This window comes from Oscillospiraceae bacterium, assembly GCA_015068645.1.
Taxonomy (GTDB): Bacteria; Bacillota; Clostridia; order UMGS1840; family UMGS1840; genus SIG452.
In genome coordinates this window covers 1-57,671 of the sequence record SVKD01000004.1, presented here as the reverse complement: position 1 = coordinate 57,671, position 57,671 = coordinate 1, and the positions used below count along the sequence as shown (strand labels likewise).

Sequence of the window (57,671 nt, the reverse complement as noted above, 5' to 3'; positions counted from 1 at the left end):
ATTACTGTCCCACAAATCCTTCTGGGAAAGATTCAGTTTTTCTAAAAAGTCTGCCAAATGAACACCGCACAAAGATGCGTTATCCTCTAACGATAGTTTTGGATTATCAGACACACCATAGATACGTGCCACAAATTTCCCGTCACGCTGTTTTAAGCCGTGCAGCACAACATTAGAAGGAATATTTCCTTCTTTCACTTCAATGTGAGATAACAATACGTTATCCCCAACCGTTACACCGCTATGAATATGGCTCAGTTCAAAATAACAGTCTTTCCCCACGTTCGCTTGGTCGGAAACAATACTGGTGTATCCTGCTGCACTTAGGGGAATACTGCTGTTGACCTGACGGCTCCATCCCAGATTATCATATTTATCAATTTCAGAAGACATCAGACGAAGAATTTCAGAAGTAGTGCCAAAGTGAATAAATTTGGCAGGTGCAAATCGGAGCAGTTTCATTCGATACGGACGAAGCACGCTCCATACCTGCTCTCTTGCTGTTTTTAGTTCATCGCAGAACTCCCCTTCAGGTTTTTCTTTGTAAAATGCATCTAAAGTGGAAGTTTCTGCCAAAGGATATAAGAAATCGCCATATAAAGAAAGGCGAACTTTTTCATTGACAAACTGATTGAACTTATCAGTATCAAAAATGCCGTTGGTACAAATAAGGCTGTACAAAGAAGAAAGCATCTCTGCAGAAAACACCACAGCACCGGTATCAATATCTACACAACCTTTTTCATTGACTGCATTTTTTTTAGTAAGGTCTTCAACACTTTGTTTATGCAAAAAGGCAGAAACATTCCCATTTTCGCCTTGCACAAACACACCGTGGTTTTTTCCTGTTTCCACAGGTTCTTTAAAAGAAATCGCACAGGCACCAACACCTGAATAATCAATCTGCAAAGGATTGAATAATAGCAAAACATCACCGGAAGCCAAAAGCATTCCTTCACGAATTCTGCCGGGAACTGAAGACATCACCATCATAAATTCATCAAACAAGGTAGATGCCATCTGATTGGGAAGACAGTTAGGAACCGGTGAAAAAAGTTTGCCCAAAGCAGAATACTGCGGTACTCTCTTACTGTCTCCTCCGGAATGAATGACTAAGATACGAAGTCCCGAAAAATCAACATTCCCACTATGTTCTGCAATATAACGAATGACACTTAAGGTAGCACCACCGCTACCCACACGTTTTCCGTCAGGATCAGGAATCACTGCAAAATGGGTATGTTTTGGCAAAAATCCGCTATCTTCCCGGGCTTTTAACTGAGAACGGTAACCTTCCGCTTGAAGCTCATTGGATGCAGTTAAAATCACATAATCCCAATAAACAGCATTGGATGCTTTCAAGCTTCTTTTGTAAGTTTCCCAGGCGTCACTATAAGATTGTGCAAGAAAAAGAGAGGTTAAATGCTCCATCACTTGACTCCTTCGTTATTTTATGAAACAATTTCAAGAATTTCTTAAGTTTCTAATGGCACAATACCAATTTTTTTTGCAGGGTTTCCTGCCCAGATTTCCCCTTGGGGAACATCTTTCGTCACAACAGAACCTGCACCGATAATGCTGTATTTTCCAACGGTAACACCTTTTAGAATATAACTTCCTGCACCGATAAAAGCATAATCTTCTAGCATAACGGGTTTCGTAACCACATTAGCAATTTCAGGTTTTGCAGTTCTTTCAAAAGGATTCAGGGAATGAAAATCAGTATCATATATTTTCACTCCGGCGCCGATTCTTACATAATCACCAATGGTTACGCTATTCCCTGCCGTAATGGCACAGTTGGACATTCCCACATCATTGCCAATGGTAAGCTTAGCACCGGACAACACCTGAAAATAGGTTTTCTCTCCACCACCGATGGGGTTGGCGCTTCCTTTAGAATTGATACGGACACGATCACCAATGGTAATAGTTCCTTTATTTTTAATACATAAATTGCCTTTGGTTTCGTGTTTTTTTCCCACACGAACACCCTTCAGTTTGTATCGGATTCGGTTACTGAAGTTAGAAGGCAAATAATAAAAAAATCGAAGAATACCTTTTATCATATTTTTCATTTCAGATTCTCCATAAATTTATCCAGTTTTTTTGCCCATTTTTTATAATCAAATTTTTCGCAAACTGTATTTCTGGCATTTTGACACATATTTTTTCGTTCTTCCTTGCTCAAAGCAATCACCCGACGAATAGCATTGGCGCAATCTTCGGGAGTATTCTTATCAAATAAAACAGAATCCACACCATCCGTCAAATACCGATAATAGTCCCCTACCCGATTGCCGATAGGTGCCACAGCATAAGCCATTAGTTCCGGCAATTTGCTGGGAAAATTAGCACGGGTAACTAAATTATCCGGTCGGGACATATATAAAAAGTCTACTGACTGATAGAGTTCTATCAACTCGTCATATTCCATCCAACCGTGAAAACAAATGGTATCTCCCAAACGGTCAAATACAGATTGTCCATCCCCTAAAAAAGCACGAAGTTTTTCTTCTTTCACGCCGGTTAAATGCATGGTAATTTTTTTCTGTTCCTCATTGGATAATAACGAAAGACCTTCCAGCATCACACCGATATCATCCTTATGCATGGGATTGCCCGGATAAATCAGATGAATTTTTTCATCCTGAGATTTTTTTTGCAAATCATAGGAAATACTATCTGCATCAATGATCACAGGAAACACCTCGGTATAACATCCCTGCTTGAAATAATAATCACGGATACATTTGGAAATGGAAACAATTCCGCTGGTCTTAGGTGATAATTTGGTAAACGTTTTATTGGAAGATTTATAACGGACATCTTTTTCCCCTTTGGGATATTGGAAAGGCTGATGCCATTCCACCACGTCAATTACGGTTTTGATATTTTTCTTCTTACAAAAATTCAGCACAGGAGAAACAAACAAACTGTTGGAACCATAAATATAAACAATATCCTCTTTTTGAGCACCACATTTTTTTAAAAGCGATGCCATCATATAACCACTGAAAAGTTTTTCTTTTCTGGCATCAGTTAATTCCAAATTCCGATACCGAAATCCTAAATAAGATACATAATCATCTTTTAAGGTTGCACCATCCGGTGTTTTCCCACAAGATAGCACCACAACGTCATAAGAAGCTAAACTAAGTGCCTGAGCAATATATTCAATTCGATTGGCACCGGCATCCCCATGGGGAAAATGTGCACTGGCACAAATAAAAATCTTCTTTTTCATAAATGATAAACTCCTTACTGACGGATTAAAAACAACAAAAATTTCTCTTCCTATTATAACATCTAATGATACATTTGTCAACAATTAGAAATTGCCCTAAAGAAACAAAAAATGCTTACCGGACTCGATAAGCATTTTTCTGTTGTGATATGATTTATTTTGCTTTTTTCGCAGTTGCTTCTTTTAACATTGCCCATACGGGAGAAACAACAAAGAGAGATGAATATGCACCGCCGATAACACCAACCATTAAGGGGAAGGCAAATTCTCTGATAGAATCCACGCCCAACACATACAGCACTGCAACCATTACGAAGGTAGTGATGGTAGTGTTGATGGAACGTCCCAAAGTCTGTTTGATACTTTTATTGGTAGTATCTGCAAAAGTCTCGTTGCCTGCAGCTTTTCTGTTTTCACGGATTCTGTCAAACACAACGATGGTGTTGTTAATAGAGTAACCCAAAATAGTCAGAACTACAGCCACAAAAGAAGCATTTACCGGAACACGGAAAATTGCATATACCGAAATCATAATGAGTACATCATGAATTAAAGCAACAATTGCACTTAAACCGGATAAGAACTCAAAACGAATGGTAATATACACCAGCATTAATACCACTGCAATACCTACTGCAATTAAAGCTTCCTTTAATAATTTTTGACCATAGGACGGAGAAAAAGAATTTACAGAATAATCACTATAATCTTCTGCTAAACCGTATTTTGCAATCAATGCGGCAATAACCGCATCAGACTGGTCACTTGTTAAATCCTTTGCCTTAATGGTAAATTCATTGGGATTTTCGGTATTTACCTGCACAGCAGAAATGTTGAAACCAAGTGTATCGTTTGCAAGTGTTGCAACTTCTTCTTTATTGATAGCCTGTCCTGCATCAAAAGTAATGCTGGTACCGCCTGCAAAATCAATATCCAAATTGAAACCGTTTACGGCAGTAAACACAATACCAACCAGAATCAGCGCAACAGAAATCGCAATAAAAATCCATCTGTTTTTATAAATATTAAGCATTTTTGTTACCTCCTTTTCCGGGTGCTCCATAGAGGAACTTATTTTTAATCTTCATATCAACCATTGCTTTTAACAGGAATTTGGTAACAATAATGGCAGTAAACATAGATACTAATACGCCGATACCTAAAGTGGTTGCAAAGCCTTTGATCGGACCGGAACCGATGAAATACAATACCCCTGCAGCAATCAGAGTGGTAACGTTGGAGTCAATAATAGAAATCATTGCACGTTTGAAACCGGCATCCAAAGATGCTTTTAAGGTTTTGCCAAGTTTGAATTCTTCTTTCATACGTTCGAAGATAATGACATTGGCATCCACAGCCATACCGATGGACAGAATAACCCCTGCAATACCCGGTAATGACAGATTAATTCTCATAAAGGAATAAATGAGACAACATAATACTACATAGAACACCAATGCAATTGATGCTGCAAGACCGGGCAAACGATAGTATAAAATCATAAACACAAAAATGATGATTAAACCAATCATTGCCGCCTGTAAACTGGTATTTAATGCAGATTCACCCAAGGTAGGACCTGCAGTTCTCTGTTGAACAACGGAAAGCTGGAAAGGCAACTGACCGTCCTGAATCAAGGCTGCTAATTCGGCAGCAGAATCTTTGTCAAAGTTACCTTCAATGGTAAACTGGTTGCTGTTAATCGGTTGAGTAACCATGGGAGCAGAAATGATATTGTCATCTAACTTAATAGCAATGGCTTTTCCATCATATTCCATAGTTGCTTCGTAAAAACGCTGCGCTGCATCATTTGAAATTTCGATTGCAACAACGTGCTGAGCGGGAGCAGCTGTTACTCCGCTCTGCATATATATCCCATCTGCTTTTTTTACATCTTCTCCGGTAAAAATGTCATCGCCAAGAAATTCGCCGGTTGCGGGATCATATCCGCAGAAAGATAACTTTGCAGTCTGACCGATTTCGTTAATTGCAGCCGCTGTATCCTGTACAGACGGAAGTTCTACTTCCAGCATGTTTCCTTTTGCAGTAACACTACCTTCGGTAAAACCTTTTCTATCCAGACGAGCCTGGATAATCTTTCTTGCAACATCCATCTGAGATGCAGAGGGTTCAATTTCTGTGAAAGAACCGTCTTCCGCCTTTTGGGATGCCTGGTAAACTATAACCGAACCCCCGGCTAAGTCAAAACCTTTTCTGATACCGTGTTCTGCATCAAAAACAGGGTATGTCTTAAAAGAACCGATTGTCAAACCGGTAATCGCGCTGACACAAAGCACCGCAATTACGGCAATGGCAATCAGAATTTTACTGATACCTTTAAACATGTTTTCCTCCTATGTACCAATACAGGCACTTTTTAATATTTTTTCTGCTATCTTGAAAATACTGGAATCAACCTGCAGGCCAGGTTAATTCTCTGCCACCCAATAAATGGAAGTGAATATGAAATACCGTCTGCCCTGCTGCCTGATTACAGTTGGATACTACGCGGTATCCATCTTCCGCAATACCGTTTTCTTTGGCAATTTTCGGAATTGCTTCGTAGATTTTTGCAATCACATCTGCATTTTCGCCGTTTACATCATTCAAGGTGGCAATATGCTTTTTGGGAATCACCAGAATGTGTACGGGTGCAGTGGGAGCAATATCCCAGAATGCATACACATTTTCATCTTCGTAAGCTTTTTTAGAAGGGATTTCCCCTTTGATGATTTTACAGAATAAACAATCTTCCATGATTACAACTGTCCTTTCAGAACTTCTTCTGCCAACGCAATCGCATCCGCAATTTTAGAAGCATCTTTACCGCCACCCTGTGCCATATCAGGTTTACCGCCACCGGAACCGCCTGCCGCTTTGGTTACTTCACGGATGATGTTACCTGCGTGTGCACCTTTTGCAGTTGCCGCTTTGTTGGCACTTGCTAAGAAGGTGATTTTATCGTCTGCCAAGTTAGACAGAACAATCACAACGGGATTTTCTGCAAATTTATTCTTAATTTCGTCACACAGATTACGGAGCATATCCACGGTTGCCCCTTCTTTTTGTGCGGTGATTAAAGCAACGCCGGAAACATCCTTTGCAGAATTCAAGATTTCGTCTGCTTCCCCTTTGGAAAGTTTTGCACGAAGTTCATCCATCTGCTGTTTCTGTGCTTTCATTTCATCAACAAACTGATTTGCACGAACAGTTAAATCAGAAAGGTTATTTACTTTTAACACTTTCGCAGTTTCTTTTAACAGTTCTTCTCTTTTTGCCATATATTCCAGATAGTTGGTACCGGTTACGGCTTCAATTCTGCGAACGCCTGCCGCTACACCACTTTCGGAAACAATTTTAAACAGACCAGCCTGAGCAGTGTTGGTTAAGTGAGTACCGCCACAGAATTCCATAGAATAATCGCCCATGGTTACCACACGAACATTGTCGCCGTATTTTTCGCCGAAGAGTGCCATAGCACCCAGTTTTTTCGCTTCATCAATGGGCATTACTCTGCAATTGATTTCCATTGCAGATAAGATGGCATCGTTTACCAGAGCTTCTACTTTTTCAATTTCATCAGCGGTCATTGCTTCAAAATGAGCAAAGTCAAAACGTAAACGTTCGGGGGTTACATAAGAACCTGCCTGATGAACGTGGTCACCCAACACGGTCTGCAGAGCTTTCTGCAGTAAGTGAGTGGTGGAATGGTTTCTTGCAGTTGCAAGACGTTTTGCTTTATCCACTTCCATAGAAATGGTTGCGCCTTTTTCTAAAACGCCGGATTCCACGGTTACCATATGACCAAATTTACCGTCAGTATATTTAACAGTATCGGTAACAACTGCTTTCACGCCGTTTGCAGACAGAATACCGGTGTCCCCTGCCTGTCCGCCGCTTTCACCATAGAATACGGTGGTATTGGTCAGAACGGTGCCGGATTCTCCTGTACCTAAAGCGTCAACCAGTTCGCCGTCTTTTAAGATAGCGGTAACAGTTGCATCACAAGTTAAGTTATCATAGCCGATAAATTCGCAGAACGGCAGGTCTTTGATGAGTTTTGCAACTTCATTTTCCCAACCTAAAGTGGAGGTATCACCACGGGCGTTTCTCGCTTTTTCTCTCTGTTCATTCATACAAGCCTGATACTTGTCTTCATCTAAAGTAAAGCCGTTTTCTTCTACTACTTCCTTGGTTAAATCCAGGGGGAAGCCGTAGGTATCGTACAGTTTGAAAGCCACTTCACCATCAAACACGGTTTCGTTTTTCGCTTTCATATCAGTGATGAAATCGCTGAGCATTAAGAGGCCTGCATCAATGGTTTTATAGAATTTTTCTTCTTCTGTGGAGATAATTTTCTTGATGTAATCCTGTTTTTCCGCCAGTTCCGGATATGCATCTTTGGACTGGGAAATTACCACATCGGCAAGTTCAGTTAAGAACATTTTGTCGATTCCCAACAGTTTTCCGTGACGGGCTGCACGACGGAGTAATCTTCTTAACACATAGCCTCTGCCTTCGTTGGAAGGAATAACACCGTCAGATACCAAGAACACGGTGGAACGGATATGGTCAGTTACCACACGGATAGAAACGTCGGTTTCGTGAGCAGCACCATAGGTTTTGCCGGACATCTGACAAACGGTGTCCAACACCCTTTTTACGGTGTCAACTTCAAATAAGGAACCAACGCCCTGCATAATTGCAGCGATACGTTCCAGACCCATACCGGTGTCAATATTAGGATGAGCCAGACGGTTATAGTTGCCGTCTTTATCTTTATCAAACTGGGTAAATACCAGGTTCCAGAATTCTACGAAACGGTCACAGTCACAACCAACTGCACAGTCGGGGCTGCCGCATCCGTTTTCTTCACCACGGTCAAAGTAAATTTCAGAACAAGGACCGCAGGGACCGGTACCGATTTCCCAGAAGTTATCTTCTTTGCCTAAACGAACCATACGGTCGGGAGAAACACCAACTTTTTTGGTCCAGATATCATATGCTTCATCATCGTCCTGATACACGCTGACCCACAGTCTGTCCACGGGTAATTTCATACGTTCGGTAATAAATTCCCATGCCCAGCCGGTTACTTCGTTTTTAAAGTAATCACCAAAGGAGAAATTCCCCAGCATTTCAAAGAAAGTACCGTGACGTGCGGTTTTTCCAACACGTTCAATATCAGGAGTTCTGATACATTTCTGACAGGTGGTTACACGTTTGGAGGGAGGAGTTTCTTCTCCCGTAAAATATTTTTTTAAAGGTGCCATCCCTGCATTGATTAACAAGAGGGAGTTGTCGTTAATCGGCACCAAAGGAAAAGACTGCATTCTTAAATGCGCTTTTTCCTGGAAGAATGATAAAAATTCTTCTCGGATTTGGTTAAGACCCATTTTTTCCATAAGTTTTATGTATCCTTTCTTTTAAATACAAGTAAATTATTGCTCTACGCCATATTTTTTCTGAATAGTTTCACGACGTTTGCAAATCATAATAGTTCCGCCAACGATAACGTAGCAAAGAACGATATCAAAGAATAAATTATACAAAAACAGTTCAGCTCCCAAGGCAGCTTCTCCGCTGATGATAACAGGTGCCAAAAAAACGGCTAATGTTGTGGTGCAAATAAGAATCATTGTAAGATAATATGCTTTCTTCTTCTCATCATTCTGTTTTTTCATTTGTACAGCAGAAAAAGCAATAACAGCTCCCAAAAATACTAACACAAACCATAAATCCGGTTGCATCACACGACGTTTTAAGGCACTGTAACCGTCAAAACCGTGTTTGATTTTATGATATTCGGGATAGTTGGAATTGTACTGCTGACGAATTTCATAACCGTTATCAGCACTGCATTCTAATTTTTTCAGGAATGTTCCCGGGTGAGTCAAATAATAGGAAATCACCTTGGAATAACCAACATTCAACGAAGCGTTTTCCACCACAGATGAATCCACTTCATACACGCTTTTGCCTACATAGGCATCTGCTTCCCTGGGTAATCCCAGTTTTTCCAAAGCAGACGAATCTTCATTATCTTTTAACACTCCATAATACACAGAATGGAACTTATTCTGCTGCTCTTTTCCGTAATAAACACCGTCACTAAAGCAAGTCACGCAGCCAATCGAAACTGCCACCGTCAAAAAAACGGTCACAATACGGTACCACAACTCTTTTTTAATCATCAGCACAGGTAACTGGCAAACCACCAGCAGAATTCCAATCCAAAAATATCCGGTTTTCATTCCGGCAACCAAAAATGCCAGTACTGAGTATAACAAGGTGCGACAGATACCGGGTTTGGTAAAAAGCTGCGAAAACAGTAAACAAACCATCACCAAAATAAAGCAGTACAAAGCACCTTCCACATTGAGTGAATTTAAATGCAGAAGATAAGAAAAATCGCAGAAAATAAAGGTTGCTACACCTCCAACCAGAGCTTTATGCCACAGTTTTTCCGTCTGCATTTTCGCTAAGAAGAAGAAAAATGCAACTAACGCAGCCGCAAAGTACAGCGTGGAAAGAATTCTTACATCGAATCCGTGAAAAACAACAGATAACGGCCGCAAAATCACATTCATTGTGCCGGTATAACTATTTTCAGCAGGAATAGATGAAAACCAGGTCTGACAACCGGTACCGCTATTTAACCAAAAGCCGCCGGATGCAATCTGATAATAATCTGCTCCGCCCATTCCGGCAACAGGAACAAGCAAGTTACACCAGGCAAACAACACCAGCATAATTCCCAACAACAAGACTACGATTTTCCCGGATGTTAATTCTTTCTTCAAATCATTACACCTCCGGTATTATCAAATAAGTTAGCACTAAACAAAAAAATGGACGACAAAATACCCGTTAGGATATTTTGCCGAGCATTCTTTTTTTCTGTTATTTTAATTTTGCGCCGCAGGATAAGCAAAAATTAGCTCCATTCGGATTGGTTTTTTTACATTCCGGGCAAACTTCCACGTTTTTAATTTTATTGATTTCTGCTTTTAAGGCATCAATCTCTTCGTATTTTTTATCAATATCCTCTAACAATAACACAATATCTTCGGAAAACTCAGCACCGTTTTCGTGATCACGATAAGTAAGCATTCCGATGTTTCTGAAAATTTTGTCAATTTTATTTTCTTTTTCGTTAATTGCAAAAGACATCCGGGTAATATCATAAAGATCGGTGGACTTATCCTTTGCGTATTTTGCAGTTTTGGTTGCGGTACTTCTCACCTTGTCATACCATGCCATAATGTTTTACCTCCATAATATATATAATGTAATAGAATATGCTGATTCTTTCTTCAACGTTTATGATACGCTCAATTCTGCCGTCGTACCAACTCATACATACTAATCCCTGCAGCAACCGCCACATTTAAGGATTCAATCTCTTTTTCCATCGGAATCATGTAGAAAACATCGGCTAATTGCAATAGTTCTTCTGAAATTCCGTTGGCTTCAGAACCAAACATTAAAGCGGTTTTTCCAAAAAACTTTGTTTCATACAAGGAAACAGCTTCTTCGGTCAGGGCAGCCGCACATATCTGATATCCGTTTTGTTTTAATTTTACAATCACATCTTCCAAAGATTTACAGCGAACTAAATTTAATGAAAAGACTGCCGACATTGCAGATCGAATCACCTTAGGTGAATACACATCGGCACATTTTTCATCTAAAACGATATCGCCAAAACCTGCTGCTAAAGCAGTGCGAAGAATCGTTCCCATATTGCCGGGATCAGAAACGCCATTTAACAGAAGCATTTTAGAAGAACTGATTGCTTCTTCTTCGGGAATCCGAAATACAGCCGCAATCCCTTGTGGGGTGTCTGTATCACAAATTTCCTTCATCACCTCTTTGGTAACCAAATAGGTATTTTCGCATTGCGGTACTGCAAACTCAAAAGTTTCTTCTAAAAAAACCATTTCCGGAAGAGTTTTTTTCATGCTGTCACACACATTACGGTACCCTTCTGCCAAAAAGGTTCCTGTTTGGGTACGGTATTTCTTTTGTTTGAGTTTTTTAACCTCACATACCGTTTTGTTTTTCACACTGGTGATTTCTTTCATTTTAAAAAATCTCCATTTTAAATTCGTTTCGCAGAAATAACGCTCTTAACATTGTTTAAACGAACTAAAATCTTATTCAGCTGATCCTGACCGGTAACATCGATATTAATCTGAATTAAACCGGAACCGTCTTTCAACACTTTTGCGGTTAAGGCGTTGACAGGAACTTTCATATCGTTTAATGCCAACGTCAAATCAACCAGTAAGCCGGATCGGTCTGCAGAAGTAACCGCCAAATCTACGCTGTGAGTATGGCCGTCTTCCGCCTCCCAGGTGGCTTCCACCAAACGGTTTCTGTCACCATCGGAACGCTCTATATCACGAAGAGCCACACAGTCAGCACGGTGAATGGTAACACCTCTGCCTCGGGTAATATATCCCACAACCTTATCCCCGGGAACAGGAGAACAGCATTTTGCGGTACGAACAAGACAACCCTCCTGCCCTTTTACCACAATTCCCTGTTTTACATGTTTCCCCTGCTTATCCTTGGAAGTATTCTGAATTTCTGCCAACACAGATTCATCACTTTGAGGACGGGTTCGTTCCAGATAATCTTCAATTCGAAGACCGATTTTCTGAGCGGTGATACCGCCGTAACCAACAATGGCATAAAAGTCTTCCACTCTTGCCACGCTGTATTTTTTGGAAATGTAGCCAAAGAGTTCTTCGTTTTCTACTAAATCCTTTAAGGTCATATCGAATTTCTTGATTTCTTTTTCAAGCAATTCTTTTCCCTTTTGGATATTTTCTTCCCTTTTTTCTTTTTTGAACCACTGATTGATTTTGCTTCGCGCCTGACTGGTACGTGCAATTTTCAACCAATCGGAATGGGGGCCCTGAGAATTAGCGGAAGTAATAATCTCCACAATATCCCCATTTTGCAGATGCTGGTCAATGGGAACGATACGATTATTCACTTTAGCGCCAACCATTCTCCAACCTACCGCACTATGCACCATAAATGCAAAGTCGATGGGAGTGGAACCGCTGGGAAGACTATATACGTCTCCTTTCGGGGAGAACACAAATACCTCATCGGCAAACAAGTCAATTTTAATATGACTGATATATTCCGATGGGTTGGAAAAATCTTTTTCGGTTTCCAGAAGCTGACGAACCCATTGGAATTTATCTCCCGTGGAGTTCTTGTTCTGGGCACCTTCCTTGTACTTCCAGTGAGCAGCAATCCCATATTCAGCAGTTCTGTGCATATCCCAGGTACGAATCTGAATTTCAAAGGGAGTTCCTGCATGGCTCACCAAAGTGGTGTGCAAGGACTGATACATATTTTTTTTGGGCATACTGATATAATCTTTAAATCTGCCCGGAATCGGTTTATATAGTTCGTGAACACAACCTAACACGGTATAACAATCTGTGATGGTGCCCACAATGATACGAAGAGCGAACAAATCATAGATTTCGTCTAAGGTGATGTTCTTGGAATACATCTTTTTATAGATGCTGTAAAAATGTTTAGCTCTGCCCTCAATATGAGCCTGAACACCGATTTCAGAAAGCTTGTCGGTGAGTTGCTCTTTAATATCGTCAACAATCTGAAGACGCTGGGTTCTTTTCTTGGCAATCCCGGTGGAAATTTCTTTATAACCGATGGGATCCAAATACAATAAAGAAAGATCTTCCAATTCCCACTTCAGATTATAAATCCCCAAACGGTGCGCAATAGGAGCATAGATTTCCATAGTTTCCAGCGCTTTTTCACGGCGCTTATGCTCCGGCATACTCTTCATGGTTCGCATATTATGCAAACGGTCTGCAAGTTTGATTAAAATCACGCGGATATCCTTCGCCATTGCCATAAACATTTTGCGAAGATTCTCTACCTGTTCCTCTTCTTTGGTGGAAAATTCAATCCGACCTAATTTGGTCACACCGTCAACAATATTAGCAATATCTTCGCCAAATTCTTTCTTCACGTAATCGTAACCATATTCGGTATCCTCGATGGTATCATGAAGTAATGCAGCACAAATCGATTCGTCATCCAAATTCAACTCTGCGATAATTTCTGCAACAGCAAACGGATGATTATAATAAGGTTCACCACTACGACGAAACTGTCCTTCATGGGCATCCTTACAAAACCGATAAGTCTTCTCTAAAAGCTCCCGGTTACATTTGGGATTATATTTGGTAATCTTATCTAAAAGATGGGAAAACTGCTCCATAAGTTATCCAATCAAACCTTTCTGGCAATCAAACATTTATACCAATTTAATATCTTTCAGTTTCAGGGCGGGATACTTTTTGCCGCGATACTCGTTCGTGTAAGGAGAAACAATTGCGTTCACAATATCACCATCACGAAGCATACGGAAGCTTTCGTTAGTACCCAATCCAAAACCGATTACCATAATGGAAAAGCTTTTTTTGGAAAAACGCAAACGAATATGTTTTTCATCGCCAAAATAAGTAAGATTTTCAATTTTCACCTTTTCAATCAGGAACTGAGGCATGGGATTACCCATTCCGCACGGCTGAATGCTTTCCAACATATCGGTTAATTCCAAATTGATATCTTTGTCGGTAATCTTACCTTCATAAGCAATTTCTTCCACATACACTTTGGTGTTGAAATTTTCTTTGGCATATGCATTGATTTTTTCACGGAATGCATCAATATTATCTTTAGAAACAGTTAAACCTGCTGCCAATTCGTGTCCACCGAATTTTAAAAGCAAATCGTCGCAATAAGACAATGCTTCAAACATATTGAATCCCTGAACCCCACGGCAAGAACCTTTCGCTTCATTACCGTCTATTGCCATTAACACACAGGGTTTTCCGTAACGTTCGGTAATTCTGGAAGCTACGATTCCGATTACCCCATGATGCCACGCTTCAGATGCCAACACGATTACTCTGTCAGTAGTGTGAAGTTTTTCTTTATCAATAATCTGACAAGCTGTTAATAAAATCTCCTGCTCAATCGTCTGACGACGAACATTTTCATCGCACAACATTTTTGCTAAGGTTTCAGCTTCTTTGGCATTGGAAGTGGTAAACAGTTTTACTGCATCCACTGCATTGCCCAATCTGCCCACAGCATTAATTCTGGGAGCAATAATAAAGCCCACGTGAGAAGAGGTCAGAACCTTACCGGAAAGGCCTGCTTCCTGAATCAAAGCTTTCAAACCTAAGTTCTGAGGATCATCCAAAAGCTTTAAACCCAAAGATACAAAAACACGGTTTTCCTCGGTTAAGGTAACAATGTCTGCAATAGTACCAAGGCAAAGTAAATCCCCGTACTGTTCCAAAAGCTCTTTGGATTTTCCGCCGCCTTCCAGCGCTTCAATCAGCTTAAAGGCAACACCAACCCCGGAAAGCTCCTTAAAAGGATAGGGGCAATCGGGACGTTTGGGGTTCACAATAGCATAGGCAGGAGGCAGTTGCTCCTTACATTTATGATGGTCGGTAATTACCACAGAAATTCCCAAAGAAGTGGCATAGCTGATATCATCAAATGCGGTGATACCGCAATCAGCTGTGATAATCAAGCCTACTCCTTCATTTTTGAAGGATAGAACTGCTTCTTTATTTAAACCGTATCCTTCGTCAGAACGGGACGGAATATAGTAAGAAACGTTTGCTCCTTTGGATTTTAAATACAGATACATCATGGAAACAGCGGTGATTCCATCTACATCATAATCACCGTAAACCACAATTTTCTGATTATCTGCAATGATTTCCTGAATTTTATCTACTGCTTTTTTCATATCCCGAAGTAAAAACGGATCTAAAAGCGTATTCACATCAGGGTTTAAAAAACGAGTCGCCTGCTCGGTAGTTTCAATGCCGCGGTTGCAAAGAACATTTGCACAAAGGGGGTGCAATTTCAGCTCTTCTCCTATCTTTTTTGATAATTCGGGATTCGGCTGTTTCAACACCCATTTGCTTTTCTTCGTCATCATACAGGTCCTGCTTTCTTATATTTTTTTACATTATAACACTATTTTTAAAAAAATTCAAGATATATTTGAAAAAAAACTTTACAAATCAATAAAGATATGCTAGAATAGATAATGATATTTTGTATATACTGCAAAAAAAGCTGATGATTTCACATCTTTTTTTCTGCAGAACGTAGCAAAATACGGTAAAAACCTCACATCGGAGTTGAAATAATTTGAAGGTTACCAGCGGAATTCGAAAAGGAGCTATTTTAGAGGCTTCTCCGGACCTTTCCGTCCGCCCCACCACCGATAAAGTCAAGCAATCAATTTTCAATATGATTCAGTTTGAAGTGCCAAAAAGATGTGTGCTTGATTTATTTGCAGGAAGCGGCGCTATGGGAATCGAAGCCTTAAGCCGCGGTGCAACACGTTGTACTTTTGTGGATTTAAATCCCGAGTTTGTGAAGAAAAACATTGCAAAGCTTCGTTTTGAAGAAATGTCTGAAATCATTCGAAGCGATTATCTTGACTTTTTAGGAAAATGTAACCATCAATTTGATTTGGTATTTTTAGACCCTCCTTATGGAAAAAAAATGATTGATTCCGCACTCAAAAAGCTGGTGGAAAACAATCTTTTATCAACCAACGCTATTGTGGTGTGGGAATGTGATGAAAAAGAAGAGGTTGCAATTCCCGAATCCATAGAAATGATCAAAGAAAGAGTTTTCGGAAGAATACGAACAAGAATTGGAGTCAAAAAATGAAAACAGCGATTTACCCCGGTAGTTTTGACCCTTTAACCAATGGCCATCTGGATATTATCACCAGATCTTCAAAACTGTTTGACAAAGTGATTGTAACGGTACTTACCAACAGTGCAAAGAAACCTTTGTTCACTGTGGAAGAACGGCTGGAATTGATTCGCCGCACCACCCGCCACCTGCCCAATGTGGAAGTGGTTTGTTACGATGGTTTACTGGTGGATTTTGCCAAAAAAAACGACTGCAACGTGCTGATAAAAGGCTTGCGGGTTGTGTCAGATTTTGAATATGAATTTCAAATGGCTTTAGCCAACAAAAATCAAATGCCGGACTTGGAAACAATGTTCTTACCAACCGCGCAGGAATATATGTTCCTGTCCTCCAGCATTGTGAAAGAACTTGCTCGTTACAAAGGCGACCTTTCCGGGCTTGTTCCCAAAGAAATTGAACAGGATATTTTAAACAAATTTTAACATAAAAGGAGTAAGTGTTATGGATTTACAGGCGTTAATAGAAGAATTGGAAGAAATCGTGGAAAGCGCATCGAAAGTGCCTCTTTCTACCAAATGTATGATTGACAGAGAAGAAGTCTGGAACGTTGTGGAACAGATGAGACTTCACTACCCCGAAGAATTAAAACAGGCTCAGTGGGTAAAAAAAGAAAGAGACCGTATTATTAACGAAGCAAAACAGGAAGCTGCATCCATTATTGAAAGTGCAAATCAGCAGGTGGTTCAGATGGTTAACGAAACTGAAATCATCAAGATTGCAAAGTTAAAATCCGAAGAAATCGTAAAAGAAGCAGATATGGAAGCTGTAGAAATCAAACACAAAGCAGAAGCTGCAGCTACCGCACTTTATGATGAAACCAAAGAACGAGCAGACCAGTATAAACAGAGTGCACAAAATTATGCAGACAGCTTACTGCAGACTGCAGAAAAGACTGTGAATTCTGCAAGAGATACTCTGTACACCGCATATTCTCAGATCAGCTCTTCTTATCAGGAAACTGAAACCTTACTGGATAAAATTGCATCTTCCAGACAGGTTATTAACAGCGCAAAAGACTAATATTCGCATCGGCGAATGCCTCAAAAAAGGGTTCAAAAAATATAAATAACCAAAAACCCAAAAGGGCTGTTACATTGTTGTAATAGCCCTTTCTTGTAAATGAATAAGATTGGAGGGAAACAGCATGCCGATAAGCGGAAATCCAAAGTTGGCAGAGCATCGAGAAAAGCTGAAGCTGGTGCCAAAAAAACCAGGCGTATATCTGATGAAAAACAGAGATGACCGCGTGATATATGTAGGTAAGGCAAAGTCCCTGTGGAACCGATTATCTCAGTATTTCGGAGGTTCTCCCAAAGACTTAAAAACCATGCAGATGGTTCTGCATGTGGATCACTTTGATTATATCATCACAGACTCGGAAAAAGATGCATTCCTGCTGGAAAACAATCTGATCAAAAAATACAAGCCCAAATATAACATTCTTTTAAAAGATGACAAAACCTACCCCTTTATTAAAATAGAAAAGAAAACCGTTTACCCCTATCTTTCGCTGGTTCGTAAAACCGAACGGGACGCCAATAAATACTACGGTCCTTACCTGAATGCACAGGTGGTAAACGGTGCCATTGATTTGATTTCCAAAGAATATAAACTAAGAACCTGTCACGCAGACTTAACCAAAGAAAAAAAACGTCCCTGCTTAAATTATCATATGGGATACTGCTCTGCACCTTGCACAAGAATGGTGAGCTGCGAAGAATATGATCATCAGCTCAAAGAAGCTATTCATGCACTGGATTCCGGATTGAAAAGTTTAATTCCCGTTTTAGCAAAAAAAATGGAAGCCTGCGTAGAAAACCTGGATTTTGAAGGTGCGGCAAAATATCGGGACAATATTCGTTTAGCAGAAAAATTTGCTGAAAAGCATCAGGTTGTGACTGTAAAAAAAGTCAACCTGGATGTTTTATATTGCTACCGCGATGGTGAAATTTCCGCTATTTCGGTGTTGACCGTGAAAGACGGAATCATTCACGATAAAAAAAGCTATACCTTTCCGGATTCCCGAGATGTATCCGATGAGGATATGATTGCTTCCTTTTTAAAACAATTTTATCTGGCAAGAGATACCATCACAAAACGAATTGTGATATCCATTAATACAGATTACCAAATTCCCTATGAAGAACTTTCCAAACAAATGGAAGAGCTGTTTCAAGAAGGTATCACCGTATCCCGGGGCCGCGGAAAATTCACAAAAAATCTCATTGAAATGGCAAGAGTTAATGCCATTGAAGCCATCAAACTCCGTCTGAAAACCAAAATAGATGACCAGCTCTTTCTGCTAAAAGAATTTGTCGGTTTGGAACAAGCTCCTTTGCGAATTGAAAGTTACGACAATTCCAACACTGCAGGCTCCAATGCAGTTGGTGTTATGACGGTGTACGAAAATGGTGTTCTCTCTCAAAAAGAAAAGAGAACCTTTGGCATCAAAAACCATAACGGTTCTGACGATTATGCCGCTATGTACGAAGTGCTGGACCGCCGGATTTATCACCTTACCAATAGTGACAAAGGGTTTGAAGTTGCTCCTGATCTGATTTTGGTAGACGGTGGAAAAGGTCAGGTGAAATGTGCGAAAGAAGTTCTCTTAAAATACGGATTCTCAATACCGGTATTCGGAATGGTGAAGGATGACAAGCACCGTCTGAAGGATCTGACAGACGGTTATCGCTTGTTGGATTTAAAATCCAACAAAGCTTTGTTTGTGTTTCTTTCCAAAATCAATGAGCAAACACACAAAAACGCCATCTCCTACCACAAGAAAAAAAACACTTTGACAGCTACCCAATCAGAGCTTCTGACAATTCCCAAGGTTGGCATGGCTACCATAAAAAAACTGTACGGACACTTTAAAACTTTAAAACAAATAAAAGAAGCAACCCTTGAGGAATTGCAAAAAGCCCTTCCTTTCGGGGTTGCGTTAAATATTTATCAGTATTTTCACAACGAGGAAAACGAAAGTCATTAAGCGAAAATGCTGTCCTTCAAGGCTAATATCAAAAAACTAAAAAATCCACCAAAAAAGAACGCCCCATATCAAAACAGATCCCCCCAGACAAAGCAAAAGACCAATCCCCTTTGGATTCAGTCGTTTGCTTTGTTTTTTTATCTTTTTTAGTTTATGATAATCGTCTTTCTTTCCTTTCCGGTAAAATCGATGTGAAATTTCCTGTTGTTTCTGAATATAATTTTCAACAATCTCTTCCGCTTCCTCAAGCACGGTTTTTTTTCGTTCCATATAATCACTCCCTGATATTATTATCCGATGTCATTTGCAGGTTTATACACCGAAACAAGCAGTTCTCTTTTTCACAAGTTCCTCATACAATAAAATAAAGAGAGGTTTCCTATGAAAAAAACAATTTTTATCTCTATCAAAAATTTCATCAAAAAGATGATTCTGATCGCAATCATCACACTCCTGATGATCGGTTCGGTCTCCTTAAAAATTCCTCATCGGATTTGCCAATATATCGCCAAAGATATTCTTTTTGAAAAAAACAACAAATTGCAAAACCAACTTTCTGATAAATTCTCTTTAAAATCAGGCCCTACGGTATATGCGGCAATGCCCTTTGAGAAATCATCGATAGCTCCCAAAACTCCAGCCACGAAATCTCCTGCTGATGCTATCACGGAAACTCCCGTTCCCACAGAAACTCCGCAGCTCCGAGCAGATTTATCAAAAATAAGTGCTCAGAATGTTCAAATCAAAAATCATACCAACCAAAGTGTGGACGTTGCAAATTTATTGCAAAAGCCAATTTCCTTTCAAAAAAATTCCGAGGGCTATAAAGTTCTCTTGGTTCACACCCATACCACAGAGTCTTATTTCCCAAATGACCGTTCCCAAAACCCTCAGGAAAACATGATCAGTATCGGAGAAGAATTCCAGCAGGTACTGGAAGAAAACGGCATTAAAACGCTGCATATCACCACTGTTCACGATGTTCCCTACACTACATCCTATAAAAAGAGTCTGGAAAGTGTGACGAAAGCTCTCAAAGAAAACCCATCAATAGAAGTGGTGATTGATCTGCACCGCGATGCCATAATCGGAGCAAATCAAGAAAAAGTACGGCCACTCACTACTATTAACGGGGTTGAAACCGCACAGGTTATGCTGGTTTGCGGAACCGGCGAAGGCGGTCTCCCCCACCCTCACTGGAAAGAGAATCTTTCCTTTGCATTGAAAGTGCAAGGTATTATGCAAGCAAGCTACCCCAATTTTGCCCGTCCTCTTGATTTAAGAGTGGAACGGTTTAATACTCACACCACTAAAAATTCCGTTATTTTTGAAATCGGCTCACACGGAAACACCTTGGAAGAAGCTAAACAAGGAGCAAAACTGGCGGCACAAGCAGTTGCCGATGTATTAAACAGCACCCCTTAAGACACGAAATGTTCAGAAAATGCCAAATCGATATTTTTATGCAATGCCAAGTTGATGCCCCCTGATAAGGTTCTGGCACTGTGTGTAATCAGATTATCAATATCTTTCGGGCTGACAAATAATCCCGATTTCGCAAATTTCATCATATCAGAAATCATATGTTCCGCTTCCGCTAAACTATCGTTTTTTTCAAAAAAGCCGGTAAGTGCAGAGTAGACAATAGAATGAGAATCCACAACGGTGGGAATCCCAATTGCAATCACAGGAACCCCCAGCGTTTCCTGATTCAGTCCATCCCTTCGATTTCCAACCCCGGAACCGGGATGAATTCCCGTATTGGTAAGCTGCACGGTAGAAAACATCCGCTCCGGACTTCCTGCGCACAATGCATCCACTGCAATCACAAGAGACGGCTGATATTTTTCCACCACACCTTGCACAATATCTACCGTTTCAATTCCTGTAATTCCCAACACCCCGGGACAGATTCCGCAAACTGCACGAAAATCGTTTTCTCCCTCGGTATTGATGTATTCCAGCACATGGTTGGTAATCATTACACCATCCAGCGTAGAAGGCCCTAATGCATCGGGAGTGATGTTGCGGTTTCCAAGTCCTACTACCAAAATACGTTCCGACTTTTGTGGCAATAGTTTGCCCAACTCTTTCGCAATGACTTTGGCATTTTTCTCTAACACAACGGGATCACGGTCGGGAAAAGTCTGAAATTCCAATGTCACAAAATTCCCCATTGGTTTCCCTACCAATTGAGCTGCCTCCTGAGTGGTGATGGAAATTTCGGTAACCACACAATTATCTTCTTGTCTCTCTTGTTTGATAATGCCTTTATTATCGTGCGTGTATATACTCTCCAATGCCAGATCAGTCCGCAATGTTAACATATCGAATCCCCCTTAAAACCAAATTTCCATAATAACAGTATGCTCAAATTTTATATGATTTACACAAAAGAAAAACGCAAGGAAAATCCCTTGCGTTTTTCTTATTATGGATTTGAAACGTCTGCAACAAAGTTGTAGACGATTGACGCTACGATGATCCCATTATTTGGTGGATGCCATCTTTTCGCAAATATTTTCGATACCCTGTGCTACATGTTCTGCAATCTTATTGATGCGAGCTTCGTCTGTTAATTTTTGTAAGTCACTCTGATTCGACATAAACAGGCATTCCAGCAGAATAGCAGGCATCTTGGTCTTACGAATTACAACAATCTGAGAATTCTTCATAAGACCGCGGTTCTGACCTTCCGTACCCTTAATCAATTCATTCTGCATAATCTGAGCAATGGTTTTTCCTGAGATACTCTGACCCGACTTGGGACTGTCGTATGCATACATTGTCAACGTACCTTTTGCAGAAGAATCACTGAATGAATTATTATGGATGGATACAAACACATCTGCATTTGCAGAGTTTGCAATTTCTGCACGGGTGGTAAGACCCACATAAGTATCGGTAGTTCTGGTGGGAATAATGTTGTAGCCTTTGTCTCTTAAGATTTTCAATACCTTATTGGCAATCTTTAAGTTTACATCTTTTTCTTTTACTGCACTACCGTTTAAGTATCCCACACTACCGGGTTCGGTTCCGCCGTGACCGGGATCCAATACAATTTTAATATCGTATTTACCGCCGGTATTACCGGGTTTCGGTGTTGCAACAGGTTCTGTGGGTTCCGTCACCGTAATGCGGAAGTTTTTACCGTCTGCTTCAAATTCGTATTCTGCATTTTCTTCCGCGGTAATAGTCACTCTTGTTTTTTCAGGATGTTCATAGAACTTAATTTTTTCTATGTATTTTCCTTCAAATTCAAATGTTTCTGCGCTACATTCGGTATTATAGAAATCAAATACAATTCGATACGGATTGTAAAGAACAAAATATTCCGGTGCCAAAACGGTATTGGAAGTAATGTTAATCTCATCCGAATCTTTATTTTCTTTCGCAGAAATATTTTTGATTTCAGACGGTGAATCCTTCATCGACAAGGTGAAGAAACCATCCTCATATCCATAGGTTACATCGTTTTCCATATTTAAGTCAATAACAATTCGAACACTATTGGGTTCCTTGGTAAACTGTGAAAAACGAACTTTGGAAATATATTCGGATCCAACATTGATTTCTCTGGTTCCCGTGTCTAATTTCGCATCGGGAATATCTATCACAAAGCGCAAGGGATCCTCCAGTTCCATCGTGCGCGGATCTTCAATTCGTCCACCGGTTGCCTGAACCTTTAAGTATAATTTATTGGTGGTACGCTCCGTGAAAATTTTGGTGATGGAAAGGTCATCCGATTCATCCACTGTACCATAGAACGGTCCATCGTTCTCTGTTCCGGGCGATGTAGATGGTTTCGGTGTAGTTCCCGGTTTTACTGTGGGTTTGGGTGTTGCTGTCGGTTTTGGTGTTGCAGTGGGTTTTGGTGTTGCAGTGGGTTTTGGTGTGGGAGTGGGAGTCGGTTCCGGCTCTGTAATAAATACACTCCTGGTATCGTTGTCCCAATCCACCTGATAGCCAAAGTTTTCGGAAATAAAGCGGATTGGCACATAAGTTCTGTCATAACGGATAATGGCAGGTGTGTCCATGGTCACTCGCCTGCTGCCTACCTGAGCGGTATTCTGGTCAATAGTCAGCACCATTCTGTGATCCACAGATAAGATGGTAACCATTCGATTGGACGGATTCCAAAGCACATCATACCCCATATTCTCCGCAACCATACGAACAGGAACCATCGTACGTCCGTTTTCAATAAAAGGTGCAGCATCGGATGTGAGTTGCTTGTTTCGAAAATAAATTTTAATGTCGTCTGATTCCTGTGCCATAGCCGGCATAGAAGCTCCCAGCACAAGAAGCAACAAACTGATGAAAATACAACGAAAGAAATTTCGCATAATTCCTCCTTTCCTATATCCAAGGGAGTGTTTTCTCCCATAACCTATGCAATTATCCCAAAGAGATTTGTTCAAATGGATTTTCCGTGGGCTCATCATAGGGAATACCGAAATGAGCATACCCCAAACGTGTAACCATTCTTCCGCGAGGGGTTCTTTGTATAAATCCCAGCTGCATTAAGTATGGTTCATACACGTCTTCAATGGTATTAGAATCTTCTCCTGTGGTTGCAGCCAATGTTTCCAGTCCCACAGGACCGCCGCCAAAGGCTTCAATCATCGTCATAATCATATGTTTATCGGTTCTGTCCAACCCAATCTGGTCAATTTCCAACATAGACAGTGCCATATCAGCAGTTGTTTCATCAATATTTCCGTTTGCTTTAATTTCCGCATAATCACGGACACGGCGTAAAAGACGGTTGGCAATACGGGGAGTTCCGCGAGATCGGCTTGCAATTTCTCTGGCTCCCGATTCTTCAATGGAAACTCCCATGATCTGCGCAGAACGAAGTACAATTTCAGCCAATTCATCAGGAGTATACAATTCCAACCGCTGAAGCACTCCAAAACGGTCACGAAGAGGTGATGTAAGGCTTCCTGCCTTGGTGGTGGCGCCAATCAAGGTAAACTTAGGCAAGTCCAGACGGATACTTCTTGCCGCAGGTCCCTTTCCGATGATAATATCTAAAGCAAAGTCTTCCATAGCGGGATAAAGCACTTCTTCCACACTTTTGGATAGACGGTGAATTTCATCAATGAATAACACATCATGTTCCGCTAAGTTAGTTAAAATTGCCGCTAAATCGCCGGGCTTTTCAATAGCAGGACCCGAAGTGACCCGAAGGTTTACATTCATTTCATTAGCAATGATATTTGCCAATGTGGTTTTTCCCAGTCCGGGTGGTCCGTAAAACAGACAGTGGTCCAGGGATTCATTTCGTTTTTTGGCAGCTTCGATAAAGATTTTCATATTTTCCTTTACTTTTTTCTGCCCGATATAATCCGAAAGTGTTTTGGGACGAAGACTCAATTCCGAGTCATTGCCCATCACTTCGGGAGAAACAATTCTTTCTTCCATAGGGTCATTGATTCCTTTCCATAGGATTTCCTGATTTTCTGAATTCTCCAGATAAAACTCAAGTTGCAGAAAAATTGCTCAGATTGTGCTTTTCAGCGAACGCCGCGTACTTTTCAAGATCGGTACGCTTTGATAGTTTCTGCCGAATTCCTTACACAACAAGTTGCAGAAAAATTGCTTAGATTGTGCTTTTCAGCGAATGCCGCGTACCTGGTGTACGCAAATGAGCGTAAAAGTGCAAGATGAGTGATTTTTCAAGACTACATCAATTCTTTGAGTGCAAGTTTAATAATTTCTTCTAACTGATTTGATTTCGAAGAAACAAACTTCACTGCCTGACGGGATTCGTATGCCGAATAACCAAGCACCATCAGAGCATTTACCGCTTCCTGTAAAACATCATTGGAAACGGACACTGTCTGAGGTGTATCCCCTGCAATTTCACGAAGGTCAACCCCTTTTAACTTGTCCTTTAATTCCACAATGATTTTTTCTGCCAACTTTTTACCAACGCCCTGGGCTCTGGTGATACTTTGTGCGTCCTGGGTGGCAACACTCATAGCAAATTCAGTGGGAGTGAGTGCAGATAATACTGCCAGTGCAGCCTTGGGACCTACCCCTGATACCGAAAGAAGCATTTTAAAGGTGGAAAGTTCCTCCTCGGTTGCAAATCCGTATAAATCCATGGCGTCTTCTTTTACGTTCAGGTAAGTATAAACCGTCATTTCCTGATGATTGGTTACTCTTGCCAGAGTAGTGTTGGAAGTGTAGATTTTATATCCAATTCCGCCGGTATGTATCACTAAAAAATTTTCTTTGGCTTCGCCAAGTCCTGTAATGCTATAGTACATAATAAGGATGTCGTCCTTTCCAAAAAATCGTAAAAATAGTTACTTCAACTTGTCCAGATAACTGTGATAACCGCTATGATTAGTGTGACAAATTGCAATAGCAAGTGCATCGGCTGTATCGTCCGGTTTGGGAACTTTCTCCAGATTCAATATTGTTTTCACCATTTTCTGCACCTGAATTTTTTCCGCCTTCCCGTATCCAACCACCGCCTGCTTCACCTGCAAGGGCGTGTATTCAAACACAGGCACCCCCTGAAGCTGACAAGCGAGCAGAATCACACCTCTCGCCTGGGCAACCGCAATCGCGGTGGTAGTGTTGGTATTAAAGAAGAGTTGTTCAATTGCCACCACATCCGGTTTGGTTTCTGAAAGCCATAAATTCATCTCCCGAAAAATGGTTTCCAATCTTTTAGACATCTCTTCCTTCGAAAAAGTTTCAATTTTTCCATATTTTATCACTGAATATTTATTCCCGACGTATTCAATTGCCCCGATTCCCACCAAGGCATAGCCGGGATCAATTCCTAAAATTCTCATAAATTTGCAAAATATTACCGTTTTTATGCATAAATTTGCATACGGTTTTTCTCCTTTTCTTTCATCACTTGCGAAAAATCAAGATTTATTTCATATTTTTCAAAATATTTTTCAAAAAACTCTTGCATTTTTATAAACAATGTAGTATAATTTTGGAGATGGGTTAGAAAAAATTTGTTTTTCAACAGTTTTTTCAAAAAACTCAAAATCCGTTTATTATATTATAGCATATATAAAGGAGAAATGCAAGATGAAAGAAAAAGTTATTTTAGCTTATTCGGGAGGACTTGATACTTCTATCATCATTCCGTGGTTAAAAGAAAACTATGATTATGAAGTTATCGCTGTTTGCGGTGACGTTGGTCAGGGCAAAGAAACCGACGGTCTGGAAGAAAAAGCCATTAAAACCGGCGCTTCCAAATGTTACATTGAAGATTTAAGAGAAGAATATGTAAAAGACTTCATCTACCCCACCGTAAGAGCCGGTGCGGTTTACGAAGGAAAATACTTACTGGGTACTTCCCACGCAAGACCTTGTATTGCAAAAAGACTGGTTGAAATTGCAAGAGCAGAAGGCGCAACTGCGATCTGTCACGGTGCAACCGGAAAAGGTAATGACCAGGTTCGTTTTGAATTAACCATCAAAGCACTGGCTCCCGACTTAAAAATCATCGCTCCCTGGAGAATCTGGGATATCAAATCCAGAGATCAGGAAATTGAATATGCAGAAGCAAGAAACATTCCCATTCCCGTTACCAAAGAAGATAACTACTCTATGGACAGAAACATCTGGCATTTGTCTCACGAAGGTCAGGACTTAGAAGATCCCTGGAACGAACCTCAGTATGACAAACTGTTACACCTGATGGTAACTCCCGAAGCTGCTCCTGATAAAGCAGAATATGTAGAAATCGACTTCGTAAAAGGTGACGCTGTTGCCGTAAACGGCGAAAAACTGTCTCCCTTAGGCGTTGTGACTAAATTAAACGAAATCGCTGCAAGAAACGGCGTTGGTATTGACGATATCGTAGAAAACCGTCTGGTTGGTATGAAATCCAGAGGTGTTTACGAAACTCCCGGCGGAAAAGTGTTATACTTTGCACACAGAGATTTAGAATATCTGTGCTTAGACAAATACACCATGCATTATAAAGAGCAGTTGGCTGTAAGATTTGCAGAACTGGTTTATGACGGTCTGTGGTTCTCCCCCTTAAGAGAAGCATTGTCCGCTTTCGTTGATAAAACTCAGGAAAATGTGACCGGTACTGTTAGATTAAAACTGTATAAAGGTAACATTATGTCTGCAGGTTCTAAATCTGACCATTCCTTATACATTGAAGAATATGCAACCTTCGACGAAGACGAAGTTTACAATCAGAAAGATGCAGAAGGCTTTATCAACCTGTTTGGTTTACAAACCAAAATGAAAGCATTGGTTGACTTAAAGAACAAGAAATAAGAAACCCGAAAAAAGGAGGCAGTGCCTCCTTTTTTGGAGAATTAGGAGAGAAAATCATGAAGCTTTGGGGCGGAAGATTTAATAAAGAAACAGACAAAGCGGTGGACGATTTCAACAGTTCCATTTCCTTTGACTGCAAAATGTATAAAGAAGATATCGAAGGCAGTATTGCCCACGTTACCATGCTGGGAAAACAAGGTATTATCCCGATAGAGAATGCCGAAAAAATCAAGGTAGAACTGGGAAAAATCTTAAAAGATATCGAGGACGACAAAATCGAATTTTCTTTGGAAGCGGAAGATATTCACATGAATATCGAATCCATTCTGATTGAAAGATTGGAAGGCATCGGCAAACAACTTCACACCGGCAGAAGCCGTAATGACCAGGTTGCGCTGGATGTGAAAATGTATACCAGAAATGCCATCAACGATATCAAAGGTGAAGTGAAAAATCTGCTTTCCACCATTGCCAATCTGGCAGAAGCTGAAAAATTAACCGTTATGCCCGGTTATACTCATTTACAAAAGGCTCAACCTATCACCTTAGGTCATCACTTGATGGCGTATTTTCAGATGTTTAGACGTGATTATGAACGTTTGTGCGACTGTTTGGGAAGAATGTCCCTCTGTCCCTTAGGAAGCGGTGCATTGGCAACCACAACCTATCCTTTGGATCGTCACTTAACTGCAAAACTGCTTGGTTTTGCAGGTCCCACCGAAAACAGCTTAGACGGTGTTTCCGACCGTGACCATGTGGCAGAATTCATTTTCGACCTTTCTATGATTATGATGCATCTTTCCCGCTTTTCGGAAGAAATCATTCTCTGGTGCAGTGACGAATTTTCCTTCATTCGCTTGGATGATGCTTATTCCACCGGCTCCAGCATTATGCCTCAGAAGAAAAATCCCGATATTGCAGAATTAACCCGTGGAAAAACCGGTCGTGTGTACGGTTCTTTAATCACCATTTTAACCATTTTAAAAGGAATTCCTTTAGCATATAACAAAGATATGCAGGAAGATAAGGAAACGTTATTTGATGCTTACGAAACCGTGAAAATGTGCTTACCCATTTTCTCTAAAATGATTGAAACCATGACTGTTAACACCGAAAAAATGAGAAACGGTGCCAAAGGTGGTTTCACCAATGCAACCGATGCAGCAGATTATTTGGTAAAGAAAGGGATGCCATTCAGAGATGCTCACAGAGTGATTGGCGAAATGGTATCCTACTCTATCGGTGAAAAGATTTCGTTAGAAGAAATCCCCCTTTCCAAATTAAAAGAATTCTCCGAACTGATTGAAGAAGATTACTATCAGGCAATTTCTTTGGAAACCTGTGTGAATGAGAGAAATGTATATGGTGGTCCCTCCCCCGAAGCATTGGGCGTGGCTATCAGCAATGCAAAAGATTTCTTAAAGAATCTTTAAGCATATATACTCGCAGAAATAAAAACATCAATACCAAAATCAGAGAATCACAAAAATGAATAGCAAAGGCATTTTGCGTTTTTGCAACATTTTTGTATTCTCTGCGGTAAGCCTCTGTAGTTAAGTGGATATAACGAGTCCCTCCTAAGGACTAATCGTGCGTTCGATTCGCGCCAGGGGTGCCATATTTTTGTTTAAAGGAGACGTTTATGAGCGTATTACAAGAACTGTGCACCGTGTTACAACGAGGAAGAGTGCCCAAAGTAACCGAACTGGTAAACCAAGCAATTTCCGAAGGCATTGCCGCTGAAAGGATTTTGGAAGAAGGCTTGCTTTCCGGTATGGCTGTAATCGGTGAAAAATTTAAAAAAAATGAAGTGTTCATCCCTGAAGTAATGATGGCGGCACGGGCTATGAATGCGGGCGTGGACTTGCTACGTCCCCTTTTAGTATCCGAAGGTGTATCTAAAAAAGGAACTGCTGTGATCGGTACCGTAAAAGGTGATTTGCACGACATCGGGAAAAACATCTGCAAAATGATGCTGGAAGCAAAAGGCTTGGAAGTATTTGATTTGGGAACCGATGTCACCGCAGATACCTTTGTTGCAAAAGCCATTGAGCATAATGCCAAGGTAATTTGTTGCTCTGCCCTCTTAACCACCACCATGAACGAAATGAAACAGGTGATTTTAAAAGCAACTGAGGCAGGCATCCGTGACAATGTCACCATTATGATTGGCGGCGCTCCCGTTACTCAGGAATTCTGTGAACAGATTATGGCAGATTATTATACCCCCGATGCGGCAACCTGTTCCGAAGTGGCACTTTCTGCTTGTAAATAATTTTTTCAAAATAAGTTATAATCTCTTACATCCCTTCTGTCATTTTGATTAACAGAAGGGATTTTTTGTATCCCGATCAAAAAAGCTTATTCCTTTTCAGAAAACTGTTGCATTTTCGACGAAAATATGATAATCTAAAGATGCGAATTCTCAAGATGAAGAATAAAAATATTTTTGTTTTAAGGAGAACATAAAAATGAAACATAACATGAAAAGAGTAATCTTAGGAACCCTGATATCCGCAATCATTTCTTCAACAAGTGTATCTGCCAGCGTTGGCACAATTCAAAAAGATTTGTGGTATAACAACATTAAAATTACTCTTGACAATCAAGAAATCACTCCAACTGATGCCAATGGAACTTACGTGGAACCTTTTATTATCGACGGAACCACGTACCTACCTGTCAGAGCTATTTCCAATGCATTAGGGATTCATGTCGACTGGGACGCAAATACCTATACTGTAAAATTATCTTCAGAACAATCCTCAAACGATATATCAACAAGTGTTTCAAAAAATGTGCTCCCCGCAGGTTCCATTCAAAAAAATTTGTGGTATAACAATATCAAAATCACGCTGAACAATCAAGAAATTACTCCAACTGATGCCAATGGAACTTACGTGGAACCTTTTATTATCGACGGAACTACTTACCTACCTGTCAGAGCTGTTTCCGATGCATTGGGATTATCCGTTAACTGGGATGCAAATACCAATACTGTGAAACTTTCAACCAAACAATCTGCAAATATCAAAACGGAAGAGTTACTTTCTGCACTTCAGGGAAATTGGTTATGTGAATATGATGTCGATCCTTCTCAAAACCAGTATTATTATTTAATTTTGAAATTTAACGGTTCCACCATCTCTTCCGGATATTATGCATCAGAAGCTTTTCCGGATGAAACCATCACCGGCGTTACAATGATTGCAGACAATACATTCGAAGTTACCACTTATACACCGGCAGGAGAATGGTTCGGGGAATATTATCCGGAAGAATACAACACAGTTACTTTAAGCAGCACAGACGGATTCCAAAAAGAACTGATTGTGACACAGAAAAGCGGATATGTTTTCCGTTATCTGTTTGCCGGAACTACCCCACAAGAAACCGATGCATTTTTTAATCAAATCATTGGAAAATAACAAGAAACCACTACAATAGAATACTACACTGTAGCCATAAATGCTGTAACGGGATGATGTGGGTGGCGTCCCCTACCATCTTTCCTCTGACGAGAACGATAGCCTTTTTATTTCGTATTTGAATAAAAGAGCGTCTTTTTGAATAAAAAAATGCTTGTTCCATTAACAATTCTGAAAAAGGAGAAACACATTATGAAAAAAGCTTGGCGAATTACAGGAATTATTCTGATTATTGTGGCAATGATTGCATCGATTGGTTATTTGCTGGTTTTTAACGGTACCGAACACGAAAATACAGCAAAGATGATATCTCGTTCCGTAATTATTCTTTTGAGCATTTTCTGCGTTGTGACAGCATTGTTAAGCACTAACAAACAAAGTTCCAAAAAATAAATGATATATTCTTAGAAATACATATGAGAAAAGACCGTTTGAAAACGGTCTTTTTTTGTTGAAATTTTGGGGATTTCTCCCCCGTTTTATCAAGTTTTATGAAAATGATAAAGATTCTGGTCAAATTTTAAAAAAAGGGTTGACAAATAAAAATTGAGTGCTATAATAAACACAAAAGCGAACATTTGTTCGTGTTTTGAAAAAAAGAAACAAAAAACACAAAGAAAACAAAACAACGAAGTAAGAAAGAAGGCGAACAAAACTTGGCGATTGTGTTAAAAGAATATCGTGGTGAATTGGTTCTGCAATGTGAGACTCCCACCTGCTTAAACCGTGGCGAGTATTTATTCGGAGAAGAAAAGGAACCGCTGTCACGAAAGATTATTTTATGTAAAAACTGTGTGAAAGCAATTCAAAAAGGAGGGGCAAAATTATCAAAAACATCCGCGAAGACATTACCCAATTCTTAGCTCTTTGGGAAGAGAGAAACAGACGGCTGACCAAATGTCGCCTACGGTATTATAATAATGAGATGCCCTACCTGACCGATGTGAGACTCCATAAAAAGCAAATAGAATTTCACAAAGACCAATCCCGTATCCGTTGGGTTTTCGGTGGAAACCGTACAGGAAAAACAGTAGCAGGGGCAGTGGAAACCGTTTGGTTTGCCCGAGGCAACCATCCTTATCGCACCATTTCCAAGCCAATGAAAGGATGGGTGGTTTCTTTGACCAACGAGGTGCAAAGAGATGTGGCACAAAAAGAAATTCTAAGGTGGCTGGAACCATCCTGGATTAAAAAAATTGTGGCACGCCGTGGTGAAGCAGATGACCCGAAAAATGCTATTTTGGATTTTATTGTGGTGAAATCTCAGTCGGGTGGAGACAGCGTGATTGGATTCAAGGTCTGTGAACAGGGACGTGCCAAATTTCAAGGGACAAGCCTTGATTTTGTGTGGTTCGACGAAGAACCTCCCAAAGAAATTTTTGACGAGTGCCGGATGAGAGTGGTAGATACCATGGGTGTAATGTGGGGCACCATGACTCCCCTCTCCGGCTTAAGCTGGGTGTATGAGCAAATTTATTTAAATGAGCGAAACGACAACGGCATTAAAACATTTTTTATGCAATGGGAAGATAATCCTTATCTTCATCCGTCAGAAATTGAATATATGAAAGAATCATTGACCGAAGAAGAACGCGAAGCACGTCAGTACGGAAGGTTTGTGGCAAAATCAGGGTTGGTTTACAAGGAATTTCGGGAAAATATTCATGTAATTGACCCGTTTGATGTGCCAAAAGAATGGTACGATAACATTAGTATCGACCCCGGATTTTATGCGCCAACTTCCTGCCATTTTTATGCCCGTGATCCCGACGGAACCATTTACGTCATCCGCGAGCATTACGAAAGTGGAAAAAGTGTGGAAGAACACGCCCGTGAAATTCATCAGATTGCAAAAGAACTTGGTTGGAACACCGACCCAAACGGCAATCTTCATGCCTTAATTGACAGTGCTGCCGACCAGAAAACCCTGGCATCAGATAAAAGCGTGTCTGACTTGTTTTACCGTCATAAAATTTTGGTAAACAGCAAGGTGGAAAAATCCAAATGGGTTGGCATTGAGCAGGTACGGGAAGCTTTAAAAATTCGTTCCCATCCTGATAAAGAGCTTTATCCCGACGGAAAAGCAGGACTTTACATCTTTGCAAATTGTCCCAATTTGATTCGGGAAATCAAAGGGTACCGTTTTCAGCCGGGTAGTGATCAACCGTATAAGAAAGATGACCATGCTTTAGATGAACTTCGCTACTATGTGATGTCAATCCGTGAAAAAACGCCAATAAAAAAAGTGTGGTCACCCGGACGGAAAGGAGGCGTTCGCCGTGCCTTTTAGAGAACCAAGTGTGGAGGCGTACCGTGAAGGCGATATCATCCGTCTGACGGTAGCGGAAGAAAACTACAAACTCCCCCTCCCTACTGCCCGAATTTTATGTGATTTACTCTCCATCACCGTGTATGATGAAAGCATTATCGCACTGATGGCAAAAAGAAGACGGCTCACTTTGGAAAAAGAGGAGCTTACCGAAAAACTTCAGAAAGTGCATCAGTATTATCGCCGAAAGGAGAGAAAATCCAAATGCAAAAGCTCTCCGTAAGTTCTTTGGCAGATGCCTTATTGGAATGGCTGAGGGACGAAGATCACATTGTGTTAGACGAGTTCTTCGTGCAATACGGCCTTAGCACAAAACAAGCGGACGCCCTTGCCAAAAAACATAAGAAACTAAGAGATACCCTGGAATTTGCCAGAGACACCGTGTATGCAAGGCTCATTGCCGGTGCCCTGACGAAACGGTTCAACCATTCATTTGTAACCTATCTTTTGAAAACGAAAACTGAACCGAAAGAAGAAAGTCAGGAGATGAATTTATCGGATAAAGTACTTCGGGAACGTTTAATTACATTGGCCGAATCCGTGCTTTCCGAATTAAAAGAATCCGATAACCATATGAAAGAAAGGATTGAAAGTAATGAATGAAATATTTACATACCGTGAGGCAAAACCGTATCTGCAACGTACAAAAAGAATGTTAAAAAGTGTGCGAACATTGGAAAATTATATTAGCAGTGCAAAAAAAGATATTTTGGAATTTTCCAAAATTGCCCGTAAAACCGACAAAAAAACTGCCATTATTTCCTTTTTAAAAAAATCCAAAGGAAATTTTGAGCAGGAGTACGATACTTATATCGAAAAAACAGAAGCTTCCATCGCTCGTGCGGAACATCTGTTTCATAAAATCACCTATGCAATGCAAAACATCCCTAACGATACCATCAGAGAAATTCTTCAGTATTACTATGTAGAAGAACATACCATCGAAGACACGGCAGATCATTTTGCATTCAGCATCAGTTCCATTTCCCGTTATAAAAAAACAGGGCTAATTAAAATGACGGAAAGTTTGTTCGGCATAATTATTGATGACAAAGTACCGTCACTTTTGCAAGCAAGTATTTCATAAAATCTTTGAAAAGCGGTCTCCTACCAAAAAATTACAGAAGACCGCTTTTCTGTATTTTTATTTTTTCAGAATTTTTTAAAAATTTTATAAAAAAAGCTTGACATTTGATTATTTTTCTGTTAATATATTTTAGGTGTTCGAGATACAACCGAATAAACTTATGGAGAGATGGCTGAGCTGGTCTAAGGCGCACGCCTGGAAAGTGTGTGTTGGTTAACCCCAACCGAGGGTTCGAATCCCTCTCTCTCCGCCAATAAAAAGCATCGACAAATGTCGATGCTTTTTTATTGTGCAATCCCCTATATCACATAAAGATTCGAATCCAACAATAAAAAAATGGAAACTTCTTGAAAAGTTCACAATACTATGATAGAATAAAAATATTATAATGGATAATTATAGATAAATTTCTAAACAATAAAAACGGAGTCAATTATGTTCGGTTATGTGAATGCCCACAAAGACCTCTTACGGGTCTGCGATTATAATGTGTTTCGGGGCTATTATTGCGGTTTATGCAAAATGCTTGGAAAACAGTTCAATCAGTTAACCAGATTCGGGTTAAGCTATGATATGACCTTCCTTGCCATTTTGATTTCCTCGCTGAATAAAGCCGAAATCACATTAAAACATCAGCCTTGTATTGCTCACCCGATTTCAAAACGTCCCGTGATCCGTAAAGATGAAGGTATCCAATACAGTGCGGATATGTCGGTGCTACTCACCTATTATAAATTAAAAGACGATTGGAATGACGAAAAATCTCCAAAAAGTTTTGCTCGTCTTTGGTATTATTTCCCCATGAAACGGGTACAAAAAAAACATCCCACCCAAGCAAAGGCAATTCGTGAAAATTTAGAAAACCTCAGCAAATTAGAACAGGAAAATTGCAAAAATCCGGACGAGGTGGCAGACTGTTTCGGGAAATTAACCAAAGCATTGTTTGACCGTGACGGTAATAACCTACCTTTAGCAACAGTGGGTTATCACATCGGGCGGTTTATCTATTTTACAGATGCCTATATGGACTTAGAGCATGACCAAAAAAAGAAAAACTACAATCCGTTTTTAGCAAAAAGTGAAAACAAGATAAAAAAAGAAGACTTAAAAAAGGAACTTGTCCCTGCCCTTACTTACACCTTAAGTGAAATTGCCAACGCCTATGAGCTGTTGACAATCCATAAAAACAAAGAACTCTTGGATAATATTATTTACTTAGGACTACGAAAAACAGTGGAATCATTTTAATTTTTTTGATATACCAATTTAAAAAGGAGACCCCTTATGAATCCCTATGAAATTTTAGGAGTAAATCCCTCCGACAGTGATGAAACCATCAAAAAAGCCTATCGGGAACTGGTGAAAAAATATCATCCCGATAAATATAAAGATAATCCTTTAGAAGACCTTGCCAAAGAAAAACTGCAGGCAATCAACGAAGCGTATGACAGAATCACAAAAGAACGTGCGGGAAGAAGTTCCGGTTCCAACTATTCCGGCAGCAGAAGTTATTCCGGTTCTTACAACCATTCCGGTTCCTCCAGCTTTATGAACGTGCGGACAATGATTCGGATGCGACGTTTCCGAGAAGCGGAAGAAGAACTGAATCGCCTAAATGACGGTTCTGCAGAGTGGCATTTTTTAACCGGTGTGGTTTATTTAAACAAGGGCTGGCATTTTGAAGGTATCCAACATCTGCAGACAGCAGTGGATATGGAACCCTCCAATATGGAATACCGCAATATGTTAAACAGTGTATCCCGTCGCCAGCAGACATACCAGCAAACCGGCAACACCTATGGTTACGGCGGTGGTATGAGCACTTGCGATTGTTGCAGTAACCTTCTTTGTGCAGACTGTTGCTGCGAAATGATGGGCGGCGATTTGATCTCCTGCTGTTAGGAAGGTGCCTTATGAGAAAATCAACAACCTTAACCAAAAAAATAACCTTTTGCGCAATGCTCTCTGCACTGGGAGCATTGTCTCTTTTAATCACCAACATTTTACCAACGGTAACCGCATTTTTCTATCTGTTTTCTACCTTTTTCACCTATGTTGCCACAGAAGAATACGGCGTTCGTTACGGAATTGCTACCTGCGCCGTAATTACGCTGTTAGGTTTTGTGTTAGTGGCAAGTAAGGTGGATATGGTTGCCTATGCCATTATCATTACCCACTACCCTATCGTGAAGCATATTGTGGACCACAAAGTATTCTCCAAAGCCATCCGTTGGGTCATCAAATTGGTATGGGTGAGTTTACTTTCGGTAGCGGCATACTTTGTGATGAGATTATTTGCCCCCTTTGAAGATGCACTTTGGCTATTGTATGTGTTGTTAATGGCAGTGATTGTGCTGTATGATATTGTATTGGAGCGGGCAATTCAGTTTTATGCCATTCGTTTACGAAGATTCAAATTTTAGCGGAAAGGAAACCCCTTTATGAAAATCGGACTTGTTTTGGAAGGCGGCGGCATGCGTGGAATTTACACCATCGGGGTGTTGGACTGCCTGATGGATGAAAATTTCCGTGCAGATTACGTGATCGGTGTTTCTGCAGGTGCCTGCAACGGCTCCTCTTATGTGTCGGGTCAAAAAGGCAGAGCTTATCGCACGAACACAGAATATATTACCGACAGCCGATATTTGGGAATGAAAAATTATCTCACCACAAAATCTCTGTTCGGTATGGATTTTCTCTTTGATGAAATTCCCAACAAACTGATTCCCTTTGATTATGACGCTTTTTTCCAATCTCCCTGCGAATTTGTAATGGGTGTGACCGACGTTATCACAGGACGTGCCAAATATTTTGATAAATCTCACGTAGAACCGAAAAACATGGTACTTCGGGCATCCTCTTCCCTGCCGGTGTTTGCTCCCATTGTGGAGTATCAAGGCGGGAAATATTTAGACGGCGGTGTAGCAGATTCCATCCCCGTAAAAAAAGCGTTGGAAGACGGTTGTGACAAAGTGATCGTGGTTTTAACAAGAGAACGAGGCTTTGTCAAAAAACCTGAAAAATTCAGAAGCGTTTATAAACGGATGTATAAAAAATATCCGAAAATGATTGATGCATTGGACCATCGTCACCAACAGTATAACGAAAGCTTAGCCTTCATAGACCAATTAGAAAAAGACGGAAAAGCTGTGGTGATTGCCCCCGATGCTCCCTTAGCTGTGGGACGGTTTGAAAAAAATCCCGACCAATTAAAGGCTGTTTGGAAAATCGGCTATGACGATATGAAAAAGAAAATGCGAAAAGTGTTAAAACTGTCAGAAAAATCTAATGCGGAGGAAGCATAATGAACCAATTCTCCCGTACAGAACTTCTTCTTGGAAAAGAAGGGGTAGAAAAACTAAAAAAAGCACACGTGTCAGTATTTGGCTTGGGCGGAGTGGGTTCCTACACGGTGGAAGCATTATGCCGAAGCGGTGTTGGCACCTTTACTTTGGTGGATAACGATACCGTTTCTCTCACCAATTTAAACCGTCAGCTGATTGCCACCCAGGATACCGTGGGACAGTATAAAACCGAAGTATCAAAAGAACGGATTTTATCCATTAACCCCGATGCCAAAGTGCATTTAAAAACTGAATTTTATCTGCCTGAAACCGACTTTGATTTTTCGGGCATCGACTATATCGTAGATGCCATCGACACGGTGACAGCAAAGCTTCATTTAATTGAAACGGCACACAAATTAAATATCCCCATCATTTCTTCTATGGGAACGGGCAACAAATTAGATCCCACAAAGTTGGAAGTGACCGATATTTCCAAAACCTCGGTTTGTCCTTTGGCAAGAGTGATGCGCCAAGAGCTTCGGAAACGAAAAATCGACCATTTAAAAGTGGTGTATTCCAAAGAAGAACCGCTCACTCCTTTATATGATGCTTCCGCTGAAGACAAGGGAACCACCGGACGAAAAGCACCCGGAAGTGTTGCCTTTGTACCATCGGTTGCAGGACTAATTATCGCCGGCGAAGTGATAAAAGATATTGTGAAGAACAAATAAATAAGAACCCGACCCGATGACGCAATCAAAGATTGCGGTCGGGTGCCCCGGAACCTTGTTGTATTCACAATAAAAAAATGCTGATCAAATTGGTCAGCATTTTTTATTTTTTAGTATTGCTCTGTTTATTGTTTTTGGAAAATCAACATAGTGGAAGAATAATCTTTTTTATCTTCAAAATAAAGGCCCACATTCATCAGGTAAGAACCGCTGTAGGTTTTACCGCCGGTTGTTTCCGTATATTTTGCGGTTTCATCCAAACCGCAAAGTTTCACATTGGTTTTCCCTGTGGTGCTTCTCGCACGGATGGTATAATAAGTGAGGACAACTCTGTCTTCGTGCACATATTCCCAGGAGGTATTGTTTCCTTCAAAGGGACTTGCCAGACGGTAGAGCTCCCCTCTCTGAACGATATCACGAATATCTTTATACAGTTTCACCTGTTCTTTTACGATTTCGATTTCCTCATCGGATAAGGTGTTTAAATCCAATTCGTAACCGAACTGACCTGCCATCGCAACGTGACCACGGAACGTAAGAGGTGTGGTTCTTCCTACCTGATGATTGGGAACAGCAGAAATGTGTGCTCCCATAGTGGAAGCAGGCATCACCATAGAAGTGCCGTGCTGGATAGAGAGACGTTCCACCCCGTCGGTGTTGTCGCTGGTCCAGTACTGGGGATAATAGTAAAGCATACCGGCATCAAAACGTCCGCCACCGCCGGAGCATCCTTCAAATAACACATCGGGGAATGCGGAGGTGATTCGTTCCATCACTTCATAAATGCCCAACACATAGCGGTGTGCAAATTCCTGCTGACGCTGGGGCGGTAAGGATTTGGAACCAAGCTCGGTGGCATTTCGGTTCATATCCCATTTTACATAGGAAATGGGTGCGGATTTCAGCACAGAACATACCGCATCCACAATATAATCACGGATTTCTTCTCTGGTTAAATCCAGCATCAACTGATTTCTTGCCGGGGTACATTTTCTTCCTTCAATGTGAATACACCAATCAGGATGGGCTCTGTATAAGTCACTGTCTTCTGAAATCATTTCGGGCTCAAACCAAAGACCAAACTTCATTCCCATTTCGTTGACTTTGGTTGCTAAGCTTTCGATACCGTCGGGCAATTTATTTGTGTCAACCACCCAATCCCCCAAGGAACAGTTATCGGAATTTCGTTTGCCGAACCAACCATCGTCAAGCACCATTAAGTCAATACCCACAGACTGTGCTTTGGATGCGATTTTTAAGATTTTTTCTTCGTTGAAATCAAAATAGGTTGCTTCCCAGTTATTGATTAACACAGGGCGCTGTTCGTCTCTGTATTTCCCGCGAACCAGACGGGTACGGTACAGTTTATGATAAGTTCTTGACATTTTGCCGAAGCCGCAATCGGAGTAGGTTAACACCACTTCGGGGGTCTGAAATTCGGCATTAGGAGTAAGCTGCCAGGAGAAGCCGAACGGATTGATACCCACATTCACTCTGGCGGTGTCAAATTCGTTTACTTCCACCTGCTCGATGTGGTTTCCGCTATACACGAAGCTAAAACCGTACACATCTCCCTGTGTTTCGGTGGCATAAGGACGAGCCAACGCCACAAAGGGACTGTGATGGTGGCTTGAGGTCACACGTTTACTGTCAATTTGCATACAACCGTTTAACAGCGGTCTTTTCTGGATACTTCTCTCTTTTGCCCAAGCACCTTCCAAATGCACAAACTCATAATTTTTATCAAACAGATGAATGGTGGAAGAAAGCACACTTTTTAAGGTAACAACCCCATTCCCGTCATTTTGCACACGAACGCTTTTGGCAATGGCATCCACTTGATTAAAAACAGTGTAAGAGAGTATCACTTTTACGCCGGTCAAACGGTCACAAAGAGTGATTTCCAGCGTCTCTGCTTCGCTGTCATTTTCCACGTAGGTGGCAGGCAGTCCTTCCAGCTTCTTTTTGCCTTTAAAAATCTCATAGCATTCGTATTCAAAACAGGTAACGGAGCTTCCGTCTTCATATTCTGCGTGGAATGCAGGAGAACGAAAGTCTGCACTGCCGTAGCAAGGATATTCCATAGGAAGCATATTGGTGCTCATAAAATGTTCAGGAACATCAATGGGCGAAAATGCCAACTCCCCTGCAATGGGGAAATTATCTAAAATAGATGTGTATTCATCAATCCGTTTTCCATAATATAAATGAAGCAAATGTTTACCGTCTAAAACGCCCAATACATAACTGGTGTTGGGAGTCTGCAAATGAAAAATTTGTTCTTTGGAAATATAGGAAATGCTCATAACCAAAAATCTCCTTGTTCACGCAAAAAAGTTGTTATAATCATTATATCATAATTATCAATTTCGTCAATATTTTTCTTGTTTTTTTAAATTTTTTTAAAATATGTAAAGGCAGTCGGATGACTGCCTTTTTTCTTAGGAGATTATCTTACGATAACAATTTCCTGGACCTGGTCTTTATACTCACGAATCAGCACCAGTCTGGGGCTCTTTGCATCGTATTTCTGAATGTCACCTGCATCGGCTAACTTCACCTGAGTGGAGGATTTGGTGGTATCCACAGATACAACTTTCACGCCGTCAAGTGAGAAGTTTTCCACGCTTCCGCCGTTTACGGTTACGTTAATGGAGGATGCAAACTTACGGTCTACTTTACCGTATACCAGACGCATATCGCCGTCGGTTTTTGTAAACTCAGTTGCTTTGTCATCCACTTCAAAGAGAACGGTGATTCTATCAATCACACCCTGTGCGTTGGTTCTGAACTGAATCACATCCCCTGCTTTTAACTGTTTGCCTTCACCGTTTACTAAAATACCTTTTTCAGAGGTTTCTAAGGCAATCATCTGACCGTTGTGTGCTGCATATAATTTGTCTACAATTTCGCCTTTGTCGTTTCTGGACTGAGAAATTTTATTGATAACTGCAATCGGGCTCTCGGAGCTGGTCAGACCGGTGGAGTTTTTCACGATGACTACTTTTGCAGAAAGGTCTTCCCCTGCATCGTAAATTTCCACATCGTATAAACCGCCGTCTTCAAACATGGATTTGTTTTTGATGGCATAATCGTCGGAATTGGTTGCAGTTGCAGGAATGTCAAACACCAAAGTGGAATCGGTAATCACATAAGAGCCTAATTTAGAAGAAGTTTTCTTATAAGCGGTGTTGTCACCTTTATAGTTCATCACAAATTTGTCTTTGTTGATGGTAACACCGCTGCCGGAAATATCTTCTGCCGTGTTTAATTTGGTGAGTTTACCATCTGCGTTTACTTCATAAGTGATTAACTGTTTGGTTACTTTGCCATCTGCTTTTAATTTTTCCAGAACGGTTTTTGCCGCTTCTCTGCTGCCGCCGTTTAAGGAAATTTTATCGTGAGAAGAGAGAATTACCACTTCCCCGCTCATATTATAAAGTTTCAGGTCAATATGCTCATTCATACCATCTGCTTCTGCAGCATCCAAGAGGTATGCGTACTTATCGGACAGGGCGGAATTGGTGTTTACTGCTGCAATTCGACCACGGATATCTAAGAAGAAGGTGCCTTCGTCATCTAATTTGATTTCACCGGTATAGTTATCTGCTTTCTGATAGAATTTGTCGCCAATTTTAAATTTGTCGCCTTCCATTTCCACAACCGTGCCTTCCGCCTTATCGGTGATAACAGTTGCTTTTAACACATCCTGTGCTTCATTTTCCAGATAGGAAATAACCATCCATTCTTTTAACTCTTCAAATTTGAAGGGGTTGCCGTTTTTGTCGGTTAAAGAGAATTTCACTCCGGTTTCTTCGGGGTCAAAGGATAAGGACGGATTGCCGTATTTGTCGGTTACGGTGTAAGATAAATTGCTGATACCGTCAACCACTAAGTTTTTATATTCATTTACAAATACCACATCGTAGGTGTCATCGGAATCCACGTCCAAGAGTTCCACGTTACCCGCTAAAGTACCGTTTTCTTTGATTTTTGCTTCGTCAAAAGATACGAAGGTGCCATTGTAAATCATTTTTGCAGAAGCGGAAATTTTTGCATATTTGGTTGCTTTGTCGGTGTCTTTGTTCTGCCAGTAGTTGATACGACCTGCTTCCACGGTTTCAATGTTAGCTCCGTCGATGGTCATGATTTTGTTTCTGCCTGCTTCGGGTCTTACTAAAATGACGGTTTTATCACCGTTATCGTCAGTTCTTACATAGTAATTCACACGGTGTCCCAGATAATTTGCCGCATTTTTATCGGTGGTTTCATACACCACGGAATCAATTTCAATCTGATTTTCTTCCAGACCGCTTGCAGCGGTTAATTTGGTGTAGTAGTTACCGGTTACCTGACCGGAAAAACGCTCAGTAGAAAGATATTCTTTTAATACAGTTTTATCGGTAATTTCAAAATTAGAATTGGAACCGAACCCGGTCTGCTCCATCATACCGATGGTTAATGCATTGTAGGTTAAAATTGCCGCAATGCCACGTTTGGTCACCTCGGTACCGCTCCCTGCAGCATTTTTGGTGAAACCATACTGATTTGCCACCTGCAGATAGCCGCCGGGGTAGCCGCCTTTGGATTCCGCCGCCAGCTCATAACCCAACATACGGGTTAAAATGGTAACCGCTTCCTGATAGGAAATTCTGTCTTCCGGACGGAAGTTTCCGTCGGGGTCCCCTACAATCAGTTTCTGGTTCGCTGCCACATTGATATAACCGGTTGCCCAGTATTCAGACGGCACATCCAAAAATTTGGTGGCAGACTGGGAAGCTTTTGCAGATTCCTCAAGTCCCATCACGTGAACGGCAATTTTTGCAAACTCAGAACGTTTAATGCCGTCATCGGGGCGGAAGTTTCCGTCCGGATCACCCACCATAATACCAAGAGCTCCCAGCACTGCTCCTGCATCCTCGTATTTGGTACCCTGAAGGTCTGTGGATACGTTATACGCAAATGATGAAACACTCATACCGATGAGCATAATAACGCCCAAAAGCATTGCCAGAGTCTTTTTCATAAACTGTGACTGTTTTGTCATACTTTTTCTCCTCCGTTTTTTAAAATAAAATGAAAATTGCTTACATACCAAGAACAAAGGCAAATGAGCCGATTTTCTTAATATGTAAGCAAAATAAGGAGTATGCACTGAGTATGTAAGCAATCTTTCGTATGTTTTCGTTTGTTACAAACCCATCTTAGCACAGATTATTCATAAAATCAATGCAAAAAAATTACCATTTTGAAAGAAAAAGCAGTAACTTTTTTCCATATTTTTTTCTTTGTAAAAAAAGAATATTTTTTCTAAAAAAATCCAGTTTGCATTCTTGACTATTACTCTTTTTTATGATATAGTAAAATAGTTATAGAGTATAATGTGGGAAAGTTTCGGAAAAGACGCTTTGTCACTTCCCTTTTCTCCATCATCAAAAGCTTGAGGAAACTATGAAAAAGCAACGTTTTTTGATTAGCACTTTCAAAAAAGGCGATTTTTTTATATTCAGTATGATTATCGCTGTGGCGATCGCGGCAGCTATCGGATTTTATCGATCACCTCTTTCGGCAAACACGGTAACAATTTATGTAGATTCCCGTGAATATGCAACCTATTCTATTTCTGAGGGATACGAAAAAGAAATCATGGTAAAAACAGATTATGGCTATAATCAAATATACCTGAATTCGGGCATGGTAGCCATTACCGATAGCGATTGTCCCAATCACGATTGTGTGCAAATGGGAACAATCTCCCAAGCAGGCGATATGTTAATCTGTCTGCCCCATAAATTGATGATTATGCTGGAAGGAGGCGACAAAGTTGATGCAGTCTCCTACTAGCAAAAAAATATCCCGCATTACGATCAGAGCACTGTGTCTCGCCACACTGTTTGTACTGTCCTGGGTGGAATGGATAGTCCCTTTAGGTGTGCCGGGTGTCAAATTCGGATTTTCCAATTTAGTGATTTTGGTATTTTTATCCTTGTTCGGTTTTTTGGAAGCTTTTCTGATGACAGGCCTTAAAATTCTGCTCTCCGCTTTTTTGTTTCAGGGATTTTCCTCATTTCTATTCACAATGGCAGGAAGCATTGGAGCCTGTATGGCAATGGCTGTGGGAATGCATCTGTATCGCAAAGAAAAAATTTCTATGGCAGGTGTCAGTGCCCTAGGCGGATTTTCTCACATCACGCTTCAGTATCTGATGTCTATGCTTGTGTTAAAATCCACAGCTGTGTTCGGCTTATATCCCGTAGCAGCCATTATCACCTTGTTTACCTCTGTCGTGATCGGAATAATTGCAGAACTCTTAACAAAACGACTTTCCAAAATTTTATAAAATATGCCTAGGAGGATTGTTACCATGGCACGCGGAAAAGCAAAACAGTTTTCTGTCCTTACCCTACTCATCATTTTGGTGATTGGTGTTGTGCTGGGAGAACTGATGATTTATTTTTCGAAAGGTATTGCCGCACTGAGCTGGCTTTCTATCGGGCGAACAATTGGATTGACCTCGCCGATTGTATTGGACCTATCAGTTGTATCATTTACGCTGGGTTTTTCCCTGCACGTGAATGTTGCCGTTATTTTGGGAATTTTAATTTCTTCCCTGTTTTATCGGTTTGTATTTTAATTTGCTTTACATAAAGAATTCTAAAAGGATTGGAGAAATCGCAAAATGTCTATGTTTGCAAGAGATATCGGTATTGATTTAGGTACCGCAAATACTTTAATTTACGTAAAAGGAAGAGGGATTGTGTTAAGAGAACCCTCTGTTGTTGCTATTAACCGTTATACCAAAGACGTTTTGGCAGTTGGTAACGAAGCAAAAGAAATGGTGGGCAGAACACCTGACAGCATTATCGCAGTGCGCCCTTTAAGCGAAGGTGTTATCTCCGATTTTGCTATGACCTACAAAATGATTAAATTCTTTTTAAAGAAGGTTTTAAAAGGCAGTATTTTTGCAAAACCCCGTGTAGTTGCCTGCGTCCCCGCAGGTGTAACCGAGGTGGAAAAACGTGCCGTTGAGGATGCTGTGCTGCAATCCGGTGCCAAAGAGGTTTATATTGTGGAAGAATCCATGGCATCCGCTGTAGGCGCAGGTCTGCAGATCATTGATGCATTCGGAAATATGGTGTTAGATATCGGTGGTGGTACCAGTGAAGTTGCTGTGATTTCTTTAGGTGCCATCGTTACCGCCAAAAGTGTTCGAATTGCCGGGGATGCATTTGATTCTGCCATCGCAAACTACATTAAGAAGAATCACAACTTAAACGTGGGTGACAGAACTGCAGAAGCAGTGAAAATCCGTATCGGTTCTGTATATGAATGTTCCGGTTTGGAAGATTCTGTTGATGTTCGCGGTCGTGACTTAATTTCCGGTCTTCCCAGAAATATTGAAATCACTGCTTTAGAAGTGAGAGAAGCGCTGGAAGAACCCATCAAACATATTGTGGATGCAGTGAAAGAAACACTGGAAAATACCCCTCCTGAGTTAGCCGCAGACATTGTTGGCAAAGGAATCACCTTAACCGGTGGCGGTGCTCTGCTTCGCGGATTGGACACCTTGCTGGCAAAAGAAACCATGCTGCCTGTCAAAGCTGCAGAAAATGCATTGGATTGCGTAGCAATGGGCGCAGGACTTCTGCTGGAAGAAATTGACGTGTTAAAAATGCTCAATAACGACAGACGACAAATGAAACATTATCGCAGATAATTCTTTGTGGCAATCTCGTCTAACAGTATGCTCCCCGTCGGAGTATACTCCTTTTTTCTCGTTTGACTACCTTGGGAGGTGAATTTTTTTGAGAAGAAACAATCGGAAAAAACCGATTATTATTACTGTAGTATTCGCGGTAATTATCGCTACACTGCTCATCAGTTCAGCAGTAAATCGCGGCAATGTGACATTTTTGGATAACATTGCAAATGTCACCGTGAAACCTGTAGCCCGTTTTTTCACCAACATTGCAAATTCCACCGGTAATTTTTTTAATTTTTTCGGGAATAAGAAGGAACTTGTGGAATCCATAAATGAATTGACTTATAAAAACAATCTGTTAGAACAAGAAAATGCTTCTTTAAGCTCGTTGGAAACCGAGAACGAGCGTCTCAGAGGTCTTTTGGAACTCAAAGAAAAATATCCGGAATATCAAACCACTGCAGCAACTGTAATTGCCAAAGACGGTTCCAACTACGGAAGATTTATTACCATTGATAAAGGCACCGAAAGCGGTATTGCCGTAAATCAGGCAGTGATGTCGCAAAACGGTTTGATAGGTTTGGTATTCGAAGCAGGTCACGGATGGGCAAAAGTGCAAACCATTTTAGACCCCTCCACTTCTGTAGGGTGTCGTATTACCCGTACGGGAGATGTGTCAGTAGCAGAAGGTGACACCACACTGGTCAATAACGGTATGTTAAAAATGCTTTACGTTTCCAAAGAGTTTACCGTTGCAGAAGGTGATTTTGTGGAAACCTCCGGTCTGGGTGAAATTTATCCTCGTGGAATTCCCATTGGAAAAATCAAGGAAATCAAAGTTTCCGAACAACAAAACGCTCAATATGCCACCATTATGCCTTTGGTTGATTTTACCAACATCCAAGAAGTTCTGGTCATTACCAAAAAATAACTGTAAATAAAAGGATTCATTCTATGTTTCAGCCGGAATTTTTAAACTTAATAAAAAAATATTTCTTAGCAGCTGCAATCTTTTTGTTACAGCTTATTTTTGCTGACAGAATTCGTATTCTTGGGGTAGCACCCGATTTTGTGTTTGCGTTTGTGCTGGCCCTTTCTTTCCATAAAGAATCCGGCTATTCCCTATGGTCTGCTATTATTCTCGGCTTTTTCTCAGACTGTGTATCCGGCCGTTTTTTTGGCATTCACACAACGCTGTTGGTACTAACTGCATTAGGTATTCGTGAACTGTACCACGGTGCATTTTCCGAAAACTTTGTTTTAGAAGCTATTTACGGATTGATAGCTTGCTTGTTATATTCCCTGTGCTATGCGCTTTTCACCTCCCTTTTTGAAGGAAATTTCTGGGTGTTACTCTACCGCACTGCCCTGCTGGAATTTGTTTATAATTTTGCGATGTTCCTTTTGATGCACCTTGTTCAGAAGCGAAATCGTAAAAAACACAGGAGTGTGTTTCGCATATGAAAAAAGATCTGTTTTCCCGCATTGCAGTTATCCTTGTAATTGCAGTTGTATTTTTGCTTTTTATCGTATTTCGTCTGTTCTCGTTACAGATTATTAACGGCGAAGAATACGTTCAGGATTCTATGAAGCGCATGGTAAAAACCATGCCTCTAAAAGCACAACGAGGCGAAATATTAGACCGTTATGGTCGGGTACTGGTATCCAGCCAGATTACCTACAACGTGGAAATCACACAATACAAAAAAGATACCAAATGGGTGAATGATACCGTTTATCAACTGATTCGTTTAATGGAACGGGAAAACCAGGAATTTGTGGACAACTTGCCCATTTCTGAACTTCCTTATACCTACACCATGCCCGCTGATGAATTAAAAACATTCTTCTCAAATCTGGAGCTTCCTGAAGATATCTCTGCAGAAAAATGTATGAAAGAATTAACTAAGCGTTATCAGCTCCCGTCAGATATCCCTGCGGAATATCTGAGAAAAATGGTTGCAGTCCGCTCAGAAATGGAACAAAGAGAATTCTCTCAGAATAACCCCTATATATTTGCAAAAAATGTAAATATGAATGTGGTAACCATCATTAAAGAAAATGACCGAAGCTATCCCGGTGCCAATATCGTAACGTCTTACGACAGATTGTATCCGGAGGCGGTTGCTCCTCATCTGCTGGGCCGTGTTGGTTTGATTTACAAGGAAGAATATGATGAGCTGAAAGACTTAGGTTACGGCTTCACTGATATTATCGGTAAAGAAGGCATTGAAAAAGTTTACGATCTGGAATTAAAAGGGAAAGACGGTATTGTAAAAATAGAACAGAATGAATATGGAAAAATCACGCAAACAGACGTTCTGCAAAATGCAGTTCCCGGAAATGACCTGATTTTAACTATCGATCTGGACCTGCAAAAAACAGCAGAAGAAGCTTTGGAAAATATTATCGCAGAACTGGGAAACAGCATTTCCGATATTGGCGGTGGAGCTATTACCGTGGTGGATGTGCATACCGGTGAAGTATTGGCAATGGCATCCTATCCGGATTACGACCTTTCCAATTTCCAAAAAGATTATGCTCAAAATTACAGCAATCCTTTAAAACCATTCTGGAACCGTGCAATTTCAGGAACCTATGCTCCCGGCTCCACCTTTAAAATTCTGACCTCTTTGGCAATTTTAGAAGAAAATATTGCTTCCCCCGGTGAATATGTGCAAGACCTGGGGAAATACACATACTTTAAAGATTATCAACCCACCTGTCATGTGTATCCTGCAAATCACGGATATGTAAATGTATCGGATGCCATCAAAGTATCCTGTAACTATTATTTTTACGAAATGGGCCGCAAACTTGGTATTGAAAAGCTCAACGAATATGCCAAAAAAGTTGGCTTGGGTGAATACACCGGTATCGAAATTCCCGGCGAAGAAAAAGGAATTGTGGCAGGTCCCGAATACCGTAAAAAAATTGATGAACCCTGGTATCCAGGGGATGTACTGCAAGCATCCATCGGTCAATCTGATAATCTGTACACCCCTCTGCAACTTTCTAACTATATTGCTACCGTGGTAAACGGCGGAACCAGATATGAAACACACCTGCTCTATCGAATCAAAGACCGTGCTACCGGTGAGATTAAGGAAATTCATCCCACTGCTTTGGATACCATTTCCATTCAACCGGAAAACTATACGGCAATTATGGAAGGTATGCGTTCCGTTACCGAAGACGGTACCGCCAGCAGCACCTTTACAGATTTCTCTATTCCGGTAGGCGGTAAAACAGGTACAGCAGAAGTGCCGGGCACCAATAATGGTCTGTTTGTTGCCTTTGCGCCGTATGATAATCCTCAGATTGCTATTTCCGTTGTAGTAGAACATGGTGCCCACGGGAACTCTATTGCTCCTGCTGCAAGAGAAGTTATCGCAGAATACTTCCAAGACGGTCAGGAGGAAGTTCAGGAGGATTACGAAAAATTCCAGGTGAAATAGAGGAAATAAAATGGAACGACTGGATAAAATTTTAGCAAACGCCATGGTAGGTTCGAGAAAAGAAGTGGTAAAATTAATTCGTTCAGGTGCTGTAACGGTAAACGAAACCGTAATTACTGACCCGGCGACCAAGGTAAATCCTGACGAAGCAGATATTATCGCAAGTGGAATTCCTGTTTGCTACCGAGAGCATTATCATCTGATGATGAATAAACCGGATGGCTATATCTGTGCCACTGAGGATTTGCGGGAAAAAACAGTACTGGATTTACTCCCTGATGATGAAGTTCCGAAAAACAAAGTATTCCCTGCAGGACGTCTGGATAAAGATACCGAGGGATTTGTGTTTTTAACCACCGACGGTAAACTTGCCCATCGGGTAACAGGGCCGAAAAACCACGTCAACAAAAAATATTTTGTTCAAATTGATAAACCGATGATCCCCGAATGGATTGCAAAATTCAAAAGCGGAATCACCATTGACGATGGCTATGAGTGTAAAAGTGCTTTTTTGGAAATTTTATCGGAGAATACTTGTCACCTCACCATTTTTGAAGGAAAATTTCATCAGGTGAAGCGAATGTTTGAAGCACTTGGTGCCACCGTGACCTACTTAAAACGGGTACAAATCGGAAGTCTTTTGCTTGACGATTCCTTAAAGCTTGGTGAATACAGAGAACTAACCCCTGCCGAAATCACTCTTTTGGAAATCGTACCCGAAGAATACAAGGAGAACCTATGAGAACCGACGATTTTAACTATGTGCTACCCGAAGAAATGATAGCACAAACTCCCCTAAAAGACCGCACCTCCTCCAAAATGATGGTGCTTGATAAAGAAACCGGTAACATTGTGCACAGTCGGTTTTATCATTTAATTGAATATGTAAAACCCGGCGACGTGCTGGTGTTTAACAACACCCGTGTGCTCCCTGCCCGTCTGTACGGCGTGAAAGAAGGCGGCACCGCTCATATCGAGGTGCTTCTTTTAAAACGTCGCAATTTAGACGAATGGGAAGTGTTAATGAAACCTGCCAAACGTATCAAATTAAACGGCAGAATTATTTTCGGTAATGGCGAATTAGTAGCCGAGGTGATTGAAGAATTAGATGACGGCGGACGAATTGTAAAATTCTTCTACGACGGCGTGTTTGAAACAATTTTAGAAAAACTGGGCAATATGCCCCTCCCTCCTTACATCAAAGAAAAACTGGAAGATAAAAACCGTTATCAGACCGTGTATGCCAAATTTGACGGTTCCGCTGCGGCTCCTACCGCAGGTCTTCACTTTACCGAAGAATATATCAAACGGCTGGAAGAAAAAGGGGTTATCACCTGCTATGTGACCCTGCACGTAGGACTGGGAACTTTCCGTCCCGTCAGCGTGGATGATGTGAATAACCACAAGATGCATAAGGAATGGTATCAGGTGCCCAAAGAAACAGCAGATATCCTAAATCTTGCCAAAAAAGAAGGCAGACGGATTATTTCGGTTGGCACCACCAGTCTTCGTACCTTGGAAGCAATGGCGCAGGAACAAGGCGGTATCGTCCCCTGCTCCGGCGAAACCGAAATCTTTATTTACCCCGGTTATGAGTTCAAAGTCATTGACGGATTATTAACCAATTTCCACTTGCCGAAATCCACCCTTTTGATGTTGGTTTCTGCATTATCCGACCGTGAAAAAATCCTAAACGCCTACGAAAAAGCCAAAGAAAATGAATACAGATTTTTCTCCTTTGGCGACTGTATGCTATTATTGTAAAACAAAAAAGCTTCTGCAATGCAGAAGCTTTTTTTATTGCAATATTTCAATTTTGCTCGGTAAATCCTCTTTGTCGGTACAAACCGAGATTTGATAATCTTCAAATTTTTTAGAAAAGAAAGCAATACCTTCGGGATAAATCAAATCTTTGGATTCTTTGGATAAGGCTTTGATTCCTTCGCCTGTGTATTTCACATAACTTTCTTTTTGGCACCAGAGTTCAAAAAACGCCTTGGTACCGTTTTTCTTTACTCTCTCTTGTTCCGATTTCGTAAAATACTTTTCCATCGTTTTCGGGCGGATTCTGGTGATTTTTTCAATATCTGCACCCACGGGAGCATCTCCCACCGCCAACAATAACCAATCACCGCTATGGGAAAGATTGAAATGATACGGACTATCCTTGATAGCGGGTTTTCCGTCACGGTTGATTTTAAATTCTCTTACATCAAATAAATCGGAAAAAACTTTTCTGAGGGCATAATCACCGGCTATTTTTTCAATTTCCCGTTTGGTAGCATCAGGATATTTTTCACGAAATGAAGTCAGTGACAACAAAAATACTTTGGTGTTCATATTTTTCATTTAACCGTTTACCGCGGCAACAAATTTTTTCATACCATCATTTCCTGCCTCGGTATTCTTAAACACACCGCAGTTTTCCAAAATCTTGGCAAAAATCTGTCCCACTTCTTCTTTTTTGGAATCTGTTAACTCACCAAGCTCGTTTTTCAAACGAGCAGGCAGTACTGCCAGGCCCATTGCTTCGATAAGCCCGATATTTTCCTTTTTGATATGGTGATATTCACTATGGGGATGGAAAATACCCAAAGGATGTTCTTCGGTAGTTCTATTATTTCGTAAGATTAAATCCAGTTCAAAATGACCGTCACGATATCTTGCGATAGGAGTGATGGTGTTATGAGGTGCATCGGTATGTGCTAAAATTTCGCAGGATTCATCGGAATATCCACGCCAGGTAGTTAAGATTTTATCCCCCAAATCACACAGTTCTTCAATAGAATCACCAACTAAACGAATGGTAGAAAGTGCCCAGTCCACCACATACGCTTTTACGTTTGTAAAGCCTTCAAATTCAACAGCAAAACGACTGCCACATTTCGCCATAGGGAATTCATAGTTTCCGCCTTGAAAATGGTCGTGAGTTAAAATAGAACCGCCCACAATGGGTAAATCTGCATTGGAACCCACAAAATAATGAGGGAATTTTTTCACAAAATGAAGTAATTTTGAAAAAGTGGCACGATTGATTTTCATGGGAGTGTGCTCACAGTTTAACAGAATACAATGCTCATTATAATATACATAGGGCGAATACTGAAGCGCCCATTTTTCCCCGCAAAGTTCCATAGAAATGATTCTATGATTGGCTCTGGGCGGATGGTTAGAATGACCTTTGAACCCAACATTTTCGGGACATAGCAAACATTTGGGATAACCTGTCTGTTTCTGTGTTTTGGCTGCCGCAATTTCCTTGGGGTCTTTTTCAGGCTTGGATAAATTGATGGTGATATCCAACTCCCCATAAGAAGTGTTGGTTTTCCATTTCAAATCCCGTTTCACACGGTCGGTCATAATATAATTGGAATTTTTGGATAAGTTGTAAAATAAATCGGTTGCTTTTTCGGGATTTTCTTCGTATGCTGCCCAAAATTCACGGGAAAGATTACCAGGTGTGGGCGTGAAATAATCCATAATTTCTGCAGACAGAATATCACGATATGTAACGGTATTCTGTTCTAATTTTCCGTTTTCAAAGGCAACATCGCATAAATCTCCCAACAGCTCCTCCAAACTGTTATGAGCTGTGTACTCCACACGTTCAAAAGAAGAAGCACCGACTAAATTTAAAATGCGGTTTACAATATAACATTCATCCTCACGAGTAATCATTTCCCTTTTGATGCCGTAATCCAACAGTTCGGACAAATATTTGTTAATCATAATACTCTGATGCCTCCGTGATTTCTGATAAAGAGAATATGGCACTTACCTTCCCCAAATACACGTTCCACAGCAGATTTAAATGCATCTACCATTTCCACGGGCACAAAATTCTGGGTAGTACCGCCAAATCCACCTCCGTGCACTCTGTATGCTCCTTTTCCTTCCAACATTTTCTCAGCAATATAAATTGCCAAAGATAATCCCTGTTCTTTGGGATTCACCGTCGCGTACACATTCTGCAGGAATCTGAAGGAAGAATTACCTGATGCAATAATTTCCTGCTTGAAGGATTCGAAATCATCATTGTTTAAAGCTTCAACTTCTTTTTCCACACGAGCATTATCATCTAAATAATGCAAGGAACGAAGCACGGCTCTATCGCCAAACTGTTTCCGCAATGCAACAATATTGGTAAGGATTTCTTCTTTGGTAACTTCTCTCAACACAGATTTACCAAAATACCCTGCCACTGCTTTCATTTCACCGGGGATACTTGCATACTCATTGGTTAAATCCGAGTGATTTCCACCGGTATCCACAATACAAAGCGCATATCCGCTTTTTTGAAAATCAAAGTTTACTTTTTCGATAACAGGACTTTCTTTTTCTTTAAAATCAATGGTAATAATACCACCTACGGAAGATGCCATCTGATCCATCAGTCCGCAAGGTTTTTTAAAATATTCGTTTTCAGCATACTGGGACATTTTCGCAATTTCCACAGCTGATACCTTTTCATCGTTAAATAAACCGTTTAAGATTGTGCCAATGAGCACTTCAAAAGCAGCGGAAGAAGAAAGTCCGGACCCTCTTAAAACGTTGGACGTGGAATAAGTATCAAATCCACCAATCTGATATCCTAACTGTTGAAAACGAGCAGCCATGCCGCGAACTAGGGAAACAGACTGTTCTGCTTCCTCTTCGTGAATTTCCAAATCATTAATTGCCACAACAGCCTCCCGATGCCCTTTAGACTGCACTCGAATACGTCCGTCTGCATTTTTGGAAGCCACGGCAATTACATCTAAATTCACGCTCCCTGCCAGAACTTTTCCTAAATTGTGGTCAGTATGATTTCCGCCGATTTCAGTTCTGCCCGGTGCGGAAAAAATCATCAAATCATCACGTTCTCCATAAATCTCGCAAAATTTTTCAACAGCCTCTATGTAACGAGTTTTCTGAACGGAAACATTTTCTTTTCCGTAAAGCTCTATAAGGCGTTCATCCGCCTGATTGATTTTTTGAATCAGTTGTTCTTTATTAGCCATAATTCTCTCCCTGTCAACAAATTGATTTCATGTTTTTTATCGAATCTCGTTTCATACAGATAATCATGGATTACATCTTCCGCAAGGCTCATATCCTTTTGCCACAGCATCTTCATACGAAATCGGAATTTGAGATTTGGAAAGCGAACTACATCCCTCCCGATGATATTTACTGCCGGATTTCGTAATATACAAATTACTGCTTGCCGAAGTAACAGCTGTTTGGGGTTGTTTGGTTGCTTGCGGTTTTTCGGTGGCCCGCGGTGTCGCCGTTGCCTTAGGCTTTTCGGTTACCTGGGGTGTTACGACCTCTGGCACTTGTGTTTCAGTGGCAGTTTCTGTTTCCTGAATTGGTTGCACATCTTCAGTAAATGCCGTAGCCTCTTCGGATACGGTTTCCGCATCAATCACCTCTTCAACAGGAACCTCTGCTTCTGTTTCGACCATTTCCTCCACAACCGGCTCCGAGGTAGGCTCCGGAGACGGTGTAACAGGTGCCACTGAAGGAATCGGTGTAACAACAGGTACAACCATCATTTGCTCTCCCGTCGGAGTCATCCATACCGGAGTGGTCTGATAAATCTGACGATACCGGCATAATAAAAGCACACAATGTATATTGACGATCAAACTAAAACAAAGAAGGAATAGCACAGCAATGTTTGCCCATTTCTTGAAATTTTTCGGCATTGTGTCCCTCCCCTCTTTCTTACTTCATTTTTTTTGCAAATAAGCTTTAATATCATCATTATAACTTGAATTTTTGGTTCTGTCAATGAAGAATGTAAAATTATCGAAAAAATTTCCAGATTAGATATTGACAAATCTTAAAACATCGTGTATAATGTCATAGTGTTAAATATTTAGGGGTATAGTTCAGCTGGTAGAGCGACAGTCTCCAAAACTGTAAGTCGTGGGTTCAAATCCTACTGCCCCTGCCACCGAAAAGCCTGTAACCGCAAGGGTTACGGGCTTTTTTTGTGCGCTGTTCTAACTTTTGTTCTAACTTTTTCTCCGATTACCCTTGATTTAAGCGGGTTTTAAAGAGGTCTAATGTTCCGCGATTTAAATCACGCCGTGCGTGAACGTATGTCTTCTCGGTAATCTGTGTCCCGCTGTGTCCTAAGAATTTGGACACATTATAAATGGGAATATTGTTGTCTACCATAATGCTGGCAACGGTATGCCGTAACCGATGAGGCGTGATTCGTTTACCGAATAATTTTTCGGTCAGATTCCCGATTTGTCTGGTCACCTGAGTGTCACTGTAGGGACGGCCGTCAGGATACTTGATTACTAAATCGTTTTTGATGTAATCGGCTCCAAACATGTTGCGGTGTTCTTCCTGCTTCGCCTTTTCCTGCTTTAACAATGCAATCAGAGTTTCGTCGATATACATCGTTCTGTTGGAACTGTGCGTCTTGGTACTATACTCCACGTTTTCTTTTGATACAGACGTCCTGGTGGCGCAAATTTTGATCTCTCCGCTCTCTAAGTCCACATTCTTCCATTCTATCCCCAACAACTCACTACGACGGATTGCCGTCTCACACAGAAGCATAATCGCAAGATACAAGTGGTGGGACTTTGCTTCCTCAAGAAATATCTTGTATTCCTCTTCCGTCAGCGTTTCTATCATCGGTGCTTCCACTCGGATAAATCTGACCTTGGTGTGAGGGTTGGTGGGTATTAAGTCGTCGTAGAAGGCATCATGTAACGCTTTGGACAACACGCCCTGCTGATTGCGGATGGTCTTGGCAGACAGTTTCTTCGTATTCTTACAGTAGTCGTAATATGTACGAAGGGTGGACGGTCTCACATTTTGCAATTTGATATTTAATTTCTTAAAATACGGTAAAATATGCTGGTTGAGATAGCTTCTGTAATTCTTACGGGTAGTTTCACGAACTTCGGTGGTTGCCACCCATTCTTCCAAATACCGATGGAAGGAAACATCTGTGGGAATTACCTCAAAATTTTCCAGCTTCTCGTATTCCACAATGGCTTTTATCAGCATATCCTGTGCCTGTCGTCTGTTCCCTTTTACCTCAAGTCCCGTGGCAATCCACGTCTTCTGAGGTTTGGTGTTTAATACGATGTAATAATACGAGTTACCGTTTTTTGTTCTTTTTTCTTGTAGGCTACCTGTCATGGTGAGCTCCTTTCTGTTCGCCTACATACACGCTATACATCCATTATATAGCATGCATGCAGGATATACAATAGTTTTTTCTTTTTTTTGATATTTTTCTTGTTTTTTGTCGTTAACTCATACAGGATTCTATCAGTTTGATGACGGATCTCTTTAAAATCCTGTGTTTGCCTGCTATCAGCATGGCTTCTATCTGTCCCGACTTCACTAAATTGTAAGCCGAATTCTTTCCGATTCTGAGGATTTCACATAAATCATTGATGCTTAAAACGTCGCCGTAACTTTCTAACATATTTTGTTTCCTTTCGTATTGATTGATATTTTTTGTTTCGGGAAGTATGGGAATCTTCGGACTTTTTCAAAATTGGCCAGTCAACTGTAATAACGCCCTGCAAAAAGAACCGTGTTTCACGTTGTTCTATAACTCCCGATTTCAACTTTTCGTCTTTGTTTTTCGGGGATACCCCCTGTTTTTACGCAGTTTACACAAGTTTTTTTCTGAAAAATAAGCTCTTAGCAAAAAAATTCGGTGAGAATTTTTGAGCCCTCGCGTGCGTGAGAAAAAACAGCTTCAAATATTGCCAACGGACAACTGGAATCCGCTTTTGCAGAAATCGAACAACAATCATACGAACCCCGTATCTTAAAAGAGTTGTTTGAAGATGTCTGCTCATAGAATAGCTTCATAAAGTTGTTTTTTGATAAAATTTCAGCAACCGATAAACGTGTTTGCATGCACAAATAAGAAATTTCGTTCCCCTTGAAAAAGCCCGAAATCTCCGCCCTTTTTAAGGTATCATAAATCAAAAATTTTGACTTGAAATAACAAAAAGCCCGCTTCCGTCCGAAGCGAGCTTTTCTCGTTTTGCTTGTTATTTTTTATAATTTAACCAAAGAACACCGTTCTCATATTGCTTGATTTCCTTTAGATTGAAATCGCAAATTCCGCTATCTGTAAATAAAGGTTTGCTGTCAGAATCCGCTATCACGGGAGCCATCACCAGACTCAACTCGTCAACCACATCAGAACGCTCAAAATATCCGTTCACGACACTTCCACCCTCGAGTAGCAGTGTGTGTATCCCCAACAATTCTGTGAGCTTTGAGAGGGCTTTTTCGACGTTTATTTCATCCTCTCCTGCGAAGATGTACGGAATCCCCATTTCTT

General features: G+C 40.7%; 56 protein-coding genes and 3 tRNA genes (1 of these 59 running past the window's edge). 32 read left to right on the top strand and 27 right to left on the bottom strand.

All coding sequences use genetic code 11. The annotated features are described in order from the left end of the window. From E7413_02535 to recJ, 12 genes are all read right to left on the bottom strand, one after another. Window positions 1-1,431 carry the start of a bifunctional fucokinase/L-fucose-1-P-guanylyltransferase gene (locus tag E7413_02535; GenBank protein MBE7018738.1) on the bottom strand. It extends 1,566 nt beyond the left edge of the window, so only the first 1,431 of its 2,997 coding nucleotides appear in the window; it begins with the start codon at window positions 1,429-1,431; its stop codon lies beyond the left edge, outside the window. A 44-nt stretch (window positions 1,432-1,475) separates the two neighbouring features. Further along, window positions 1,476-2,078 carry an acyltransferase gene (locus tag E7413_02530; protein MBE7018737.1) on the bottom strand — a complete coding sequence of 201 codons (603 nt, stop codon included), beginning with the start codon at window positions 2,076-2,078 and terminating at the stop codon, window positions 1,476-1,478. After that, entirely contained in the window at window positions 2,075-3,247 is a 1,173-nt protein-coding gene (locus E7413_02525) for a glycosyltransferase family 4 protein (GenBank protein ID MBE7018736.1), read from the bottom strand. The genes E7413_02530 and E7413_02525 overlap by 4 nt, the downstream gene beginning before the upstream one ends. A 154-nt stretch (window positions 3,248-3,401) precedes the next feature. Continuing rightward, window positions 3,402-4,310 (bottom strand): protein translocase subunit SecF, encoded by a 909-nt coding sequence (gene secF, locus E7413_02520; protein ID MBE7018735.1) that lies wholly within the window; start codon window positions 4,308-4,310, stop codon window positions 3,402-3,404. After that, window positions 4,273-5,592, bottom strand: a complete 1,320-nt coding sequence (gene secD / locus E7413_02515; protein MBE7018734.1) for a protein translocase subunit SecD — start codon at window positions 5,590-5,592, stop codon at window positions 4,273-4,275. The genes secF and secD overlap by 38 nt, the downstream gene beginning before the upstream one ends. 67 nt (window positions 5,593-5,659) lie before the next feature. Further along, a complete protein-coding gene (locus tag E7413_02510; GenBank protein ID MBE7018733.1) occupies window positions 5,660-6,004 on the bottom strand; it encodes a histidine triad nucleotide-binding protein in 345 nt (114 codons plus the stop codon). A 2-nt stretch (window positions 6,005-6,006) separates the two neighbouring features. Next, window positions 6,007-8,652, bottom strand: a complete 2,646-nt coding sequence (gene alaS / locus E7413_02505; protein ID MBE7018732.1) for an alanine--tRNA ligase — start codon at window positions 8,650-8,652, stop codon at window positions 6,007-6,009. Between the two features lie 36 nt (window positions 8,653-8,688). Then, window positions 8,689-10,050 carry a hypothetical protein gene (locus E7413_02500; protein MBE7018731.1) on the bottom strand — a complete coding sequence of 454 codons (1,362 nt, stop codon included), beginning with the start codon at window positions 10,048-10,050 and terminating at the stop codon, window positions 8,689-8,691. Between the two features lie 100 nt (window positions 10,051-10,150). Further along, a complete protein-coding gene (locus E7413_02495; protein ID MBE7018730.1) occupies window positions 10,151-10,510 on the bottom strand; it encodes a zinc ribbon domain-containing protein in 360 nt (119 codons plus the stop codon). A 71-nt stretch (window positions 10,511-10,581) separates the two neighbouring features. Next, complete coding sequence (locus E7413_02490) at window positions 10,582-11,334, bottom strand: RNA methyltransferase (protein ID MBE7018729.1); 753 nt, start codon at window positions 11,332-11,334, stop codon at window positions 10,582-10,584. Window positions 11,335-11,351: 17 nt separating this feature from the next. Next, a complete protein-coding gene (locus E7413_02485; protein ID MBE7018728.1) occupies window positions 11,352-13,526 on the bottom strand; it encodes a bifunctional (p)ppGpp synthetase/guanosine-3',5'-bis(diphosphate) 3'-pyrophosphohydrolase in 2,175 nt (724 codons plus the stop codon). A gap of 36 nt (window positions 13,527-13,562) precedes the next feature. Continuing rightward, window positions 13,563-15,272 carry a single-stranded-DNA-specific exonuclease RecJ gene (recJ, locus tag E7413_02480; protein MBE7018727.1) on the bottom strand — a complete coding sequence of 570 codons (1,710 nt, stop codon included), beginning with the start codon at window positions 15,270-15,272 and terminating at the stop codon, window positions 13,563-13,565. Window positions 15,273-15,487: 215 nt separating this feature from the next. Between recJ and rsmD the strand changes: the two genes are divergently transcribed. The 4 genes from rsmD (at window position 15,488) to uvrC (ending at window position 19,055) form a co-directional block, all read left to right on the top strand. Beyond that, window positions 15,488-16,018 carry a 16S rRNA (guanine(966)-N(2))-methyltransferase RsmD gene (gene rsmD, locus E7413_02475; protein MBE7018726.1) on the top strand — a complete coding sequence of 177 codons (531 nt, stop codon included), beginning with the start codon at window positions 15,488-15,490 and terminating at the stop codon, window positions 16,016-16,018. After that, on the top strand, window positions 16,015-16,488 hold the full coding sequence (coaD, locus tag E7413_02470; protein ID MBE7018725.1) for a pantetheine-phosphate adenylyltransferase: 474 nt from the start codon (window positions 16,015-16,017) through the stop codon (window positions 16,486-16,488). The genes rsmD and coaD overlap by 4 nt, the downstream gene beginning before the upstream one ends. A gap of 19 nt (window positions 16,489-16,507) precedes the next feature. After that, complete coding sequence (locus E7413_02465) at window positions 16,508-17,086, top strand: hypothetical protein (protein ID MBE7018724.1); 579 nt, start codon at window positions 16,508-16,510, stop codon at window positions 17,084-17,086. A gap of 124 nt (window positions 17,087-17,210) precedes the next feature. Beyond that, window positions 17,211-19,055 (top strand): excinuclease ABC subunit UvrC, encoded by a 1,845-nt coding sequence (gene uvrC, locus E7413_02460; GenBank protein MBE7018723.1) that lies wholly within the window; start codon window positions 17,211-17,213, stop codon window positions 19,053-19,055. 36 nt (window positions 19,056-19,091) lie between these two features. Here the strand turns inward: uvrC and E7413_02455 are convergent, their stop codons facing one another. Next, window positions 19,092-19,325, bottom strand: coding sequence for a hypothetical protein (locus E7413_02455; protein ID MBE7018722.1), 234 nt, complete (start codon window positions 19,323-19,325; stop codon window positions 19,092-19,094). 111 nt (window positions 19,326-19,436) lie between these two features. Between E7413_02455 and E7413_02450 the strand changes: the two genes are divergently transcribed. Next, entirely contained in the window at window positions 19,437-20,480 is a 1,044-nt protein-coding gene (locus tag E7413_02450) for a hypothetical protein (GenBank protein MBE7018721.1), read from the top strand. On the opposite strand, the gene E7413_02445 is transcribed toward E7413_02450, so the two are convergent. The 5 genes from E7413_02445 to ruvC form a co-directional block, all read right to left on the bottom strand. Then, window positions 20,477-21,382, bottom strand: a complete 906-nt coding sequence (locus tag E7413_02445; GenBank protein MBE7018720.1) for a GPR endopeptidase — start codon at window positions 21,380-21,382, stop codon at window positions 20,477-20,479. The two genes, E7413_02450 and E7413_02445, sit on opposite strands and share 4 nt — an antisense overlap. 162 nt (window positions 21,383-21,544) lie before the next feature. Next, on the bottom strand, window positions 21,545-23,521 hold the full coding sequence (locus E7413_02440) for an AMIN domain-containing protein (protein MBE7018719.1): 1,977 nt from the start codon (window positions 23,519-23,521) through the stop codon (window positions 21,545-21,547). Further along, window positions 23,454-24,482: a Holliday junction branch migration DNA helicase RuvB gene (ruvB, locus tag E7413_02435; GenBank protein ID MBE7018718.1), complete on the bottom strand. Its 1,029-nt coding sequence runs from the start codon at window positions 24,480-24,482 to the stop codon at window positions 23,454-23,456. The genes E7413_02440 and ruvB overlap by 68 nt, the downstream gene beginning before the upstream one ends. 260 nt (window positions 24,483-24,742) lie before the next feature. Next, window positions 24,743-25,333: a Holliday junction branch migration protein RuvA gene (gene ruvA / locus E7413_02430; GenBank protein ID MBE7018717.1), complete on the bottom strand. Its 591-nt coding sequence runs from the start codon at window positions 25,331-25,333 to the stop codon at window positions 24,743-24,745. 39 nt (window positions 25,334-25,372) lie between these two features. Next, window positions 25,373-25,870, bottom strand: a complete 498-nt coding sequence (ruvC, locus tag E7413_02425) for a crossover junction endodeoxyribonuclease RuvC (GenBank protein ID MBE7018716.1) — start codon at window positions 25,868-25,870, stop codon at window positions 25,373-25,375. 250 nt (window positions 25,871-26,120) lie between these two features. Here ruvC and E7413_02420 point away from each other — a divergent pair, with 250 nt between their 5' ends. The 17 genes from E7413_02420 to E7413_02340 all read left to right on the top strand — a co-directional run bounded on the left by E7413_02420 (window position 26,121) and on the right by E7413_02340 (window position 38,191). Beyond that, window positions 26,121-27,329, top strand: a complete 1,209-nt coding sequence (locus E7413_02420) for an argininosuccinate synthase (protein ID MBE7018715.1) — start codon at window positions 26,121-26,123, stop codon at window positions 27,327-27,329. Window positions 27,330-27,385: 56 nt separating this feature from the next. Further along, on the top strand, window positions 27,386-28,762 hold the full coding sequence (gene argH / locus E7413_02415) for an argininosuccinate lyase (GenBank protein MBE7018714.1): 1,377 nt from the start codon (window positions 27,386-27,388) through the stop codon (window positions 28,760-28,762). 110 nt (window positions 28,763-28,872) lie between these two features. After that, window positions 28,873-28,947: transfer RNA gene (locus tag E7413_02410), tRNA-Arg, on the top strand. A 24-nt stretch (window positions 28,948-28,971) separates the two neighbouring features. Beyond that, on the top strand, window positions 28,972-29,604 hold the full coding sequence (locus E7413_02405) for a cobalamin-binding protein (protein MBE7018713.1): 633 nt from the start codon (window positions 28,972-28,974) through the stop codon (window positions 29,602-29,604). 196 nt (window positions 29,605-29,800) lie between these two features. Then, window positions 29,801-30,757, top strand: a complete 957-nt coding sequence (locus E7413_02400; GenBank protein MBE7018712.1) for a copper amine oxidase N-terminal domain-containing protein — start codon at window positions 29,801-29,803, stop codon at window positions 30,755-30,757. A gap of 192 nt (window positions 30,758-30,949) precedes the next feature. After that, complete coding sequence (locus E7413_02395) at window positions 30,950-31,150, top strand: hypothetical protein (protein ID MBE7018711.1); 201 nt, start codon at window positions 30,950-30,952, stop codon at window positions 31,148-31,150. Between the two features lie 263 nt (window positions 31,151-31,413). After that, a complete protein-coding gene (locus E7413_02390; protein MBE7018710.1) occupies window positions 31,414-31,620 on the top strand; it encodes a hypothetical protein in 207 nt (68 codons plus the stop codon). A 62-nt stretch (window positions 31,621-31,682) separates the two neighbouring features. Continuing rightward, on the top strand, window positions 31,683-33,047 hold the full coding sequence (locus E7413_02385; protein MBE7018709.1) for a hypothetical protein: 1,365 nt from the start codon (window positions 31,683-31,685) through the stop codon (window positions 33,045-33,047). Then, a complete protein-coding gene (locus E7413_02380; protein ID MBE7018708.1) occupies window positions 33,037-33,309 on the top strand; it encodes a hypothetical protein in 273 nt (90 codons plus the stop codon). Before E7413_02385 ends, E7413_02380 begins: the two co-directional genes overlap by 11 nt. Continuing rightward, a complete protein-coding gene (locus E7413_02375) occupies window positions 33,291-33,689 on the top strand; it encodes a hypothetical protein (GenBank protein MBE7018707.1) in 399 nt (132 codons plus the stop codon). Before E7413_02380 ends, E7413_02375 begins: the two co-directional genes overlap by 19 nt. Continuing rightward, window positions 33,682-34,173 (top strand): hypothetical protein, encoded by a 492-nt coding sequence (locus E7413_02370; GenBank protein ID MBE7018706.1) that lies wholly within the window; start codon window positions 33,682-33,684, stop codon window positions 34,171-34,173. Before E7413_02375 ends, E7413_02370 begins: the two co-directional genes overlap by 8 nt. Window positions 34,174-34,335: 162 nt before the next feature. Continuing rightward, window positions 34,336-34,426: transfer RNA gene (locus E7413_02365), tRNA-Ser, on the top strand. Between the two features lie 182 nt (window positions 34,427-34,608). Continuing rightward, window positions 34,609-35,421 carry a hypothetical protein gene (locus tag E7413_02360; protein MBE7018705.1) on the top strand — a complete coding sequence of 271 codons (813 nt, stop codon included), beginning with the start codon at window positions 34,609-34,611 and terminating at the stop codon, window positions 35,419-35,421. Window positions 35,422-35,457: 36 nt separating this feature from the next. After that, a complete protein-coding gene (locus tag E7413_02355) occupies window positions 35,458-36,075 on the top strand; it encodes a J domain-containing protein (GenBank protein ID MBE7018704.1) in 618 nt (205 codons plus the stop codon). An 11-nt stretch (window positions 36,076-36,086) separates the two neighbouring features. Beyond that, window positions 36,087-36,596: a hypothetical protein gene (locus tag E7413_02350; GenBank protein MBE7018703.1), complete on the top strand. Its 510-nt coding sequence runs from the start codon at window positions 36,087-36,089 to the stop codon at window positions 36,594-36,596. 18 nt (window positions 36,597-36,614) lie between these two features. Next, the gene (locus E7413_02345) at window positions 36,615-37,478 is read left to right on the top strand and encodes a patatin family protein (GenBank protein ID MBE7018702.1); all 864 of its coding nucleotides are present in this window, start codon (window positions 36,615-36,617) and stop codon (window positions 37,476-37,478) included. After that, window positions 37,475-38,191, top strand: a complete 717-nt coding sequence (locus tag E7413_02340) for a tRNA threonylcarbamoyladenosine dehydratase (protein ID MBE7018701.1) — start codon at window positions 37,475-37,477, stop codon at window positions 38,189-38,191. The genes E7413_02345 and E7413_02340 overlap by 4 nt, the downstream gene beginning before the upstream one ends. A gap of 125 nt (window positions 38,192-38,316) precedes the next feature. Here the strand turns inward: E7413_02340 and E7413_02335 are convergent, their stop codons facing one another. Together E7413_02335 and E7413_02330 are read right to left on the bottom strand one after the other, a co-directional pair. After that, complete coding sequence (locus tag E7413_02335) at window positions 38,317-40,497, bottom strand: alpha-galactosidase (protein ID MBE7018700.1); 2,181 nt, start codon at window positions 40,495-40,497, stop codon at window positions 38,317-38,319. 143 nt (window positions 40,498-40,640) lie between these two features. Continuing rightward, window positions 40,641-43,238: an S-layer homology domain-containing protein gene (locus tag E7413_02330; GenBank protein MBE7018699.1), complete on the bottom strand. Its 2,598-nt coding sequence runs from the start codon at window positions 43,236-43,238 to the stop codon at window positions 40,641-40,643. 404 nt (window positions 43,239-43,642) lie between these two features. Between E7413_02330 and E7413_02325 the strand changes: the two genes are divergently transcribed. The 9 genes from E7413_02325 to queA all read left to right on the top strand — a co-directional run bounded on the left by E7413_02325 (window position 43,643) and on the right by queA (window position 51,115). Further along, on the top strand, window positions 43,643-44,035 hold the full coding sequence (locus E7413_02325; protein ID MBE7018698.1) for a NusG domain II-containing protein: 393 nt from the start codon (window positions 43,643-43,645) through the stop codon (window positions 44,033-44,035). Beyond that, a complete protein-coding gene (locus tag E7413_02320; protein ID MBE7018697.1) occupies window positions 44,019-44,531 on the top strand; it encodes a Gx transporter family protein in 513 nt (170 codons plus the stop codon). Before E7413_02325 ends, E7413_02320 begins: the two co-directional genes overlap by 17 nt. 3 nt (window positions 44,532-44,534) lie before the next feature. Beyond that, on the top strand, window positions 44,535-44,825 hold the full coding sequence (locus E7413_02315; GenBank protein ID MBE7018696.1) for a DUF4321 domain-containing protein: 291 nt from the start codon (window positions 44,535-44,537) through the stop codon (window positions 44,823-44,825). Between the two features lie 45 nt (window positions 44,826-44,870). Then, entirely contained in the window at window positions 44,871-45,908 is a 1,038-nt protein-coding gene (locus tag E7413_02310; protein MBE7018695.1) for a rod shape-determining protein, read from the top strand. 82 nt (window positions 45,909-45,990) lie between these two features. After that, complete coding sequence (gene mreC, locus E7413_02305; GenBank protein MBE7018694.1) at window positions 45,991-46,824, top strand: rod shape-determining protein MreC; 834 nt, start codon at window positions 45,991-45,993, stop codon at window positions 46,822-46,824. Window positions 46,825-46,847: 23 nt separating this feature from the next. Continuing rightward, window positions 46,848-47,357: a rod shape-determining protein MreD gene (gene mreD / locus E7413_02300; protein MBE7018693.1), complete on the top strand. Its 510-nt coding sequence runs from the start codon at window positions 46,848-46,850 to the stop codon at window positions 47,355-47,357. Next, complete coding sequence (locus E7413_02295; GenBank protein MBE7018692.1) at window positions 47,354-49,351, top strand: hypothetical protein; 1,998 nt, start codon at window positions 47,354-47,356, stop codon at window positions 49,349-49,351. The genes mreD and E7413_02295 overlap by 4 nt, the downstream gene beginning before the upstream one ends. Before the next feature lie 10 nt (window positions 49,352-49,361). Beyond that, window positions 49,362-50,093, top strand: a complete 732-nt coding sequence (locus E7413_02290) for an rRNA pseudouridine synthase (GenBank protein MBE7018691.1) — start codon at window positions 49,362-49,364, stop codon at window positions 50,091-50,093. Continuing rightward, the gene (queA, locus tag E7413_02285; protein MBE7018690.1) at window positions 50,090-51,115 is read left to right on the top strand and encodes a tRNA preQ1(34) S-adenosylmethionine ribosyltransferase-isomerase QueA; all 1,026 of its coding nucleotides are present in this window, start codon (window positions 50,090-50,092) and stop codon (window positions 51,113-51,115) included. Before E7413_02290 ends, queA begins: the two co-directional genes overlap by 4 nt. A gap of 33 nt (window positions 51,116-51,148) precedes the next feature. Here queA and E7413_02280 read toward each other — a convergent pair whose 3' ends face one another. From E7413_02280 to E7413_02265, 4 genes are all read right to left on the bottom strand, one after another. Further along, the gene (locus E7413_02280; protein ID MBE7018689.1) at window positions 51,149-51,700 is read right to left on the bottom strand and encodes a 4'-phosphopantetheinyl transferase superfamily protein; all 552 of its coding nucleotides are present in this window, start codon (window positions 51,698-51,700) and stop codon (window positions 51,149-51,151) included. Then, the gene (locus E7413_02275) at window positions 51,701-53,080 is read right to left on the bottom strand and encodes a UDP-glucose--hexose-1-phosphate uridylyltransferase (protein MBE7018688.1); all 1,380 of its coding nucleotides are present in this window, start codon (window positions 53,078-53,080) and stop codon (window positions 51,701-51,703) included. Next, window positions 53,077-54,351: a galactokinase gene (locus tag E7413_02270; protein ID MBE7018687.1), complete on the bottom strand. Its 1,275-nt coding sequence runs from the start codon at window positions 54,349-54,351 to the stop codon at window positions 53,077-53,079. Before E7413_02270 ends, E7413_02275 begins: the two co-directional genes overlap by 4 nt. A gap of 63 nt (window positions 54,352-54,414) precedes the next feature. After that, window positions 54,415-55,041: a hypothetical protein gene (locus E7413_02265; protein ID MBE7018686.1), complete on the bottom strand. Its 627-nt coding sequence runs from the start codon at window positions 55,039-55,041 to the stop codon at window positions 54,415-54,417. A gap of 175 nt (window positions 55,042-55,216) precedes the next feature. Here E7413_02265 and E7413_02260 point away from each other — a divergent pair. Then, a tRNA-Trp gene (locus E7413_02260) sits at window positions 55,217-55,292 on the top strand. A gap of 77 nt (window positions 55,293-55,369) precedes the next feature. On the opposite strand, the gene E7413_02255 is transcribed toward E7413_02260, so the two are convergent. The 3 genes from E7413_02255 to E7413_02245 form a co-directional block, all read right to left on the bottom strand. Further along, window positions 55,370-56,503 carry a hypothetical protein gene (locus E7413_02255; GenBank protein MBE7018685.1) on the bottom strand — a complete coding sequence of 378 codons (1,134 nt, stop codon included), beginning with the start codon at window positions 56,501-56,503 and terminating at the stop codon, window positions 55,370-55,372. Between the two features lie 112 nt (window positions 56,504-56,615). Continuing rightward, the gene (locus E7413_02250) at window positions 56,616-56,795 is read right to left on the bottom strand and encodes a helix-turn-helix domain-containing protein (GenBank protein ID MBE7018684.1); all 180 of its coding nucleotides are present in this window, start codon (window positions 56,793-56,795) and stop codon (window positions 56,616-56,618) included. 580 nt (window positions 56,796-57,375) lie between these two features. Further along, window positions 57,376-57,671: pyrimidine reductase (locus tag E7413_02245; GenBank protein MBE7018683.1), on the bottom strand; the 296-nt coding region annotated here is incomplete at its 5' end.

Bases quoted from the DNA above. Each gene is read 5' to 3' on its own strand.
- E7413_02440 (MBE7018719.1), bottom strand. From the start codon at position 23,521: ATGCTCATTTCGGTATTCCCTATGATGAGCCCACGGAAAATCCATTTG.
- E7413_02370 (MBE7018706.1), top strand. From the start codon at position 33,682: ATGAATGAAATATTTACATACCGTGAGGCAAAACCGTATCTGCAACGT.
- alaS (MBE7018732.1), bottom strand. From the start codon at position 8,652: ATGGAAAAAATGGGTCTTAACCAAATCCGAGAAGAATTTTTATCATTC.
- E7413_02495 (MBE7018730.1), bottom strand. From the start codon at position 10,510: ATGGCATGGTATGACAAGGTGAGAAGTACCGCAACCAAAACTGCAAAA.
- E7413_02510 (MBE7018733.1), bottom strand. From the start codon at position 6,004: ATGGAAGATTGTTTATTCTGTAAAATCATCAAAGGGGAAATCCCTTCT.
- uvrC (MBE7018723.1), top strand. From the start codon at position 17,211: ATGCCGATAAGCGGAAATCCAAAGTTGGCAGAGCATCGAGAAAAGCTG.
- E7413_02255 (MBE7018685.1), bottom strand. From the start codon at position 56,503: ATGACAGGTAGCCTACAAGAAAAAAGAACAAAAAACGGTAACTCGTAT.
- E7413_02360 (MBE7018705.1), top strand. From the start codon at position 34,609: ATGTTCGGTTATGTGAATGCCCACAAAGACCTCTTACGGGTCTGCGAT.
- E7413_02330 (MBE7018699.1), bottom strand. From the start codon at position 43,238: ATGACAAAACAGTCACAGTTTATGAAAAAGACTCTGGCAATGCTTTTG.
- E7413_02315 (MBE7018696.1), top strand. From the start codon at position 44,535: ATGCCTAGGAGGATTGTTACCATGGCACGCGGAAAAGCAAAACAGTTT.
- E7413_02455 (MBE7018722.1), bottom strand. From the start codon at position 19,325: ATGGAACGAAAAAAAACCGTGCTTGAGGAAGCGGAAGAGATTGTTGAA.
- E7413_02290 (MBE7018691.1), top strand. From the start codon at position 49,362: ATGGAACGACTGGATAAAATTTTAGCAAACGCCATGGTAGGTTCGAGA.
- E7413_02450 (MBE7018721.1), top strand. From the start codon at position 19,437: ATGAAAAAAACAATTTTTATCTCTATCAAAAATTTCATCAAAAAGATG.
- E7413_02295 (MBE7018692.1), top strand. From the start codon at position 47,354: ATGAAAAAAGATCTGTTTTCCCGCATTGCAGTTATCCTTGTAATTGCA.
- E7413_02420 (MBE7018715.1), top strand. From the start codon at position 26,121: ATGAAAGAAAAAGTTATTTTAGCTTATTCGGGAGGACTTGATACTTCT.
- E7413_02310 (MBE7018695.1), top strand. From the start codon at position 44,871: ATGTCTATGTTTGCAAGAGATATCGGTATTGATTTAGGTACCGCAAAT.
- E7413_02320 (MBE7018697.1), top strand. From the start codon at position 44,019: ATGCAGTCTCCTACTAGCAAAAAAATATCCCGCATTACGATCAGAGCA.
- E7413_02405 (MBE7018713.1), top strand. From the start codon at position 28,972: ATGAGCGTATTACAAGAACTGTGCACCGTGTTACAACGAGGAAGAGTG.
- E7413_02275 (MBE7018688.1), bottom strand. From the start codon at position 53,080: ATGATTAACAAATATTTGTCCGAACTGTTGGATTACGGCATCAAAAGG.
- E7413_02270 (MBE7018687.1), bottom strand. From the start codon at position 54,351: ATGGCTAATAAAGAACAACTGATTCAAAAAATCAATCAGGCGGATGAA.
- E7413_02345 (MBE7018702.1), top strand. From the start codon at position 36,615: ATGAAAATCGGACTTGTTTTGGAAGGCGGCGGCATGCGTGGAATTTAC.
- recJ (MBE7018727.1), bottom strand. From the start codon at position 15,272: ATGATGACGAAGAAAAGCAAATGGGTGTTGAAACAGCCGAATCCCGAA.
- E7413_02385 (MBE7018709.1), top strand. From the start codon at position 31,683: ATGCCCTACCTGACCGATGTGAGACTCCATAAAAAGCAAATAGAATTT.
- E7413_02465 (MBE7018724.1), top strand. From the start codon at position 16,508: ATGGATTTACAGGCGTTAATAGAAGAATTGGAAGAAATCGTGGAAAGC.
- argH (MBE7018714.1), top strand. From the start codon at position 27,386: ATGAAGCTTTGGGGCGGAAGATTTAATAAAGAAACAGACAAAGCGGTG.
- ruvC (MBE7018716.1), bottom strand. From the start codon at position 25,870: ATGAGAATTTTAGGAATTGATCCCGGCTATGCCTTGGTGGGAATCGGG.
- E7413_02350 (MBE7018703.1), top strand. From the start codon at position 36,087: ATGAGAAAATCAACAACCTTAACCAAAAAAATAACCTTTTGCGCAATG.
- ruvB (MBE7018718.1), bottom strand. From the start codon at position 24,482: ATGGAAGAAAGAATTGTTTCTCCCGAAGTGATGGGCAATGACTCGGAA.
- E7413_02250 (MBE7018684.1), bottom strand. From the start codon at position 56,795: ATGTTAGAAAGTTACGGCGACGTTTTAAGCATCAATGATTTATGTGAA.
- E7413_02400 (MBE7018712.1), top strand. From the start codon at position 29,801: ATGAAACATAACATGAAAAGAGTAATCTTAGGAACCCTGATATCCGCA.
- E7413_02355 (MBE7018704.1), top strand. From the start codon at position 35,458: ATGAATCCCTATGAAATTTTAGGAGTAAATCCCTCCGACAGTGATGAA.
- E7413_02490 (MBE7018729.1), bottom strand. From the start codon at position 11,334: ATGAAAGAAATCACCAGTGTGAAAAACAAAACGGTATGTGAGGTTAAA.
- secD (MBE7018734.1), bottom strand. From the start codon at position 5,592: ATGTTTAAAGGTATCAGTAAAATTCTGATTGCCATTGCCGTAATTGCG.
- E7413_02335 (MBE7018700.1), bottom strand. From the start codon at position 40,497: ATGAGCATTTCCTATATTTCCAAAGAACAAATTTTTCATTTGCAGACT.
- queA (MBE7018690.1), top strand. From the start codon at position 50,090: ATGAGAACCGACGATTTTAACTATGTGCTACCCGAAGAAATGATAGCA.
- ruvA (MBE7018717.1), bottom strand. From the start codon at position 25,333: ATGTACTATAGCATTACAGGACTTGGCGAAGCCAAAGAAAATTTTTTA.
- E7413_02530 (MBE7018737.1), bottom strand. From the start codon at position 2,078: ATGAAAAATATGATAAAAGGTATTCTTCGATTTTTTTATTATTTGCCT.
- E7413_02445 (MBE7018720.1), bottom strand. From the start codon at position 21,382: ATGTTAACATTGCGGACTGATCTGGCATTGGAGAGTATATACACGCAC.
- coaD (MBE7018725.1), top strand. From the start codon at position 16,015: ATGAAAACAGCGATTTACCCCGGTAGTTTTGACCCTTTAACCAATGGC.
- E7413_02265 (MBE7018686.1), bottom strand. From the start codon at position 55,041: ATGCCGAAAAATTTCAAGAAATGGGCAAACATTGCTGTGCTATTCCTT.
- E7413_02525 (MBE7018736.1), bottom strand. From the start codon at position 3,247: ATGAAAAAGAAGATTTTTATTTGTGCCAGTGCACATTTTCCCCATGGG.
- E7413_02280 (MBE7018689.1), bottom strand. From the start codon at position 51,700: ATGAAAAATATGAACACCAAAGTATTTTTGTTGTCACTGACTTCATTT.
- E7413_02485 (MBE7018728.1), bottom strand. From the start codon at position 13,526: ATGGAGCAGTTTTCCCATCTTTTAGATAAGATTACCAAATATAATCCC.
- secF (MBE7018735.1), bottom strand. From the start codon at position 4,310: ATGGAGCACCCGGAAAAGGAGGTAACAAAAATGCTTAATATTTATAAA.
- E7413_02325 (MBE7018698.1), top strand. From the start codon at position 43,643: ATGAAAAAGCAACGTTTTTTGATTAGCACTTTCAAAAAAGGCGATTTT.
- E7413_02375 (MBE7018707.1), top strand. From the start codon at position 33,291: ATGCAAAAGCTCTCCGTAAGTTCTTTGGCAGATGCCTTATTGGAATGG.
- E7413_02395 (MBE7018711.1), top strand. From the start codon at position 30,950: ATGAAAAAAGCTTGGCGAATTACAGGAATTATTCTGATTATTGTGGCA.
- mreD (MBE7018693.1), top strand. From the start codon at position 46,848: ATGTTTCAGCCGGAATTTTTAAACTTAATAAAAAAATATTTCTTAGCA.